This is a genomic window from Sandaracinobacter sp. (genome assembly GCF_041909755.1).
Taxonomy (GTDB): Bacteria; Pseudomonadota; Alphaproteobacteria; order Sphingomonadales; family Sphingomonadaceae; genus Sandaracinobacteroides.
On sequence record NZ_JAYRCW010000011.1, the window covers coordinates 1 to 41,168 of the forward strand.

The following is a 41,168-nucleotide window of genomic DNA, read 5'->3' on the forward strand; positions in this document are numbered from 1 at the left end:
TGCCGGGTGCGCGCCATGCTGGCGGACCCGGCGGAATGGCACCGCATGCCCGCCGACGTGCAGGACTGGCTGGCGCTGCAGCAGGAGCGCTCCATCCTGCCCCCGGCAGATCGGCTGCTGGCCGAAACCTTCCCGCGCGACGGGCATGACTATCTGATCCTCTACGGCTTCGAAGGCCGCAACGCGCACCAGTCGCTGGGGATGCTGCTGACCCAGCGGATGGAACGGCGCGGGCTGAAGCCGCTGGGCTTCGTGGCGACCGACTATGTGCTGGGCCTGTGGGGCCTGGAACGGATCGAGGATCCGGCCGACCTGCTGTCGGGCGACATCATCGCAGAGGAACTGCGCGACTGGATCGCGGCCACCCCCTTCCTGCGCCGGGCGTTCCGCGATGTCGCCATCGTCTCGGGCCTGGTGGAACGGCAGCAGCCGGGCCGCCGCAAGAGCGGGCGGGCGATGACGGTCTCGACGGACCTCATCTACGACGTGCTGCAACGGCACGAGCCCGGCCATCTGCTGCTGGATGCCGCCTGGACGGAGGCGAGCGCGCGCCTCACCGATCTCGACCGCCTGAAGCGGCTGATCGACCGCGCCGAGTCGCAGCTGCTGGTGCGCCACCTCGATCGGGTCAGCCCGCTCGCCGTGCCGGTGCTGATCGAGATCGGGCGCGAAGGCGTCTCCCACGGCACCGACGAGGCGTTGCTTGCGGAACTGGCAGCGCCGCTCGCCCCTCTTTGACTTTGTTCCGCAACATTTCTGCAAGACAGATGCAACCGTCCCGAAACCGGACTGCAACGACCCCCGTCTAGAGGGGCGCCGTCCGCGAGCCGCCAGCCGGGCGGCGTCGCAGTCGGAATTCGCAATCCGCAAAGGGGATTTTCATGTCACAACTTCGCGCCCTGCTTCTGCTCGGGTCGGCCGTGGCGCTTGCCGCCTGCTCTGGTGCCACGGATGTGGCCTCCCCCGGCGACGGCGTGATCGTCTTCCCGCCGGCGCCCACCCCCACGCCGACGCCGACGCCCACCCCGACGCCCACGCCCACCCCGACGCCCACTCCGGCTGACTGCCCCACCGGCACCGCCAATGTCGGCACCGCCACCTTCGGCGGCCAGTCCGTGCGGGTCTGCCAGCTCTCGGGCGTGATCACGGGCAACCTGCTGCTGCGCAACACCCCGAACCTCGTCTATTCGCTGTCGGGCGGTGTGCGCATCGGCCGTGACGTCGGCGGCGACGGCAACAAGGCCGGCGGCGCGCAGGGCATCCTCACCATCGAGCCGGGCGTCGTGGTCTTCGGCGCCTCCGGCGCAGACTTCCTGCTGATCGAGCGCGGGTCGCAGATCTTCGCCGAGGGCACCGCCACCCGCCCGATCATCTTCACCAGCCGCACCAACATGGAAGGCACGGCGGGCGACAACTCGATCGGCCAGTGGGGCGGCCTCGTCATCCTCGGCCGCGCGCCGATCCACACCTGCATCGGGTCCGGCATCACCGGCGGGTCCGTCAGCTGCGAAAGCCGGGTGGAAGGCGCCGACGGCCTCTATGGCGGCGCCACGCCGACCGACAATTCGGGCCGCCTGCGCTATGTGCAGGTCCGCTTCCCCGGCTTCGAGGTTTCGGCCGGCAACGAGCTCAACGGCATCACCTTCGCCGGCGTCGGCTCGGGCACCTTCGCCGAGAACATCCAGGTCCACAACAGCTCGGACGACGGCATCGAATGGTTCGGCGGCCGGGTGAACCACCGCTACATCGCCATCACCGGCGCCGACGACGACAGCCTCGATACCGATCTCGGCTATCGCGGCGCCGCGCAGTTCGGCCTGGTGCTCCAGCGCTCGACCGGTGGGGACCGCATGATCGAGGCGGAAACCTCCGGCAACGACACGCGCACCCCGCGGTCGCGCCCGATGCTGTCGAACTTCACCTTCATCGGCCGCCGCGCCCCGAACGGGCTGCTGTTCCGCGGCGGCACGGATTTCGATGTGGTGAACTCGATCATCCAGAAGGACGCTGGCGCCTGCGTGCAGTTCGCCGACGCCTTCACCATCAGCACCGACAACGCGCCGTCCGACCCCACCGCGAAGAAGGCCGGCCCGCCGAACTTCCGCTCGGTGTTCATGTCCTGCACCGGCGGCGCCGCCAACGGTTCGGGCGGGATCACCACCCAGCAGGTCACGGACATCCTGAACGAAACCGGCCGGGGCAACGTCCTCACCGGCACGTCCACGCTGACGGGCACCTTCTTCCCCGGCGCGAACGAACTGGCGGTGGTGCCCTTCGCGGCTTCGGGCCTCAACAGCCTGTTCGCGAACACCAGCTACGTCGGCGCCTTCAGCAGCGCGACCGACACCTGGTTCAACGGCTGGGCCTGCGGCCTGGGCGGCAGCACCGCCGCCTGCACCGTCGCCCCGCTGCCGATCCAGTAAGCACGACTTGCCGGGCCGGGGGCGGCATCCGCCGCGCCCGGCCCGGACCCAATCGGGAAAGTATCTGATGACCATGTCCAACCTGGCCCGGCTTCTTCTTGCCACCACGGCGATCGGAACCGCCCTCGCGGCCGCGCCGCTTCTCGCGCAGGCGCAACCCGTGCCGGCCGAACCCCCGGTGCCGGCGGAAGGCCAGGCGGCCGAGGATGTGGACGTGTCCGCGCCGGGCGCCGGCGGGCTCGACGGCGAGGATATCGTCGTCATCGGCCGCCATATCCCGAACACCATCCGCGCGACCCCGTCGGTCGTCTCGGTGCTGTCGGCAGCCGATCTCGCCCGCACGGGCGAAGGCGACATCGCCGGCGCGCTGAAGCGCGTGACCGGCCTGTCGGTCGTCGGCGGCAAATATGTCTATGTGCGCGGCCTTGGCGAACGCTATTCGCTGGCGTTGCTGAACGGCCTGCCCATCCCCTCCCCGGAACCGCTGAAGCGCGTCGTTCCGCTGGATATCTTCCCGACGGACCTGCTCGCCTCCACGCTGGTTCAGAAGAGCTATTCGGCGAACTACCCCGGCGAATTCGGCGGCGGCGTCATCAACCTCACCACCCGCGCCGTTCCCGACGAGCCCTTCTTCAACGTGTCGGGCTCGATCTCCGGCGACACCGTCACCACCGGCCAACTGGGCTACACCTATCGCGGCTCCCGCTCCGACTGGACCAGCTTCGACGGCGGCACCCGCTCCATCCCGGTCGAGCTGAATGCGGCGCTGAACTCCGGCCGGCCGCTCAGCCTCGCCAACTTCACGCTGGACGAGCTGAAGAGGATCACCACCAGCCTGAACAACGCTGAAACCAACCTCATCCAGTCGAACGACACCATCCCGGTCAACATGTCGCTGGGCTTCACCGGCGGCACCGCCTGGGACATCGGCGAGGACCGGCTTGGCGTCATCGGCTCGATCAACTGGTCGAACAACTGGCAGACGAAGGGCGGCGTGCAGCAGACGACGCTGGGCATCTCGATCGACGCCGACGGCAATGAATTCCTGGATCCGCAGGAAGACTATCGCTTCCTCTCCACCGAAAACCGCCTGCAGCTGAACGGCATGCTCGGGGTCGGCTATGAATTCGGCGAACACCGGATCCGCTTCACCAACCTCTATATCCGCGACGTGCTGAAGGAAGCCCGCATCCAGGCCGGCTACGATCTCGTCAACGTCAACCAGGACCAGCCCGTCAACCGCGGCTACACCAGCTGGTTCGAACGGCAGCTCTTCTCCAGCTCGCTCGTCAGCGAGTTCAAGTTCGACGATCTCAGCCTGAACCTGCGCGGCACCTATGCGAAGTCGCAGCGGGAATCGCCCTACGAGCGGGTGAACAGCTATGTCTATGACCCGACGGTCAACGACTATATCAACACGCTCCGCACCCAGACCTCGTCGCGCGTCTCCTTCTCGGATCTGAAGGACACGGTGTGGGCGGGCGCCGCGGACGTCGGCTATGCCCTGCCGACCGAGCGCGCCGTCACCCTGTCGGCGGGCTATGCCTATACCGACAACAGCCGCAACTCGACCCGCCGCGACTTCCGCTACACCTCGCCCGATGCCCTGCCGGACGGTGTCAGCCAGCAGCGGCCCGATTACCTGCTGTCGCCCTTCAACATCCAGGCCTACGACATCTATCTGGAGGAAGTGGGCGCGGCGGCCGGCGTCGCGGCCTATGAAGCGGCCCTCACCGTGCATGCCGCCTATGGGCAGGTGGAAGCCGAACTGTTCGACGGCTTCCGGCTGACGGCCGGCGTCCGCTATGAATCGGCCGAGCAGTCCGTCACCCCGGTCGACCTGTTCGGCACCGGCGGCGACACCCTCTTCTCCACCACGCTCGACAACGACTACTGGCTGCCGGCGCTCACGCTGACGTGGAACTTCGCGGAAGACATGCAGGCCCGCGTCGCCGCCTCCAAGACGATCGCCCGCCCGCAGTTCCGCGAACTCGCGCCGCAGACCTATCTCGACACCGACACCGACCGGTCGAGCTTCGGCAACCCCTTCCTCGTGGATTCCGAACTGCTGAACTTCGAAGGCCGCTGGGAATGGTATCTCGGCCGCGACGAGCGGCTGATCCTGGGCGGCTTCTACAAGCAGATCGACAAGCCCATCGAAACCGTCTCGTTCCAGCAGGGCGGCACGCTGTTCACCACCTTCGCCAACGCGCCGAAGGCGGAACTCTACGGGCTCGAAGCCGAAGTGCAGAAGCTGTTCGGGCTGGGCACCTCCGGCTTCTTCTCGGATCGCCAGCTGTTCGTCAGCGCCAACTACACCTTCACCGATTCCAAGCTGAAGGTGAGCGCCGGCGACACCACGCGCCCGGTGCAGGGCGGCGGCGCCGAAGCCCCCGCAACCGACCTGTTCGTCGACGGCGCGCCGCTGACGGGGCAGTCGGATCATATCGTCAACCTGCAACTAGGCCTGCAGCAGGATGAAAAGCTGTCCGAACAGACGCTGCTTCTCACCTATGCATCGGATCGCGTCACGCAGCGCGGCCCGAACGGCACTCCCGATCTCGTCGAGCGCCCCGGCGTGCGGCTGGATTTCGTGATGCGGCAGGAAGTGGCGATGGGCTCGCTGCCGATGGAGCTGAAGTTCGAAGTGCGCAACATCCTGGGCACCGAATATCGCGAGAGCCAGTCCCTGGGGGACAGCGTGATCTACAACAACCGCTACGACGTCGGCACCAGCTTCTCGTTCGGGCTGACGGCGAAGTTCTAGCCGGTCCTTGCAGCCGGGGGCTGGCGCGCTGCGCCGGCCCCCGGCTCGCCAATCCTTCAGAGTTCCTTCCTGGACCCTGGCCGGCCGAGGGCTCAGCTCGCGGCCGGCCCCATTTTTCCGGGATTGCGCCGCAGCAGGCGCCGGCGAGGCCGCTGCGTCGCTTCCAGGCAATCCGACACCGCCGCCTCGAACTGGCTGGCGGCGGCATCCCAGCTGAAGCCCTGCGCATGGGCGATGGCGGCCGCGCGCGGCACCCGCAGCGCCCGTGCGATCGCAGCCGGCAGATCCGCGTCCAGCGCACCCGCGTCGCTGCCGCCCACCACGTCCAGCGGCCCGGCCACCGGGTATGCGGCCACCGGCAGCCCGGCGGCCATCGCCTCCACCAGCACCAGCCCGAAGGTGTCGGTGCGGCTGGGAAAGACGAACAGGTCGGCGCCCGCATAGGCTTGCGCCAGCGCCTCGCCGGACAGCGCGCCCAGGAACAGCGCCTCCGGGAAGCGGGCCTTCAGGTCGGCAAGCGCCGGGCCGTCGCCCACCACCACCTTGCTGCCCGGCGCGGGGGCCGCCAGAAATGCCTCGATATTCTTTTCCACCGCCACCCGGCCCACGTTCAGCAGGATCGGGCGGGGCAGGCCCTGATAGGCCTGCGGCGCGGGAAGCCCCGGCCGGAAGCGCGACAGATCCACCCCGCGCGACCACAGGCGTGTCTGCCCGATGCCCTGTTCGTTCAGCTCGGCCGCCAGCCGGGGCGTCGCCACCAGCACCGCGCGGGCGGGGCCGTGGAACCAGCGCAGATAGCGCCAGCTCAAGCCCACCGGCAGGCGGAAGCGGGCGTGCAGATAATCGGGAAAGCGGGTGTGGAAGCTGGTGGTGAAGGGCCGCCCGCGCGTCAGGCAATGCCGCCGCGCCGCCAGACCCAGCGGCCCTTCGGTGGCGATATGCACCGCGCCCGCCCCCGAATCCTCGATCATCCGCCCCACCGCGCCCGGCCGGATCAGCGCCAGCCGGATTTCCGGATAGGTGGGGCAGGGCAAAGACGGGAACCTGTCGGGCGTGATCGCCATCACATCCCAGCCGCGCTCGCCCAACTTCTCGGCGGTCGTCTGCAACGTGCGAACCACGCCGTTCACCTGCGGCGCCCAGGCGTCCGAGACCAGCGCCAGCTTCTTCATCCCGCCGGAACCAGTTCGCCCTTCGACCTGCGCAGCTTCAGCGGCTGGCCCGCATTCGCCTCGCTGCGAACGCGCTCTGCCCAGTCCAGGATCTCCATATGGCCGTCGGCATGTTCGACAAGCGCGGTGCAGCTCTCCACCCAGTCGCCGTCGTTGTAATAGGTGATGTCGCCGAACTGCCGGATCTCGGCGGAATGGATATGCCCGCACACCACGCCATCGGCCCCGCGTTCGCGCGCCGCATGGGCAACCGCTTCCTCGAAGCGGCAGATGAACTCCACCGCATTCTTCACCCGCTTCTTCAGATGCGCCGAAAGCGACCAATAGGGCAGGCCGAACTGCCGCCGGCACCAGTTGAAGCCGATATTCAGCTTCAGCAGCGCGACATAGGCACTGTCGCCCGCAAATGCGAGCCAGCGGTGATACAGCACCACGCCGTCGAACTCGTCGCCGTGCAGCACCAGCAGGCGGCGGCCATCCGCCGTCACATGCACGGCCTCGGGCCGGATCTCGATGTCGCCGAAGCCCAGGCCGATGAAGTCGCGCAGCACCTCGTCATGGTTGCCGGGCACATAGATCACGCGCGTGCCCTTCTTCGCCATCTTCAGCACCCGGCGCACCACGTCGTTGTGCCGCGTCGGCCAGAACCAGCCGCGCTTCAGCCGCCAGCCGTCGATGATGTCCCCCACCAGGTACAGCGTCTCGCACTCGATCGCGCGCAGGAAGTCGAACAGCAATTCCGCATTGCAGCCCGAGGTGCCCAGATGCGTGTCGGAAATGAAAACCGTGCGGAACTTCAGGCGGCGGCGCGGTTCCTCCTCGTCCGGCGCGTCCAGCCAGGGCGGCGTCGGCAGGGGGTGGGCCAGCCGCGGGAACGGCCCGCTTCCTTGTTCGCTTCGCGCAACAGCTGCCATGCAATCCACCCTTCCTGTGGGTCCGCGATTGCCTGAGCGCTATATCGAGGGGCTGTGACCAGCCGGTGACACCCTTGTGGCGGGGGTGTTACAGACCCTCGGTCTTCAGCGGGCGGCTCAGCAGCCGCTGCACCACGTCGGGCACGCTCGCCCGTCCGGCCAGCAGGTCGGCGACAGCGGTGGCGATGGGCATGTCCACCCCGGCAGCCCGCGCCGCCTCCACCAGCACCGGCGCGGTCGCCGCGCCCTCCGCCACGGAAAGCTTGCCCGACAGCGCCTGCTCCGCCGTCTGCCCCTGCCCCAGCGCCATCCCCAGCGACATGTTGCGGGATTGCGTGGAGCCGCAGGTGAGCACCAGATCGCCAAGGCCGGACAGCCCCGCCAGCGTCTCCGCCCGCCCGCCCCGCGCCACGCCAAAGCGCGTCATTTCGGCAAAGCCGCGCGCGATGATCGCCGCGCGGGCATTTTCGCCAAGCCCCGCGCCGATCACCACGCCACAGGCGATCGCCAGCACATTCTTCACCGCCCCGCCGATTTCCGCGCCGACGATATCGTCGGAGGCGTAAGGGCGGAACGTCGGCCGCGCGATCCGTTCGGCAAGCGCGGCGGCCTGCGCTTCGGTCGCCGCCGCCAGCGTCACCGCCGTCGGCAGCCCGCGCGCCGTCTCAGCCGCGAAGCTGGGGCCAGAGAGCACCGCCAAGGGCGCACCCGGCGCAGCCTCGGCCGCCACCTCCGCCATCAACCGGTGCGTCCCCGCCTCGATCCCCTTGGCGCAGAGCACCAGCGTCGGCTTGCCCTCCAGCGGCGCCGAGGCCAGCACCCGGCCCAGAAACTGCGCGGGCGGCACCACCAGCCACAGGTCGATCCCCGCCAGATCGGTCAGCTCCGTCGTCGCGCGCACCCGCTCGCTCAGCCGGATGCCGGGCAGGAACAGCGGATTGGCGTGTTCATTGTTGATCGAAGCCGCCACATCAGGCTCGCGCGCCCAGATCAGCACATCCTCCCCCTGCGCCATGGCGTTCGCCAGCGCCGTGCCCCATGCGCCTGCCCCGATAACCGCGATCATGCCTTGACCCCTGCTCCGCGCACCGGTTCGGCCGCCGGGTCCAGCGGCCAGCGCGGGCGGGCCTGCGGGTCGGCCTCGGGCGCAAAGCCGGCGGCAATCCGTTCCTGCGCCGCCCAGGCGATCATCGCGGCATTGTCGGTGCACAGCTTCAGCGGCGGGGCGATGAAGGGCAGGCCGTGGGCAGACGCAACGGCTTCCAGCGCGGCGCGCCCGGCGCCGTCCGCGCCGCCGCCGCCCGCCACCACCAGCGCTGTCGCCTCCGGCATCGCCCGCACCGCGCGGGCGGTGCGGTCGGAAAGGCAATCGGTGACGGCCGCCTGAAAGCTCGCGGCGATATCGGGCACGGCATGACGCCCGCTTTCCACCGCCCGCAGCACCGCCGTCTTCAGCCCGGCGAAGCTGAAATGCGGCTCGCCTGATCCCACCAGCGGGCGGGGCAGGGGAACCGATTTCGGGTCGCCCTGCCGTGCCGCATTTTCCACCGCCGGGCCGCCCGGAAAGCCCAGCCCCAGCATCTTCGCCACCTTGTCGAACGCCTCTCCGGCAGCATCGTCGATGGTCGTCGCCAGCCGCCGGTAAGCCCCCACGCCCTCCACCGCGATCAGCTGGCAATGCCCGCCGGATACCAGCAACAGCAGGTAAGGGAATTGCAACTCGGGCGCGACCAGCCGGGGGGACAGCGCATGCCCCTCCAGATGATTCACCCCCCACAGGGGCTTCCCCGCCGCAAAGGCCAGCGCCTTGCCCGTGACGAGCCCCACCATCACGCCGCCCACCAGCCCCGGCCCGGCGGTCGCCGCCACGGCGTCCACATCGGCCAGCGCCACGCCTGCGTCCGCCAGCACGGCTTCCACCATCGGCCCCACCCGTTCGGCGTGCGCCCGCGCCGCCAGTTCCGGCACCACGCCGCCGAACGGCCGATGCTCGGCCTCCTGGCTGGCGATGCGTTCGGCAAGCACCCGGCCGTCCGCCGTCACCAGCGCCACGGCGGTTTCGTCGCAGCTGGATTCGATGCCCAGCACCAGCGTCATTCGGGCGCGGCCTCACCCTCCGGCGCTTCAGAAACCTCTTCCTCGCCGTCCTCGTCGCTCTCGCGGATGCGCGCGGCCGAAACGACATGCTCGTCGTCGGCCACCTTGAACAGCGTCACGCCCTGCGTGGCGCGCCCGGCGATGCGGATCGTGTTCACCACGGTGCGGATCAGCTTGCCCTGGTCCGTCACCAGCATCAGCTGCTCGGTCGGCTCCACCGGGAAGCTCGCCACCACCAGCCCGTTCCGCTCGGAGGTGTCGATGTTCACGATGCCCTTCCCGCCCCGGTTGGTGCGGCGATATTCATACGCCGAACTGCGCTTGCCATAGCCGTTTGCGGTGATGGTCAGGATGAACTGCTCATTCTCCGCCATCTGCGCAAAATGCTCTTCGGAAAGCCCGTCCAGCGGCGCCGGATCGGATTTCCACGCCGCCGACTTCAGATATTGCTCGCGCACTTCCGAGCTGTTGCCGCCGCGCCGCAGCACCGACAGCGAGATCACCTCGTCGCCGCTCTCCAGGTCCATGCCGCGCACACCGGTCGAGGTGCGGCTCTGGAACTCGCGCACGGCGGTCACTTCAAAGCGGATCGCCTTGCCCGACCGCGCCGCCAGCAGGATATCCTGCGATTCATGGCACAGCGCCACGCCGATCAGCCGGTCGTCGCTGCCGTCCTCGAACCGGATCGCCAGCTTTCCGTTGGAGGGCACATTGGCGAAGGCATCCATGCTGTTCCGCCGCACATAGCCCTTCGCGGTCGCGAACATCACATGCAGCTGGCTCCACTCCGCCTCGTCCTCCGGCAGCGGCAGCACGGTGGCGATGCTCTCGCCCGGCTCCAGCGGCAGCAGGTTCGCCATCGCCCGCCCCTTGGATTGCGGCGTGCCTTCGGGCAGCTTCCACACCTTCATGCGGTAAACCTTGCCGAAGGTAGAGAAGAACAGCACCGGCGCGTGGGTCATCGCCACGAACATCTCGGTGATGACATCCTCTTCCTTGGTCGCCATGCCGGTGCGGCCCTTGCCGCCGCGCTTCTGCGCCCGATAGCTGTCCAGCGAAACGCGCTTGATCCAGCCCGAGTGGGTGACCGTCACCACCATGTCCTCGCGGGCGATCAGGTCCTCGTCGTCCACGTCATCGGCCTGCACCACATCGGACCGGCGCGGCGTGGCGAACTGGTCGCGCACGGCCGTCAGCTCGTCGCGCATCACCTGCTCCAGCCGCGCCCGGCTGGACAGGATGTCCAGCAGATCCGCGATGGTGGCGGCCAGTTCCTTCAGCTCGTCGCCGATCTCGTCGCGGCCCAGCGCCGTCAGCCGGTGCAGGCGCAGGTCCAGGATGGCGCGCACCTGCGCATCCGACAGGCGATAGGTGGCGGCCGTCAGGTCCTCGCCGTCCATCTCCAGCTCGGCATCGTCCACCAGCTTCAGATAGGGCGCGATTTCGGCCACGGGCCATTCCCGCGACATCAGCGCCTCGCGCGCGTCTGCCGGCGATGCGCTGCCGCGGATGATGGCGACAACCTCGTCCAGGTTCGACACCGCGATCACAAGGCCCAGCAACAGGTGCGCCCGGTCCCGCGCCTTCTGCAACAGGAAGCGAGAACGCCGCCCGATCACCTCTTCGCGGAAGCCGATGAAGGCCTCGATCACGTCGCGCAGGTTCAGCTGTTCGGGCCGCCCGCCGCGCAGGGCCAGCATGTTCGCCGGGAAGCTGGATTGCGCGGGCGTGTATCGCCACAGCTGGTTCAGCACCACATCGGCCACCGCGTCGCGCTTCAGCTCCAGCACGATGCGCACGCCCTCGCGGTTGCTCTCGTCGCGCAGGTCGGACACGCCCTCGATGCGCTTGTCCTTCACCGCTTCCGCGATCTTCTCGACCAGCCCCGCCTTCCCCACCTGATAGGGGATTTCGGTCAGCACGATCTGCTGGCCGGTTCCGCGCCGGTCCTCGATCACATGGCGGCTGCGCATCAGGATGGAGCCGCGCCCCGTCGTCATCGCGGATGCGATACCGCCGGTGCGCAGGATCAGCCCGCCGGTCGGGAAATCGGGCGCGGGCACATGCTCCATCAGCGCCTCGGCGGTGATCGCCCGGTCGTCCAGATAGGCCAGACAGCCGTTCACCACCTCGCCCAGGTTGTGCGGGGCGATGTTGGTCGCCATGCCCACCGCGATCCCGCCCGCGCCGTTCACCAGCAGGTTGGGGAAGCGCGCCGGCAGCACGCTCGGCTCCTGCTCCTGCCCGTCATAGTTGGGCACGAAGTCGACGGTGTCCTTGTCCAGATCGTCCAGCAGCGTTTCCGCCGCCTTCGACAGCCGCGCCTCGGTATAGCGCATGGCCGCCGGCGGATCCGGATCCATCGATCCGAAGTTGCCCTGGCCGTCGATCAGCGTCAGCCGCATCGACCAGTCCTGCGCCATCCGCGCCAGCGCGTCATAGATCGCGCTGTCGCCGTGCGGGTGATATTTACCCATCACGTCGCCGACGATCCGCGCGGACTTGCGGAACGGCTTTCCTGATCCGAACCCGTTCTCGTGGCTGCCGAACAGGATGCGCCGGTGCACCGGCTTCAGCCCGTCGCGCACATCGGGCAGCGCCCGCGCCACGATCACCGACATCGCATAGTCGAGGTAGGAGGCGCGCATCTCCTCCACGAGGTTCACGGGGGCGATATCGTCCCCGGGCAGGGGCGCTGTCGGTTCAATCGTGTCGGACATGTGAAATCGCCTACAGCGCCAGCCCGCACTTGGAAAGCGCCCGCTGACGGGCCATGGAACAGGCGAACGAGCAACGGGAGAATCACGACATGCGCAAAGCCATCCTCGCGGCCCTTCTCGCCACTCTCGCGGCCCCGCTTGCGGCGCAGAACAGCCATTGCGCGGCCCTGCCGGCGACGGCCCGGGTGGAAGTGCGCGGGCCCGACAATGTGATCCCCGCCCAGCTCACCCCGCGCGGCTTCACCTGCCCGCGCGGCTTCACCACCGAAACCGTCGGCCCCGTCACCCGCTGCCGCCAGCCGGGCCCCGCCCGCGTGGAAGACCGGGAGCCGAGGCGCGACTGCTATGCCAGCCTGCCGATCGGCCCCGTGCGCGCGATCAGCGGCCAGCAGCGACCCACCATGCAGTGCACCACCAACCCCTCGATCGACAATGTGATCGCCATCCGGGGCGCCAACACGGGCTGGCAGGATGTCACCCTCACGGCCCCCTCGTCGGCCGCCGTCACCATCACCCACCTGCGCTCCACCGCCGCCAATGTTCCGGCCGCGCAGAACCCCAACACGCAGGATTGCTTCCCGCACAACTGCCGGCTGATCCGTCTGACAACGCGCGCCGCAACCCCGGCCCGCGTCGAGCTCACGCTGGCGACGCCAAACAACGCCTCCACCTCCAGCTTCACCGTCAACACCGAGGCCAGCTGCCCCGGCCGCTGAAGCCCTCAGCGCGGCAGATACAGCGCCGGATCCAGGGTGCGGCGGCCCTGGCGGATCTGGAAGTGGAGCTGCGGCTCGGTCGCAGCACCACTGCTGCCGGCGCGGGCAATGGGCTGGCCGCGCTGCACCTTCTGCCCGCGATCGACCAGCGCATCCTCTAGATGGCCATAGGCGGTGACGGTGCCGCCGGAGTGGCGGATCAGGATCATCAGCCCGAAGCCGGAAATGGCGTCGCCCACATACAGCACCTCGCCGTCGGCGGCCGCGCGCACCGGCGCGCCGCGAACGGCCTTGATGTTCAGCCCGTCGTTGAAGCGGCCGCCCGGCTTCGGCCCATAGCGGGACAGGATCACCCGCCCGTCGACCGGCCAGGCCATCGACGGCACGGTCGCGGCCGCCTGCGTGGGCGGCACCGGCTGGCGGGCGGGGGCGTCGCCCGCCGGGGTCGATCCGGTGATGGCGTCGTCCACGTCCAGCGCAAAGCCGCCGTTTCCGGATTGGGCGCCACCACCCTGCGCGGATCGGCCGGGGCGCGACGCCGGGCGGCCGGCCTGCTGCTGTTGGGCGGCGGGGATGAACAGCGCCTGCCCCGCCTGCAGCACGGAATCCCGGTCAAGGCCGTTCGCGGCGGTGATCCGGCTCCACGGCACGCCATAGGCGCGGGCGATGGAGAGGCCGGTTTCCCCTTTTTTCACGATATGCCGCCGGCCGCCGGGCACGGCGACGCCGTCGGCCTTCGCCGGCACGGCCTGCCAGCGCGGCGCCTGCGGGGCGGGGGGCTTCTGCGCGGTGATGCGGCTGGCGCCGGCCGGCGGCTTCGGCTGCGGCGACGCGCAGGCCGAAATCAGCACGACCGGAAGAAGGGGCAGAAAGCGACGCACGCCGATGCCTTAGAGGATCGGGGCGCAGGGGGGAATCCCGTCCGTTTCGTGCTGCTTTGCGGCAAAAGAGTCGGAGAACTTTACAGCTTTGCAATCCGGCCTCGGGACGCGATCCAATCAATCAATTGAATTCAAATGATTTTATAAATGTTTCAGACTTGGCATGCGGTGTGCATGGTTGGCCGCGCCGGCGGGGGCAAGCAGCCGGCACGAGACAGGTTCGTCACCTAACAGGGGTTGATGATCGGGATCGTCACGAAAGGGGCGGCAGCGCGGGGGCGTTGCCGCCCCTTTTCAATTCCGGCCCCCCGCGGTTCCGGCCGGTCCGTCCCGGCTCAGCCTTCCAGCTTCGCCTGAAGCGCCGCCATCGTTTGCCGGTGGGTCAGGTCCAGGTGCAGCGGCGTCACCGAAACATAGCCGTCGCGGATCGCTTCCAGGTCGCTGCGGTGGGCGGGCGTTTCCACCTCCCGGCCATAGCCGAACCAGTAATAGGGGAAGCCGCGCGGATCGATGCGGGCGTCGATGCGGATGTGGCCGTAATCGCGGAAGCCCTGTTCCGTCACCCGCACGCCGCGCGCCAGCGGCATCGGCGGGAAGTTGATGTTCACCAGCACGCCGTCGCCCCAGTCGGCCTCGGCCACCTTGCGGATGATGTCCGGCGCGCTCGCCTCGGCGGCGGAAAAGCTTTCCTTGCCGAAGCTGTAGTCCGCCATCGCCTGCGACAGCGCGATGGAGCGGATGCCTGCCAGCGTGCCTTCCATCGCGGCGGAAACGGTGCCGGAATAGGTCAGGTCCTCGGCCAGGTTCGGCCCCCGGTTCACGCCTGAGAGGATCAGGTCGGGCTTCTGCCCCTCCATCAGGTGTCCCAGCGCCATCATCACGCTGTCGGTGGGCGTGCCTGCCACGGCAAAGCGCCGGTCGCCCAGCTGCCGCACCCGGATCGGCCGCGTCAGGGTCAGCGAATGGCCCGCGCCCGATTGTTCCTCCGCCGGGGCGACGAACCACAGATCGTCGGAAATCTGGCGCGCGATCCGTTCCAGCGCGGCGAAGCCGGGCGCGTGGATGCCGTCGTCGTTGGTCAGCAGGATGCGCAAGGTCAGCTCTCCGGTGTCAGCGTTTCAAGGCCGCCCATGTAGGGCCGCAACAATGTCGGCACGGTGACGCTGCCGTCGGCGTTCTGCCAATTCTCCAGCACGGCCACCAGCGTGCGCCCCACGGCAAGGCCGGATCCGTTCAGCGTGTGGACAAAACTGGTGCCCTTGTCGCCCCGGAACTTCCAGCGCGCGTCCATCCGCCGGGCCTGGAAATCCCCGCAGTTGGAAACCGAGCTGATTTCCCGCCAGGCGCCCGCGCCCGGCAGCCACACTTCCAGGTCGAAGGTCTTGCGCGCGGAAAAGCCCATGTCGCCCGCGCACAGCAGCATGCGCCGATAGGGCAGCTCCAGCGCCTCCAGGATGGCTTCCGCCGCCAGCGTCATCCGCTCATGCTCCGCGTCGGAGACCTCCGGCAGGCAGATCGTCACCAGCTCCACCTTCTCGAACTGGTGCTGGCGGATCAGCCCGCGCGTGTCCTTGCCGGCCGCGCCCGCCTCGCTGCGGAAGCAGGGCGTCAGCGCCGTCAGCCGCAGCGGCAGGTCTTCGGCATCCAGGATCTGCTCGCGCACCAGGTTGGTCAGCGAAACCTCGGCCGTCGGGATCAGCCAGCGGCCGTCCGTCGTCTGGAACAGGTCCTCGCGGAACTTGGGCAGCTGCCCCGTGCCGAACGCCGCCTCGTCGCGCACCAGCAGCGGCACCACCGTTTCGCGCCAGCCGGCTGCGATCTGCCGGTCCAGCATGAACTGCCCCAGCGCCCGGTGCAGCCGCGCCAGCTGCCCGCCCAGCACCATGAAGCGTGCGCCCGCCAGCCGGGCAGCGGCATCCGGGTTCCAGCCCAGCCTTTCGGCCAGCGCGTCATGCTCCGCGCCGCCATTGCGGGGGCTGCCCCAGCGCTTCACTTCCACATTGCCATGCTCGTCCACACCGTCGGGCACGTCGTCGGCCGGTGCGTTCGGAATGGCGGCGACAAGCGCCTCCACGGCAGCCGCCCGCTCGCGCTCCTCGGCCTCGCCGCCCGCGATCTCCGCCTTCAGCAGGCTCACTTCGGCCATCAGCGCATTGGCCCGCTCCTCGTCCTTCTGCGCCTTGGCCGCGCCGATCGCCTTGGAGGCCTCGTTCCGCCGGGCCAGCGCCGTCTGCAGCGCCGTCTGCACGGCGCGCAGCGCGGCATCCGCCGCCAGGATCGGGGCAGACGCGCCGGAAACGCCGCGTCTCGCCATGGCGGTGTCGAATGCGGCAGGGTCCGCGCGAAGGGCCTTCAGGTCATGCATGGGGCGAAGCCTATGGCCCTCCCGCTTCCACGGGGCAAGCCGTCACCTCAGCAGCCGTTCGGCCCACAGGTCGGGCTGCGGCAGGTCCGTCGAAACCTTGCCCGGAAACGCAGGCGGCCGCTTCTGCAGGAAGGCCGAAACCCCCTCATGCACGTCCGCGCCCTTGCCCAGTGCGATGTTCAGCCGCGCATCCACCGCCAGCGCCCCTTTCGGGCTGTCCTCCGCCGAATGCCGCCACAGCAGCCGCCGCGTCAGCGCCACGGCGACCGGCGCGGTGTTCTCCGCGATCTCCATGGCCAGCGCGCGCGCCCGCGCCTCCAGCGCCTCCGCCGGGCACAGCTCGCTCACCAGCCCGGCCGCCAGCGCCTCGGCGGCGGGCACCATCGCGCCCGTCAGGCACCAGCGCAGCGCCGTCGGCAGCCCCACGATGCGCGGCAGGAACCAGGCAGAGCCGGCCTCCGGCACCAGCCCGCGCCGCGTGAACACGCAGCCGAACTTCGCGCTATCCACCGCGATGCGGATGTCGCACGGCAGCGTCAGCGTCAGCCCCACGCCTGCCGCCGCGCCGTTGAACGCCACGATCGAAGGTTTGCGACACTCCATCATCGCCGCCACGAAATCGCCGTCCTCGCCATGCCTGCCGCCGCCGAAATTCTTCGCCCCCGCCCCGCTTTCGGTGTCGAAGGCGCCAGCGCCTGCCGACACGTCGGCGCCTGCGCAGAACACCCGGCCCTTCGCCGTCAGCACCACCACCCGGATCGAATCGTCCCGGTCGGCCCGGTGGAAGGCGGCGGCGATCTCCGCCCCCATCGTCGCGGTATAGGCGTTCATCGCCTCGGGCCGGTGCAGCACCACCCACAGGATCGGCCCGTCCTGCCGAAGCTCCAGCGTCGTCGGTTCCATGCGTCTCTCTCCCCGCGCGCACTGTGCGGAAGCCGCCCGCCCGGCTCCACGGCCTCTTTTCATAGCGGGTTGCGCGCCGCCACCCCTGTGCCAGACAAAGGGGGAGAGGGAGATCGAGATGACGGGATTTTCACTGGAAGGCGCCATCGCGCTTGTCACCGGCGCGGGCAGCGGCATGGGCGCGGCAACGGCCCGCCAGTTCGCCGCCATGGGCGCGCGCGTCGCCGTGACGGATGTGAACCTCGCCGGCGCCCAGGCCGTCGCGCGCGATTGCGGCCCCGCCGCCCGCGCCTGGGCGCTGGACGTCGGCGATCCCGCCAGCGTCGCCGACGTGCTGTCCGAAATCGAGGATTGGGCCGGCCGGCTGGATGCGGTGGTGAACAACGCGGGCATCGCCGGCTTCGCCCCCATCGATCACCCGGATTACGAGGAGCTGTGGGAACGCATCGTCCGGGTGAACGCCACGGGGGAAATGCGCGTGATCCGGGCCGCCCTGCCGCTGCTGCGCCGGTCTGCCCACCCACGCATCGTGAACATCGCCAGCACCGAGGCGCTGGGCGCCACCGCGATGGACAGCGCCTATTGCGCCGCCAAGGCCGCCGTCACCGGCCTCACCCGCGCGCTCGCCGTCGAACTGGGCAAGGAATCACCGTGAACTGCGTCTGCCCCGGCCCGATCGACACCGGGATGACGGCGAATGTCCCGGAAGAGGACAAGCAGCTCTATGCCAAACGCCGCACCGCGATGCGCCGCTATGGCCGGCCAGAGGAAGTGGCCCACATCACCGTCAGCCTCTGCACGCCCGGCGCCAGCTATATCACCGGCGCAACGATCCCGGTGGACGGCGGGCTGATGGCGCGGAACGCCTGAGAGCGGGCCGCCGGGCGCCTCAGCCCGGCAGCGGCCCGTTCACCCGCAACACCTCGCCCGCCAGGTGCAGCGATCCGCAGATCAGCACGCGGGCGGGGCCGTCCACCAGCGCCAGCGCGGCCGGCACGTCGCCGGCGGCGTCGGCCTTCATGCCATGCGTCGTGGCAAAGGCGGCCAGCTCTTCGGGCGGCACATGGGCATGGCCGGGAATGGGCACCATCGTCATCCGCGTCCCGCGCGGGAAGCTGCGGATGAAGCCCGAATGATCCTTGGATGGCAGCATCCCCAGCACCAGCTGCGCGGGCAGCGGCGGCGTCGCGGTGGCAAGCTGCGCCGCCAGCGCCTTGCCGGCGGCGGGGTTGTGCCCGCCATCCAGCCACAGTTCCGCGCCCATGGGCAGGGCAGCGGCCAGCGGCCCGGCGGCCAGCCGCTGCAGCCGCGCGGGCCACTGCGCCCAGCCCATCGCGCTGCGCAGCGCGCTGTCGGGCACCGCCAGCTGCGATTGGGCGCGCAGCATCGCCACGGCCAGCGCCGCATTGTCCTGCTGGTGCTGGCCCGGCAGCTTCGGCAGCGGCAGCTTCAGGGGCTCGGCTTCGGCATCGGCCAGCAGCCGGAAGGCCAGCGCCCCTTCATAGGGGGCGGCATCCCAGGCTTCGCCCCGCACCATCAGCTTCGCGCCGCGCGGGATCGCCGTCTGCGCCACCGCGCCCGCGATCTGCGCCGGATATTTCTGCGTCACCAGCGGCACGCCGCGCTTGGCGATTCCGGCCTTTTCGGCGGCGATGTGGCGCAGCGTAGGGCCCAGGATCGCCACATGGTCCAGGCTCAGGCTGGCAATTCCCGTCACCAGCGGGTTCGGCACCACATTGGTCGAATCCAGCCGCCCGCCAAGGCCCACCTCCAGGATGGTGGCGTCCGCGGGCGTGGCCGCAAACAGCAGGAAGGCCGCCGCCGTGATCGCCTCGAAAAAGCTCAGCGGCTGGCTGGCGTTGTATTTCAGCACCTCTGCCAGCGCCTCGGCAAAGTCGTCGTCGGAAACCAGCGTGCCCGCCACCCGGATGCGCTCGTTCACGCGGACGAGGTGAGGGGAGGTGAACACATGCACCCGCTGCCCAGATGCTTCCAGCCCGGCGCGCAGGAAGGCGCAGGTCGATCCCTTGCCGTTCGTGCCCGCCACATGGAACACGGGCGGCAGCTTCAGATGCGGGCTCGCCATCCGCTTCAGCAGCCGCTCGATGCGGTCCAGCGTCAGGTCCACGCCCTTGATGCGCTGCTGCCCGGCCGCCTTCAGCAGCCGGTCCAGCACCGGGTGGTCAGAGCGGGCGAAATCCGCCGGCTGCAGGCTCATGCGGGGGTCAACAGGCCGATCAGCCGGCCCAGCGTGTCGGCCAGGTCCTGACGGGTCACCACCATGTCCACCATGCCATGTTCCACCAGGAACTCGGCCCGCTGGAAGCCTTCGGGCAGCTTCTGCCGGATCGTCGATTCGATCACCCGCGCCCCGGCAAAGCCGATCAGCGCCCTCGGTTCGGACAGATGCACATCGCCCAGCATCGCATAGCTCGCCGTCACGCCCCCGGTCGTCGGGTCGGTCAGCACCACGATATAGGGCAGCTTCGCGTCCTTCAGCTCCTGGATGGCGACCGTCGTGGCCGGCATCTGCATCAGCGACAGGATGCCTTCCTGCATCCGCGCGCCGCCGGCCGCGGTGAACAGCACGAAGGGGCATTTCGCCGCGATGGCGGCCCGCGCGGCGGTCACGAAGGCATTGCCCACCGCGATCCCCATCGAACCGCCCATGAAGGCGAAGTCCTGCACGCCCACCACGGCCTGCCGGCCCCGGATCCGCCCCTGCGCCAGCTGCATCGCATCCTGTTCGCCGGTGGCGCTTCGGGCCGCCTTCAGCCTGTCGGGATAGCGCTTCTGGTCCTTGAAGTGCAGCGGATCATCGGGCGGACTGGTCAGTGCGATCTGTTCCCAGCCCGGGTCGAACAGCATCTCGAAGCGCTGGTCGGCGCGGATCCGCTCATGATGGCCGCATTCCGGGCAAACGCTCAGGTTTGCCTCGAACTCCCGCGTGTACAGCATCGCACCGCAGGATTTGCACTTCGTCCACAGATTGTCCGGGGTTTCGCGCCGCGCGATGAAACTCGTCAGGCGCTGCCGGGAACGGGTCAGCCAGCTCATGCCGCACTCTCCAGCCGGGCCGAACGCACGGCAGTCGCCAGTGCGGTCACGAAGCGTTCCACTTCGCCCGGAATATCGTTGGATTGCCTGGCGCTTGCTGCCCCCACAAGGTCCACGATGGCAGAGCCCACCACGACCGCGTCCGCGTGCCGCGCGATTTCCGCCGCCTGTTGCGGCGTCTTCACCCCGAAGCCGACGGCAACGGGAAGCCGGGTCGCGGCCTTCAGCCGGCCCACGGCCGCCGCAATGTCGCCCGCCTCGGCGCTGTTCTGCCCCGTCACGCCCGCCACCGCGACATAATAGAGGAAGCCCGACGCGCCGTTCAGCACCGCGGGCAGGCGCGCGTCGTCCGTTGTCGGCGTCGCCAGCCGGATGCGGTGCAGGCCGGAAAGGTCCAGTTCCCCCACCTCTTCGGGCGGCAGATCCACCAGGATCACGCCGTCCAGCCCGGCCGCGACCGCATCGCGGGCGAATCCCGCGCCATAGGCCAGAACGGGGTTCACATAGCCCATCAGCACCAGCGGCGTGGCCGGATCGGTCCGGCGGAAGTCCGCCACGATCGCCAGCAGCTTCCGCAGGGAAATTCCCGCGCCCAGCGCGCGGATGTTGCCCGCCTGGATGGCGGGGCCGTCCGCCATCGGGTCGGTGAAGGGCATGCCGATCTCGATGATGTCGGCCCCGCCGCGCACCAGCGCGTGCAGGATCGGCGCCGTCAGCTCCGGTGCCGGGTCGCCCCCGCACACGAAGGTCACCAGCGCGGCCCGGCCCTCCAGCTGCGCGAAACGGTCCCGGATGCGGTCGCTCACAGCGTCACCCCCAGCGCGTCGGCAACCGTGAAGATGTCCTTGTCGCCGCGCCCGCACAGGTTCATCAGCAGGATCTGGTCCTTCGCCATCTGCGGCGCGCGCTTTGCCACATAGGCCAGCGCATGGGCCGGCTCCAGCGCGGGAATGATGCCCTCCTCGCGGCAGAGCATCTGGAAGGCGTCCAGCGCCTCGCCGTCGGTGATGCTCTCATAGCGGACGCGCCCGATCGAATGCAGCCAGGCATGTTCCGGGCCGATGCCGGGATAATCCAGCCCGGCGGAAATCGAATGGGCGTCGGTGATCTGCCCGTCCTCGTTCTGCAGCAGATAGGTCTTGTTGCCGTGCAGCACGCCCGGCCGCCCCCCGCTCAGGCTGGCGGCATGTTCGCCGCTGTCCAGCCCGTGGCCGGCGGCCTCGATGCCCACCAGGTCCACCGGATCGTCCAGGAAGGGGTGGAACAGGCCGATGGCGTTGGATCCCCCGCCCACCGCGGCGACCGCCACGTCGGGCAGGCGCCCTTCGGCGTCCTGCAACTGCGCCTTCGCCTCGGTTCCGATCACGCTTTGGAAATCGCGCACCAGCTCCGGATAGGGGTGCGGCCCGGCTGCCGTGCCGATGATGTAGAAGGTGTCGTGAACGTTCGTCACCCAGTCGCGCAGGGCTTCGTTCATCGCGTCCTTCAGCGTCTGGCTGCCCGATTTCACGGGCACGATCTCTGCCCCCAGCAGCTTCATGCGGAACACGTTGGGCGATTGCCGCTCCACGTCGCGCGCGCCCATGAAGATGGTGCACGGCAGCCCGAAGCGTGCGGCCACCGTCGCGGTTGCCACGCCATGCTGGCCCGCGCCCGTTTCCGCGATGATCCGCGTCTTGCCCATCCGCTTCGCCAGCAGGATCTGGCCGATGCAGTTGTTGATCTTGTGCGCGCCGGTGTGGTTCAGTTCGTCGCGCTTCAGATAGATTTTCGCGCCGCCCAGCTTCGCCGTCAGCTTTTCGGCAAAATACAGCGGGCTCGGCCGGCCGACATAATGTTTCAGCAGCCATTCCAGTTCGGCCCGGAATGCAGGATCGGCCTGGGCCGCCCGATAGGCCGTCTCCAGCTCCAGGATCAGCGGCATCAGCGTCTCGGCGACATAGCGGCCGCCGAACGGGCCGAAGTGGCCGCGCGAATCCGGCCCCGCCCTCAGGCTTGCCGGCTGCTCGATTGTCAGATTGTCAGGCACGGCGGGCCGCTTCCACGAAAGCGGCGATCTTTGCAATATCCTTCACGCCCGCCGCCTGCTCCACACCGGATGAGACGTCCACCAGCGGCGCCCCGGTGCGGCGGATCGCCTCTGCCACCGTCTCCGCCGTCAACCCGCCGGCCAGCCCCCAGTCGCCTGAAGGCCGGTTGCCCTCCAGGATGCGCCAGTCAAAGCGCAGGCCGTTGCCGCCCGGCAGTGTCGCACCCTCCGGCGGCTTCGCATCCAGCAGCAGCAGGTCCGCGCCCGCGAATGTCCGCGCGGCGGCCGACACGTCGGCGGCGGTCTTCACGCCCACCGCCTTCCACACCGGCAGGCCAAAGCGCGACCGCACCGCCGCCACCCGCTCGGGCGTTTCGCCGCCCTGCAACTGCAAGGCCCCCAGCGCGCCTGCCGCCACCGCTGCCTCGATCAGCGCATCGTCGGCGTCCACGAACAGCCCCACCTTCAGAAGGTGCGGTGCGCGCGCGGCCAGCGGCCGGGCCTGTTCCGGCGTCAGCGCGCGCGGGCTGGGCGGAAAAAAGACAAAGCCGCAGGCGTCCGCCCCGGCCGACAGGGTGGCGACAAGCGCATCGGGACCGGTGATCCCGCAGATCTTGATCCGCGTGCGCACCTTACAGGGAGGCGGCGATGGCCTCGGCCGCCGCCGCCGGATCCGCGGCGCCCGTGATCGGCCGCCCGATCACCAGCACGCCCGCGCCCGCGTCCAGCGCCTCGCGCGGGGTCATCACCCGCTTCTGGTCCCCGATGTCCGCACCCGCCGGCCGGATGCCCGGCACCACGAACAGGCCGCCCGGCCATTCCGCCTTCAGCCGCGCCACCTCGTGCGCGGAACAGACAACACCGTCCAGCCCCGCCTCGCGCGTCAGCACCGCCAGCCGGTGCACCTGCGCGCCCGGATCGCCGAACACCCCCATCGCGCTCAGATCGGCTTCGTCCAGGCTGGTCAGCACCGTCACCGCGATCAGCTTCGTGCCCGGCCGGCAGGCGTCACGCGCGGCCTTCATCATCTCCAGCCCGCCGCCCGCATGCACGTTCACGATGGCCACATCCAGCACCGACAGGGATTTCAGCGCCCCCGCCACGGTGTTCGGAATGTCGTGCAACTTCACGTCCAGGAACAGCGGCAGCCCCAGCTTCCCCATGCGCCGGATGCCCTCGGGCCCGTTCGCCATGAAGAATTCCAGCCCCAGCTTCAGCCCGCCCACATGCGGGCCGACGGCGCGGCCCAGCGCCTCGGCGCGCGCGATGTCGGGCGTGTCCAGCCCCACGAAGATCGGGTTCTTGGGCACGTCAGGTGCCCGGCGGCGGCGCGGGCGTCGGCACTGCCTGCGCGGCGGGCGGGCGCAGCAGCTCCACCTTCGCCTGCGCCAGCTCGCTTTCGGTCTGGCCCAGGCTCGCCTCCAGCTTCGTCACCTTGCGCTTCAGCAGCATCCTGTCCGTTGCCAGCCGGGCCCACACGGGGATGAACCCCAGCGCAAAGCTCGCCATCACCAGCAGCGGCAGCCACACGTCGAATTGCCGGAAGCCCAGGTCCACGGGCACGAAACTGTTGTTCGCGACCGAAAACAGCACCAGCCCCACCAGAAGCAGCACCACAAGCGCGGTTCGGATATGGCTCATATTTCCCCCTCCTGCGCGTCTATTCCCTGCGCCGTCAGCGCCCGTTTCAGCGCCTCCACGGCCCTCCCCAGCTGCGCGTCGTCCACGGATCGCAGCACGAAGTTCGCGCCGCCCTTGCCGTCGCGCCAGAAGGGATAGGATCCCACCTGCACGCCGTCATGGTCGGTCTGCACCTGCGCCAGCAGGTCGGCCACGGCGCTTTCCTGCGCCCAGGCCCCCACGGCGCGCGAAAGCACGGGCCGCCCGCCCGCCAGCTGGCCGTCCAGCCCCCGCAGCATCCCCTGCGTGATCTTGGGCACGCCCGCCAGGATGAACAGCCGCCCCAGCCGGATGCCGGGCGCGCCGGTTTCCGGGTTCGGCACCAGCTCCGCGCCCTCCGGCACGCGCGCCATGCGCAGCCGCGCCTCGGTGATGCGGTCGCCATAATAGCGCGTCAGGATGGCGACGGCGTCCGGGTGATGCACCACCGGCACGCCCATCGCGGCGGCGATCGCATCGACGGTGATGTCGTCATGCGTGGGGCCGATGCCGCCCGTCGTGAACACATAGTCATGCGCATCCAGGCAGGCCGTCACCGCCGCGCCGATGGCGGCCGCATCGTCGGCCACAACCCGCGCTTCCTTCAGCCTGATGCCCTGGATGTTCAGCCAGCGCGCCAGATAGGCCAGGTTTGCGTCCTGCGTCCGCCCCGACAATATCTCGTCCCCGATGACGACAAGCGCCGCCGTCCAGATCCTGTCGCCATCGCCGCCCGGGCCCTGAAAATCCGCCATGCCATTGCCCTAACGCAGGCCACGGCCTAAATCCATCGCCCAGAAAGCGCGGATTTCCAGCCATGACCGATCTCGACACCGAAGAACGCACCATCGTCATCCATGACGCCTCGGGTTTCGAAGGCATGCGCCGGGCCGGCCGCCTGGCGGCAGAGGTGCTGGACATGCTGGTGCCGCATGTGCAGCCGGGCGTCTCCACGCTCGCGCTGGACAGGCTGGCGTATGAGTATGTCGTGGCGCGCGGCGGGGTTTCCGCCACCATCTTCTACCGCGGCTATTCCCATGCGCTGTGCACCAGCATCAACCATGTGATCTGCCACGGCATCCCCTCGCCAAAGCCGCTGCAACCCGGCGACATCATGAACATCGACGTCACCGTGGTGGTGGATGGCTGGCACGGCGATACCAGCCGCATGTATCTGGTGGGCGATCCGCCGCTGAAGGCCCGCCGCCTCGTCGATCTCACCTATGAAGCGCTGATGCTGGGGATCGAGCAGGCGAAGCCCGGCAACACGGTGGGCGACATCGGCGCCGCCATCCAGAAACATGCCGAACGCAACCGGCTGTCGGTGGTGCGCGATTTCTGCGGCCATGGCCTTGGCCGCCGCTTCCACATGGCGCCCAACATCGTCCATGCCGGCCGCCCCGGCGAAGGCCCCGAACTGCGCCCCGGCATGTTCTTCACCATCGAGCCCATGCTCAACATCGGCCGCCCGGACGCCAAGATCCTGGACGACGGCTGGACGGCGGTGACGCGGGATCGCTCGCTGTCTGCCCAGTTCGAACATTCCATCGGCATCACCGAAACCGGCTGCGAGATCTTCACCCTGTCGCCGGCCGGGCTCTCCAACCCGCCCTACGCGGCCTGAGGGTGCCGCCCCGGCAGCTGAAGGAAACGCCGGGGCTCTACGGCGAGGGCGACGATCCCGCCCGCAAGGCCGGCCACCGCGACAGGATGCGCCAGCGCCTGCTGGAAGGCGGGGCAGACGGCTTCCACGATTATGAACTGCTGGAATATGTGCTCGCGCTCGCCATCCCCCGGCAGGATGTGAAGCCGCTCGCCAAAGAGCTTCTGGCCCAGTTCGGGGATCTGCCCGCGGTGATCGCCGCCTCGCCGGGCGAACTCACGCGGGTGAAGGGCGTGGGCGAATCGGTCGCCGCCGCGCTGAAGTTCGTGGAGGCGCTGTCCGTCCGCCAGCTGCAGCGCCGGGCGCTGGAAAAGCCGCTGCTCTCCAACTTCGACGCCGTCACCGATTACCTCCACGCCCGCCTCGCCCACGAACTCACGGAAGAGTTCCGCGTGCTGTTCCTCGACAACAGGAACCGGCTCGTCCGCGACGAGAAGTTCGGCGAGGGCACGGTGAACCAGGCGCCCGCCTACCCGCGCGAGATCGTGAAGCGCGCCATCGAACTGCAGGCGTCCGCCGTCATCCTGGTCCACAACCACCCCAGCGGCGATCCCACCCCCAGCCGCGACGACATCCAGCTGACGCGCGCGATCGCCGATGCCGCAAAGCCGCTGGGCATCCAGCTGCACGATCATCTGGTGATCGCCCGCACCGGCCATGTCAGCCTGCGCGCCGAAGGCCTGATCTGACCGGAAACACCGGCCCTTCCCTTGCGCCGCCGCAAGCGGCAGAAGGCCATGATGCGCATCGCCCTCACCGCCGCGGCCGCCGCCGCCTTCGCCCTCGCTGCCCCCGCTGTTGCCCAGGTCTCGACGAAATGGCCGGTGTCGGAAGGGGACGCGACCTTCGCGGATTTCCGCTTCCACACCGGTCAGGTGCTGCCGCAGCTGAAGATGCACTACCGCACGCTTGGCAGCCCCCGGCGGGATGAAAAGGGGCGGGTCACCAACGCAGTGATGATCCTGCACGGCACCGGCGGCACCGGCGCCCAGTTCCTGCGCCCCCAGTTCGCGGACGCCCTGTTCGGCCCCGGCCAGCCGCTCGACATCACGAAATATTTCATCATCCTGCCCGATTCGATCGGCCATGGCGGCAGCTCCAAGCCGTCGGATGGCCTGCGCATGGCCTTCCCCAACTATGACTATGCCGACATGGTGGAAGCGCAGCGCCGCCTGCTCGTCGATCATCTGAAGGTGAACCAGCTGCGCCTGCTGGCGGGCACCTCGATGGGCTGCATGCACAGCTTCGTGTGGGGCACCACCCACCCCGGCTTCGCAAAGGCGATGTTCCCCACCGCCTGCCTGCCGGTCGAAATCGCGGGCCGCAACCGCATGTGGCGCAAGATGTCCATCGATGCGATCAAGGCGGACCCGGCCTGGAACGGCGGCAATTATGCCGAACAGCCAAAGGCGGGCCTGCGCACGGCCGCCGCACTCGGCCTGATCGCCGGATCCGCCCCGTTGCGGATGCAGGCAGAGGCCCCCACGCGGGCGGCCGCCGAAAAGGCGCTGGAAGGCCGGGTCGAGGCCGGCATGGCGGATGATGCCAACGACGTGATCTACCGCATCGACAGCAGCCGCAGCTACAACCCCGCGCCGCTGCTGTCGAAGATTGTCGTGCCCGTCACCTGGATCAATTCGGCCGACGATTTCATCAACCCGCCCAACCTCCGGATCGCGGAGGCAGAGGTGGCGAAGATGCCCAACGCGAAATTCATCCTGATCCCCGAAACCGCGGAAACACGCGGCCATTCCACCCACACATGGGCGAATTTCTGGCAGCAGGACCTGATCGACCTCCTCGCCCGGTCGGAGTGATTTCCTACCCACATGGCTAGGGTGGCGACCCATTGGAAAACCGCGACGATGGTTACCGGAGGGCCGCGCCGGGGAGGGCGCCGCCGGGAGGACAGATGATGACCGCACAGACCGGCGCTGCCGCACCGGCCATCTCGCCCGGCTATCGCCGCTACGCGCTGTGGGTCCTGCTGGTCATTTACATCCTCAATTTCCTCGATCGCCAGATCGTCACCATCCTGGCAGAGCCGATCAAGAACGAGCTGGGCCTGAAGGACTGGCAGCTGGGCATGATGACGGGGCTCGCCTTCGCCATCTTCTACACCATCCTCGGCATCCCCATCGCCCGCTATGCGGAACGCGGCAACCGCCCCTTCATCATCGCAACAGCGGTTGCGGCATGGAGCTTCTTCACCGTGCTGTGCGGCTTTGCGCAGAATTTCTGGCAGCTGGTGCTGGCCCGCGTGGGCGTCGGCATCGGCGAAGCCGGCTGCACGCCGCCCGCCCATTCGCTGATTTCCGATTATGTTTCGCGCGAAAAGCGGGCCTCCGCGCTCGCCTTCTATTCGCTGGGCACGCCGATCGGCGGGCTTCTGGGCATGGCGCTGGGCGGCCTCATTGCGGATGCCTGGGGCTGGCGCGCGGCCTTCTTCGTGGCCGGGGCGCCGGGCGTGGTCATGGCGATCGTCGCCGCCACCACCCTGATGGAACCGCGAAAGCGGCTGGGCGCGGATTTCGCCGCGAAAAAGGCCGGCGGCCCCAGCTTTGCAGAGGCACTGGCCGAAATCCGCGGCAAGCGCACCTTCTGGCTGATCGCCTGGGGCGTCTCCATCAAGGCCTTCATCGGTTATGGCTCGGGCGCCTTCATTGCCCCCTTCTTCTTCCGCAACCATGGCGCCGAACTCACCCAGATCGCCGCCGGCTACGGTCTCGGCCTCGCGGGCTTCCTTGGCCTCACGCTGGGCCTTGTGGTGGGGCTGACGGGGGCATTCGGCATCTGGCTGGGCGGGCAGCTGGCGGATCGTTTCGGCGCGCGCGATCTTCGCCACTACATGGGCATTCCCGCCGTTTCCACGCTGCTCGGGATCCCCATCTACATCACCGCGCTGTTCGTGGAATCCGCCATGCTCGCCATCCTGCTGATGGCGGTGCCGCCGATCCTCAACGGCCTCTGGTACGGCCCGGCCTATGCCGCCATCCAGGGGCTCGTCCGCCCGGAAACCCGGGCCACCGCCACTGCGATCATGCTGTTCATCGTGAACCTGATCGGGCTCGGCATGGGGCCGCTGCTGGTGGGCGCGCTCAGCGACCTGCTCGCCGGGCCGTTCGGCCTCGGCCCGGCAGAGGGCGTGCGCTGGTCGCTGGCGCTGTCCACGCTGTTCGGGGTGTTCGCGTCCGTCCTGTTCTGGATGGCGCGCGGCAGCATCCGCGAGGAAATGGTCAGCTGATGGTCGCGGCCATCGCGCTGCCCCGGATCCTGCGCGTGGGGGGCGGCGCCTCGCGCCAGTTGCCTGATCTTCTGTCCGGCCTCGGCCTTCACCGCCCCTTCATCGTGACGGACGCCTTCCTGGCGGCAAGCGGCCTGCTCGATCCGCTGCTGCGCGATCTGGCGTCGGCCGGGGCGGAGGCGCGCGTCTTCACCGGCACGGTGCCCGATCCGACCGTTGCCTCGATCGAAGCCGGGCTGGCTGCGCTGAAACAGGGCGATCATGATTGCGTCGTCGGGTTCGGCGGCGGTTCTCCGCTGGACAGCGCCAAGGCCATCGCCATGCTGGCGGTCCATGGCGGCCGCATGGCCGATTACCGGGTGCCGCATGTGCAGGATGCGCCGGGGCTTCCCGTCATCGCCATCCCCACCACGGCGGGCACCGGCTCAGAGGCGACGCGCGTCTGCGTCATCACGGACGAGGACACGGACGAAAAGATGCTCTGCGCGGGCCTCGCCTATCTGCCCGTCGCCGCGCTCGTCGATTATGAACTCACGCTCGGAAAGCCCCGCCGCCTGACGGCGGATACCGGCATCGACAGCCTCACCCACGCGATCGAGGCCTATGTCTCGCGCCGCGCAAACCCGTTCAGCGACGGCATCGCCCTGTCCGCCATGCGCCTCCTCGCGCCGAACCTCCGCCGCGTCTGGGCAGACCCGTCCGACCGCCCCGCCCGCGAAGCGATGATGGCGGGCGCGCTGCAGGGCGGCATCGCCTTCTCCAACAGTTCGGTCGCCCTCGTCCACGGGATGAGCCGCCCCATCGGCGCGCATTTCCACGTCCCCCATGGCCTCTCCAACGCGATGCTGCTGCCGGCCGTCACCGCCTGGTCGGCCCCATCCGCCACCCGCCGTTATGCCGAATGCGCCCGCGCCATGGGCGTCGCCCGGGCAGAAGAGGGCGACCAGTCCGCCGTCGTCCGGCTGGTGGAGGAACTCGCCGCCCTCAACCGCGATCTCGAAGTCCCCACGCCCGCCAGCCACGGCATCGATGGCGACCGCTGGCACAGCCTGATCCCCCTGATGTGCGAACAGGCGCTTGCATCCGGCTCCCCTGCGAACAACCCGCGCGTGCCCACCGTGAACGAGATGGCCCACCTCTACCGGCAGGTCTGGGCGGGCTAGGCCCCGGTCACAGCACCAGCTGCGTCTGCGTCACCAGCGCCACCTGCCGCCCGTCCAGCGTGTCGATGCGCGTCTGCCACACGGACAGGGTGCGCCCGATCTTCACCGGGGTCGCTTCCCCCCGCACCGTGGCGCCCAACGGCGCCGCCCCCAGGAAACTGGTCTTGCTCTCGATGGTGGTGGTGCCCTTGGCGCCGGGCGGCAGCGCGATGAACGCCCCCAGCGCGCCCAATGCATCGGCCAGGGCCATGATCGCGCCGCCGTGCAGGATTCCGCCCACGGTGCACAGATCCTCGCGCACGGTCAGCGTCCCCACCACCCGCTCGGCGGACGTTTCGCTCACCTCCACCCCCATCAGCTTCGAAAAGGGCATCGCGTCCGCCGGGTTCGCCAAGGTCATTTCCCTCCAGATCAGATTTGTCGCGCCACCGCGCCCTTCAGCAGCTTCACCAGCTCCTTCAGCGCCGCGCCGTAGGGCGTCGTTTCCAGGATGGCGTCGATCAGGCTGTCCAGGATGGTCTCGATGATGTCCAGCAGCCGCTCCAGCTTCCAGCCCCGGTCGGCCTCCATCACGGTCGCGGCGGAAAAGGCCTCGAACGCGGCCGACAGCAAGGCCAGCTTCCACATCAGCTGCCGGCCGCGAAGCCCGTGCGCCACCAGCGCCTCGTCGCTGACACCCCCGATCGCATCCACGGCCCGCGCCACATGGCCTTCGGCGTTCAGCTCGTCGAGAGCAGGGCGAAACCCCTGAAGCGCGCCGTCCACGAACAGATCGGCAAGATCCCCGAACCGGCCGTCGGGGTTGCCGATCTCGGCCAGCAGGTCCGCGGTCCAGCGCAGGAAGGCCGCCAGATGGACGCGCGCCTCGGCGGCCGTCGGCGGCCGATCCGGCAGGGGCGGGCCAAGCAGCACGTCGTCCATCGCGTCCTCCCGCAGTCCATCCGGTCAGTGGCGGCGCGGCGCCTTCACGAACAGCAGCAGCACGAAGCCCGCGCCCAGCAGCCCCAGCACGGTTGCGAAGCCGCCCTGCTGGCTGCCCGTCGCCAGCGTGCCCCAGGCCACCAGCATCGGCCCCAGCCACATCGTCGCCGTGCCGGACAGGGCATAAAGCCCGAAGAAGGTGCCCACCCGTTCCGGCCGCACCAGCACCGTCAGCAGCGTCCGGGACGAGGCATAGGCCGCCGTGATCGAAATCGCGGAAATGCCCGCGATGGCGATGAAGGCCAGTTCGGCCGGCGTGCGGAACATCGGCCCGTCGTGCAGCGGTGTGGTCGGGGCGGGCATCCAGGCGATCATCCCCGGCCGGGTGCCCAGCATCACCACCAGCACCAGCGCTGTCACCGCGATTTCCAGCAGCACCGCGTTGCGCGGCCCCAGCGCTATGTCCAGCTTGCCGGCCAGCAGCCCGCCGATAACGGCCAGGATGGACAGGGTGATGCCATAGGCCAGCATTTCCAGCGTGCCCCAGCCCATGGTGCCGGCCGCCAGCACGCCGCCGAACAGCAGGATCGCCGTCTTGCCGTCCACATACAGCATCCGCGCCGCCAGGAATTTCGCGGCCTCGCGCTCGGTCTTCAGCTCGCGCAGCATCGCCATCAGGTCGCCGAAGCCCTTGCGCAGCGCCGCGCCCAGCTTCTCGCCCGTGGGGGCGGCATCGGGCACGCCCCACAGGATCAGCAGCAGGCCGATGCCAAGGCTCGCGGCCGCCATCGGCCCGGTCAGCCGCGCGGGTTCGTGCGCGGCCTGGTCGATCCCGAACAGCGGCTGGGAAGGCACCCAGCTCCAGTCCACCTGCCCCGGCAGGGAAAAGGCCAGCAGCACGAAGATCAGGAAGGCGACGGAGGTGGCATTGCCCAGCGCCAGCCCCAGCCCCGACGTCTTCGCCACCTGCCCGCGCGCGGCGGGCACCAGCAGGGCGTTGTGTAGCACCTCGCTCCAGGCGAACAGCACGGACTTGGTCGCCGCGATGGCGATGAACAGCGCGGGGCCAATCGGCCCCTCGCGGGTCACGAACCACATCGCGGCATACAGGGGCATCATCCCCAGCACCACGAAGGTCAGCATCGGCTTGCGCGGCCCCAGCCGGTCCACCACCATGCCCATCAGCGGCGCCGTCAGCGCCACGGCCCATCCGGCGATCTGCCCCGCGCGGGCCACCAGCGCCTGCCCCTCCACCGGGGTCGCGGCCACGGCCTGCACATAATAGGGCATGAACACATAAATGGTGATCAGCACCACGGCGGGGTTCCGGAACCCCTCGAACGCGGCCCAGCACCAGGCGGATCGGGAAAGGCCGCCGGCGGGCGGCAGGCTCTGCGCGGATGGCGCGGGGTGGGCTATGCTGCTCAGACCGTCTCCGTCAGGGGGAGCATTGTGGTCGACTTCATCCGCTCCATCGCGAAGCTGGATGATACGTCGCCCATCGGCGCCACCCGGATCAACCGTTTGTAGATCCGGTCAAAGTGCGCGATGTCCCTGCAGACGACCTTCAGAAGATAGTCCGTCTCTCCCGCCATTCGGTAAAGTTCGACCACTTCCGGAATGCGGGCAACCCCTTCATTGAAGCGGGTCAGCCAGGCCTCGTCATGCGCGCCCGCCTTCACCGCCACGAAGGCCGTCACCCCCAGTCCCACGGCGGCGGGATCCAGCAACGCCACCCGCGCCCGGATCACCCCTTCGGCCTCCAGCCGCCGGATCCGCTTCCAGCAGGGCGTGGCCGACAGGCCCACCGCCTCGCCGATCTCCGCCAGCGAAAGCGCGCAGTCCGCCTGCAGCAGCGCCAGAATGCGCCTGTCGGCCGCATCGAGAAGAAATTTCTCCGTCATGGCCGAAATGAATAATTCATTTCCACATTTCAGCCAATGGACAGCGAAAAAAGGAATCGAATTTCCGCCAACCTGCCCTAGCTTCCCGGCCAGCAACCAACCGCCAGGGGATCGCCATGTTCCGCCGCCTGTTCGTCGATCACCCCGCGTCCGTGAACGAAAGCTATTTCCAGCACATGGGCATGGCCGGCAGCTTCGGCTGGGCCATGCTGAAGGCCAGCGGCGCCTGCTTCCTGCATGCACTGGTGCCGGGCCTGTGCGAACGCACCGGCAGCCGCATCATCACCCGCCTGCATCAGCGCATGGTCACCAACCGGGTCGTCCAGCCGGCCCGGCCGGACGACGCCCCTGGGTGGATCGCCGCCAATATCTGAAGCGGGTCAGTCCTTCTTGGTGTAGCGGGTCAGTTCGTCGCCCACCACGCGCACCACGTGCAGCACGTTGGTCGATCCGGGCACGCCAAAGGGCACGCCCGCCATCACCACCAGCTGGTCGCCGGGGGCGGCGATATGGTGCCTCAGCGCCATGCGCTTCGACTTCGCCACCATTTCCTCGAAGCTGCCGATGTCGCGCGTGTGCACGGCATGCACGCCCCAGGTCAGCCCCAGCCGCCGTGCCGTCGCCAGCTTCGGCGTCATCACCAGGATGTTGGCCGGGATCCGCTCGCGCGCGATGCGCCGCGCGGTCGAGCCGGATGTGGTGAAGCCCACCACCGCCGTCGCGCCAACTGTCTTCTGGATGGAATGCGCGGCGCGGGCCAGCGCGTCGGCCGTCGTCGGCTCCGGCGCGGTTTCCACGAAGCCCATCTGCTGCTGATAGGCGGCGTCCTGCTCCACCTCGCGCGCGATCGATTCCATCATCGAAACCGCTTCCACGGGCCATTTGCCCGCCGCGCTTTCCGCCGACAGCATCACGGCATCCACCCCGTCGAAGATGGCGTTCGCCACGTCCGACACCTCGGCCCGCGTCGGGCTGGGGGACAGGATCATGGATTCCAGCATCTGCGTGGCGACGACAACGGGCTTCCCCGCGCACCGCGCAGCGGCCACCAGCTGTTTCTGCACGCCGGGCACCCGTTCGGGCGGCAGTTCCACGCCCAGGTCGCCGCGCGCCACCATGATCGCGTCGGCCAGCTCGATGATGGCGTCGATATCCTCCAATGCGGCAGGCTTCTCGATCTTCGCCATCAGGCTGGCCTTGCCGCCGATCAGCTTCTTCGCTTCCGCCACGTCGTCGGCGCGCTGCACGAAGCTCAGCGCGATCCAGTCCACGCCCGTTTCCAGCGCCAGCGCCAGATCCCGCCGGTCCTTCGCGGTCAGCGCCGGCAGCGGCACCACCACGTCGGGCACGTTCAGCCCCTTGTTGTTCGACAGCGCGCCCGGCACCACCACCTGCGTTTCCACCGCGCCGTCCAGCGCCTTCGTCACGCGCAGCACGATCTTGCCGTCGTCCAGCAGCAGCCGGTGGCCGGGCTTCAGCACGGCCAGGATCTCGGGATGGGGCAGCTGCACCCGTTTTCCGGTGCCCGGCGTGGGGTCGCTGTCCAGCCGGAACGCCTGCCCAGCCGCCAGCTCCACCCGCCCGTCCTCGAACCGGCCCACGCGCAGCTTCGGCCCCTGCAGGTCGGCCAGGATCGTCATCGGCCGGCCGATCTCCGCCTCCAGCGAGCGCACCGTCTCGATCAGCGCCACCTTCGAGGCATCGTCGCCATGGCTCATGTTCACCCGGAAGGCGTCCGCCCCCGCTTCATAGAGCGCGCGGATCTCGGCTGCCGTGGAAGAGGCAGGCCCCAGCGTGGCAAGCACCCGCACATGGCGGGACCGGGGCGGGCGATGAGACGAAGCTTGGGCGGGCACAACATTTCCTGTTCGCTTTGGGGCTTGGCAACCCTTCTCGCCGCTCCTTACTTCACAGCCTTGCGGACTGCCAGATGAAGGGATGCCCGAAATGACCGATTCCCCGCACCCAGCGCTCGAACAGCTGGAAGCCGCCGCCTTCCGCCACCTGCTGGATCATCTGCGCCTCCGGCAGGATGTCTCCAACATCGATCTGATGGCGACGGCGGGCTTCTGCCGCAACTGCCTGGCCGACTGGCTGGCCGAGGCGTCCGTCGAAACGCCCCACCCCCTCACGCGCGAGGAAGCGCGCAACATCGTCTATGCAGAGCCCTATGCCGCGTTCAAGGCGCGCCAGCTGGAAGCGACGCCCGACCAGCTCGCCCGGATGGCCGCCAGCCTGGACGAGAATGAACGGGTCCGCCGGCTCGCGAAAAGCCGCGAGCTGGACGAGCAGCTGGACGAAAGCTTCCCCGCCTCCGATCCGCCCCAGATCACCCGACCCCGCTGATCCCCATCCCGAAGGATATCGCCCTTGACCAACGTCGAACCCCTGTTCCAGCCCTTCCACTCCGCGAAGCTGGACCTTGCCAACCGCATCGTCATGGCGCCGATGACGCGCAGCTTCTCCCCCGGCGGGGTGCCGGGCGCCAATGTGGCGGATTATTATGCCCGCCGCGCGGACGCGCAGGTCGGCCTGATCGTGACCGAGGGCACGGTGGTGAACCGCCCCGGCGCCGCCAATGATCCGGCCGTCCCCCGTTTCCACGGCGCGCGTGGTGGAAGCCGTGCATGCCAAGGGCGGCAAGATCGCGCCGCAACTCTGGCATGTCGGTTCGGCGATCAACCCCGCCAACCGGGATGACGCGAACGCCGAAAGCCCCTCGGGCCTCTACAAGCCCGGCCGCGACTGGGGCCATGAAATGTCGGTCGCCGATATCGAGGGCGCGATCGCGGCCTTTGCCGATGCCGCCGCCAGCGCAAAGCGCATCGGCATGGACGCGATCGAACTGCATGGCGCGCACGGCTACCTGATCGACCAGTTCCAGTGGAGCGGCACCAACCAGCGCAGCGATGTGTGGGGGCAGGATCGCAGCCGCTTCGCGCGCGAGGTGGTCGCCGCCGTCCGCGCCGCAATCGGCCCGGATTTCCCGCTCATCCTGCGCCTCTCCCAATGGAAGCAGCAGGATTATGAAACGAAGCTCGCCGCCAGCCCCGACGCGCTGGCAGACTGGCTGAACCCGCTGGCCGAGGCCGGGGTGGATATCTTCCACTGCTCGCAGCGCCGTTTCTGGGAACCTGAGTTCGAAGGCTCGCCGCTGAACTTCGCCGGCTGGGCGAAGAAGCTGACGGGCAAGCCCACCATCACCGTCGGCTCCGTCGGCCTGTCGGGCGAATTCATCGCCGGCTTTGCGGGCGAAGCCTCGCAGCCGACTCCGATCGACGGGCTGGTGGACCGGCTCGCCACCGGCGAATTCGATCTCGTCGGCGTCGGCCGCGCCCTCATCGTCGATCCCGACTGGGCGGTGAAGGTGCGCGAAGGCCGCTCCGATTTCACGCCCTACGACAGGAAGGTGCTGGCGACCCTCTACTGACCGGCTGGCGGCGGGGCGGGCTAAAGCCCGCCGCCCGCCGCCCGTAATCCTGCCCTGAGCAACGGAAGGGCAGGCGCATTGGATCAGTCCCATCAGTTCCGCCCGGATCCGGCTGCCAGCGCTGCCCGGTCGCAGCTGCTGTCCCGCCGGGTCCGCCTGCGCGCCCGGCTGGATGCGGCGGCGGTTGCCGTCGCCACGGCGGGGGCCGCAGCTCTTGGCGATACCGCGGAAATGGCGATGATGGCGGCGCTCGCCGCGCTCAGCCTGGGGATCCTCGCCTATGTGATCCGTCGCGACCGGGATTTCAGCCGCTTCGCCGCCCATGAACGGTGGCGGGAACGGGCGCTGGACGGAAAGGGAATCAGCCTGTCCGACTGGAAGGCGGGCGCCACGCCGCAGCCCTGGCCGCGCCGCGATTCCGGCCAGGATTGATCAGCCGATAGGCAGGCGAGAATCCGACTCGCGCCCGGCCTGTGGATAAGCTAAGGTAAATGAGGTGCGGACCGGCCAGCCGGCATGCACTGTTCCCGGATTCGCCGGGGGCGTGGACTGCGGCTCGGGTTCCGGAATTCGCCGGATCCGCGTCGCGAATGGAAGTGGTGGCGAACAAGGCCGGGTGCCAGCGGATGATCCGGGGTGCAAGGTTTGGGCGGTACGAAGTTTGAAAGACGGTTTCCCAAGATGAGTTACGACGACAAGCGGCGCGGCGGCCGCGGGCGGGGCGACGACAAGCGGTCTCGCGGTTTTGAAGAAGGCGGGTTCGAATTCGATTCCGGCTTCGGCGGCGGTCGCGGCGGCGGCGGTGGCGCTGGCGGTTATGGCCGCGGCGGCTTCGGCGGCGGTCAGGGCGGCTTTGGCGGCGGCGGCTTCGGCGGCGGCGGCGGTGGCGGCGGCTTCGGCGGCCCGCGCAGCGGCGGTGGCGGCTTCGGTGGCGGCGGCTTCGGCGGCGGCCCGCGCGGCGCCCCCGGCATGGTCATCGGCCAGGGCCGTGGCAAGGTGAAGTTCTTCAACGCGCAGAAGGGCTTCGGCTTTGTCGTGCGCGATGACGGCGGCGAAGATGTGTTCCTGCACATTTCCGCGCTGGAACGCACCGGTCTCACCAACGTTGCCGAGAATCAGGAAATCGAATTCTCGCTGACCGAGCGCAACGGCCGCATCTCCGCGACCGACGTGACCATCGTTGGCGATGTGATCGAGCCGCAGGAACGTGCGCCCCGTCCGCCCCGCGAAGGCGGCAGCTTCGAACGCGGCCCGCGCCCGGCCGGTGGTGGCTTCGGCAACCGCCCGCCGCCGGTCACGGACGGCACCCGCTATGAAGGCACGGTGAAGTTCTTCAACGGCCAGAAGGGCTTCGGCTTCATCGCCCGGGATGACGGCGGCGCTGACGCGTTCGTCCACATCTCCGCGGTCGAGCGCGCCGGCCTGTCCAACCTGCCCGAAAACCAGCGCATCAGCTTCGAGCTGGAGCTGGACCGTCGCGGCAAGCAGGCAGCGGTGAACATCGAACTCCTCTGAGTTCGGCACCGTTCGCGAACAGGAAGGGGCGGGGGGAAACCTCCGCCCTTTTCCGTACCGGCCCTCCTCCTCCGCGCCGCGCCGGGCGCTAACCGGCAAAGGCCTCGCTGAAATGCTTCCGGCACACCGCCACATAGCGGTCGTTGCCGCCGATCTCCGTCTGCGCGCCCTGCCGCATGGCCCGGCCCGCCGCATCCACGCGCAGGTTCATCGTCGCCTTGCGCCCGCAGTGGCACACGGCCTTCAGCTCCACCAGCTTGTCGGCAACCGCCAGCAGCCGTTCCGAACCGGGAAACAGCTGCCCCAGGAAATCGGTGCGCAGCCCATAGGCCAGCACCGGCACACCCAGCCGGTCCACGATGGCCGCCAGCTGATCCACCTGCGCGGGCGTCAGGAACTGGGCCTCGTCCACCAGCACGCAATCCGGCGGCGCGGCGGCGACCGCCGCAAACAGGTCGGTTCCGGGCCCGAACATTTGGGCGTCCGCCTCCAGCCCGATGCGGGATCCGATTCGCCCGCCGCCCGCCCGGTCGTCCACGGCCGCCGTCCACAGCATCGTCGTCATGCCGCGCTCGCGATAGTTGAAGCTCGCCTGCAGCAGGGTGGTCGATTTCCCGGCGTTCATCGCGCCATAATAGAAATACAGCTGCGCCATCAGCCCGTCCGCCCGTCCGTCACTGCCTGCCGCCTCTCAAGATGCGCCTTCGCACTGGTCGCAGTCCGTCCGCTCCACCTGGATGGTGGGGTGGCCGATCCCGAACTCCCGCTTCAGCCCGTCGGTCACCGATTCGATCAGCCCGTCGCCGCTTCCGGCCGGCACAACCAGATGCGCCGTCAGCGCCGTTTCCGTGGCGCTGATCGGCCAGATGTGCAGGTCATGCACGTCCGTCACGCCCGGCTGCCGCGCCAGCCAGCCCCGCACCCCGGCAACATCGATGCCGCGCGGCACGGCGTCCAGCGCCATGTCCAGCGATTGCCACAGGATCCGCCAGGTCGTCGCCAGGATCACCACCACGATGCCCAGGCTGGCGATCGGGTCCACCCACTTCGCCCCCGTCCACAGGATCACGGCGCCCGCCAGCAGCACGCCGCCCGAAACCGCCGCGTCCGCGAACAGGTGCACGACAGCCGCGCGCCGGTTCACATCCTCCGGGTGGCCGCCCATCAGCAGCCAGCCCGACATCAGGTTGATGACAACCGCGATCCCCGCGATCAGCATCACCATCCCGCCCGGCGGCGGCGCCGCCGGTGGATGGATCAGCCGGTCCACCGCCTCGAATGCCAGCGCGCCGCAGGCGAACACCAGCAGCAGGCTGTTCGCCAGCGCCGCCAGCACGCCCGCCTTGCCATAGCCATAGGTGCGCCGGTCGGAACCCTGCCGCGTCATCAGCCAGGCGGCCCATCCGGCCAGGATCAGCCCCAGCACATCCGATGCATTGTGCCCGGCGTCCGCCAGCAGCGCGGTCGATTTCAGCGCGAAGCCCGCCACCAGCTGCACGGCCACGATCGCCAGGTTCAGCGCGATCGCCAGCCCATAGCGCCAGCCCGCGACGGGCGCGTGCGCATGATGGTCATGTGGCCCGTGCGGATGATGATGCCCGTGCGCCGGCCCCTGCGCCGATCCTTGCCGCCGTCCGTGATTGTGGGAATGGGTCGCCATCGCGCCACTCTTGCAGTCAGCCGCGCAGCGGTGCAACAGCCCTTCAGTCCGCCAATCCGGAGAAACCGATGCTGCGCGCCTTCCTGCTGTCCACCGCCCTCGTTCTTGCCGCCGCCCCCGCCATCGGGCAGACCGCCGCGCCTGCCGCACAATCCGTTGCGGTGGCGGGCGAACAGGATGCGGCGCTCGCCGCCTTCTTCGAAGCCTTTGATCGGAAGCAGCTCGCCCACAGCCCGGAAATGAAGACGTTCCGCGGCATCCGCGACGCCGATTACGGCAAGTGGACGGACGACAGCGACGCCGCCGAACTGGTCCGCTATCAGCTGGGTCAGGACGCGCTCGCCGAAATGAAGCGCAGCTTCGATCCCGCGAAGCTCTCCGGCCAGTCGAAGCTCAGCTACCGCCTGTTCGAATATCAGATGAACCGTCAGGCAAAGGCCTGGCCGATGCGGCATTTCCGCTACACCTTCGATCAGATGAACGGGGTGCAGAGCGGGATTCCCTCCTTCCTCATCAACATCCACCGCATCGGTAACAAGGCCGAGGCAGAGGCCTATATCAGCCGCCTGAACGGCATCGGCACCGTCCTCGATCAGGCGATCGTCAGCGCCCAGGAAAGCGAGAAGAAGGGCGTGGTCCCCCCGCGCTGGACCTTCCCCTATGTCCTGTCCGATATCGCCAACATCACCAAGGGTTTCCCGTTCGACGGCGGCGCGGATTCCGCCCTCTATGCCGATTTCAAGGCCAAGGTCGGCGCGCTCGACATCCCGCAGGCGGAAAAGGATGCGCTGGTCGCCGCCGCCCGCACGGCGCTGGCCCAGGTGGTGAAGCCCGCCTACGCCCGCACGTCCGCCTTCCTCACCGCGCAGCAGGCCCGCGCCCCCGAAGGCGACGGCATCTGGCGCTTCCCCGACGGCGACAAATATTATGCCGAACGCCTCGGCTTCTACACCACCACCAGCCTGACCCCGGCGCAGGTCCATGATCTGGGCCTCGCGCAGGTCGCGCGCATCCATTCCGAAATGGATGCCATCCGCAAGCAGGTGGGCTTTCAGGGCGATCTGAAGGCCTTCTTCCAGCACATGCGCACCCGGCCGGAAAACTACTATCCCAACACCGCCGAAGGCCGCGCCATGTACCTGTCGGAAACCGACAAGGCGATGACGGCGATGACGGCGAAGCTGCCGGACTATTTCAGCCCCGCCGCCACGCCCCGCGCGCCGCTCAGCGTGAAGGCGGTGGAACCCTTCCGCGAAAAGTCCGCGGGCAAGGCCTTCTACAACCGCCCGGCGCCCGATGGCTCGCGCCCCGGCATCTATTATGTGAACCTCTACGACATGGCCGACATGCCCAACACCGAGGTGGAGGCGCTGGCCTTCCACGAGGGCGTGCCCGGCCACCATCTGGATGGCTCCGTCACCAGCCAGCTGAAGGATCTGCCGCCCTTCCGCCGCTTCGGCGGCTTCACCGCCTGGTCGGAAGGCTGGGGCCTCTATGCCGAAAAGCTCGGCAAGGACATGGGCTTCTATACCGATCCCTACCGCGATTTCGGCCGGCTCCAGCTGGAACTGCACCGCGCCATCCGCCTGGTGGTGGACAGCGGCCTGCACGACAAGAAATGGACGCGCGAACAGGCGATCCAGTATGTGCTGGACAATTCGGCCGATGCGCCGGGCGGCGTGGTGAAGGCGATCGAGCGCTATGCCGTCTATCCCGGCCAGGCGACCGCCTACATGATCGGCCGGCTGAAGATCAGCGAACTGCGCGCCAAGGCGCAGAAGGAGCTGGGCGCGAAGTTCAGCTACGCCGATTTCCACGACGCCGTCCTTCTGTCGGGCGCGGTGCCGATGGAAGTGCTGGAAGAAAATGTGAACGCCTATATCGCGGCCCGCAAGGCCGGCTGACGGCGTTCGGCAACGCCCGGTTGCCCGCCCGGGGCCAAGCCCGGTTTTAGGCGGGGGGGGC

39 protein-coding genes and 2 pseudogenes are annotated in these 41,168 nt (G+C 69.0%); 17 read left to right on the forward strand and 24 right to left on the reverse strand.

Going from position 1 to position 41,168, the window contains the following annotated elements; all coding sequences use genetic code 11:
- The 3 genes and pseudogenes from ACE3O8_RS02960 to ACE3O8_RS02970 all read left to right on the forward strand — a co-directional run.
- Positions 1 to 738, forward strand: a pseudogene (locus ACE3O8_RS02960) (DNA ligase-associated DEXH box helicase); the annotation flags it as partial.
- A gap of 143 nt (positions 739 to 881) precedes the next feature.
- Complete coding sequence (locus ACE3O8_RS02965) at positions 882 to 2,423, forward strand: hypothetical protein (RefSeq protein ID WP_374386612.1); 1,542 nt, start codon at positions 882 to 884, stop codon at positions 2,421 to 2,423.
- Positions 2,424 to 2,490: 67 nt separating this feature from the next.
- Positions 2,491 to 5,190 (forward strand): TonB-dependent receptor domain-containing protein, encoded by a 2,700-nt coding sequence (locus ACE3O8_RS02970; protein ID WP_374386614.1) that lies wholly within the window; start codon positions 2,491 to 2,493, stop codon positions 5,188 to 5,190.
- A gap of 92 nt (positions 5,191 to 5,282) precedes the next feature.
- Here ACE3O8_RS02970 and ACE3O8_RS02975 read toward each other — a convergent pair whose 3' ends face one another.
- The 5 genes from ACE3O8_RS02975 to gyrA form a co-directional block, all read right to left on the reverse strand.
- On the reverse strand, positions 5,283 to 6,362 hold the full coding sequence (locus ACE3O8_RS02975; protein WP_374386616.1) for a glycosyltransferase family 4 protein: 1,080 nt from the start codon (positions 6,360 to 6,362) through the stop codon (positions 5,283 to 5,285).
- Positions 6,359 to 7,276 carry a UDP-2,3-diacylglucosamine diphosphatase gene (locus tag ACE3O8_RS02980; RefSeq protein WP_374386618.1) on the reverse strand — a complete coding sequence of 306 codons (918 nt, stop codon included), beginning with the start codon at positions 7,274 to 7,276 and terminating at the stop codon, positions 6,359 to 6,361. Before ACE3O8_RS02980 ends, ACE3O8_RS02975 begins: the two co-directional genes overlap by 4 nt.
- 88 nt (positions 7,277 to 7,364) lie before the next feature.
- Positions 7,365 to 8,342 (reverse strand): NAD(P)H-dependent glycerol-3-phosphate dehydrogenase, encoded by a 978-nt coding sequence (locus tag ACE3O8_RS02985; RefSeq protein WP_374386620.1) that lies wholly within the window; start codon positions 8,340 to 8,342, stop codon positions 7,365 to 7,367.
- Entirely contained in the window at positions 8,339 to 9,373 is a 1,035-nt protein-coding gene (gene tsaD / locus ACE3O8_RS02990) for a tRNA (adenosine(37)-N6)-threonylcarbamoyltransferase complex transferase subunit TsaD (protein WP_374386622.1), read from the reverse strand. The genes ACE3O8_RS02985 and tsaD overlap by 4 nt, the downstream gene beginning before the upstream one ends.
- Positions 9,370 to 12,093 carry a DNA gyrase subunit A gene (gene gyrA, locus ACE3O8_RS02995; RefSeq protein ID WP_374386624.1) on the reverse strand — a complete coding sequence of 908 codons (2,724 nt, stop codon included), beginning with the start codon at positions 12,091 to 12,093 and terminating at the stop codon, positions 9,370 to 9,372. The genes tsaD and gyrA overlap by 4 nt, the downstream gene beginning before the upstream one ends.
- 89 nt (positions 12,094 to 12,182) lie before the next feature.
- Here gyrA and ACE3O8_RS03000 point away from each other — a divergent pair, with 89 nt between their 5' ends.
- Entirely contained in the window at positions 12,183 to 12,809 is a 627-nt protein-coding gene (locus ACE3O8_RS03000; RefSeq protein WP_374386626.1) for a hypothetical protein, read from the forward strand.
- A 5-nt stretch (positions 12,810 to 12,814) separates the two neighbouring features.
- Here ACE3O8_RS03000 and ACE3O8_RS03005 read toward each other — a convergent pair whose 3' ends face one another.
- The 4 genes from ACE3O8_RS03005 to ACE3O8_RS03020 form a co-directional block, all read right to left on the reverse strand.
- Complete coding sequence (locus tag ACE3O8_RS03005) at positions 12,815 to 13,690, reverse strand: peptidoglycan DD-metalloendopeptidase family protein (protein WP_374386628.1); 876 nt, start codon at positions 13,688 to 13,690, stop codon at positions 12,815 to 12,817.
- A gap of 335 nt (positions 13,691 to 14,025) precedes the next feature.
- A complete protein-coding gene (surE, locus tag ACE3O8_RS03010; protein WP_374386630.1) occupies positions 14,026 to 14,784 on the reverse strand; it encodes a 5'/3'-nucleotidase SurE in 759 nt (252 codons plus the stop codon).
- 2 nt (positions 14,785 to 14,786) lie between these two features.
- Positions 14,787 to 16,055 (reverse strand): serine--tRNA ligase, encoded by a 1,269-nt coding sequence (gene serS, locus ACE3O8_RS03015; protein ID WP_374386632.1) that lies wholly within the window; start codon positions 16,053 to 16,055, stop codon positions 14,787 to 14,789.
- A gap of 42 nt (positions 16,056 to 16,097) precedes the next feature.
- Positions 16,098 to 16,958 (reverse strand): enoyl-CoA hydratase-related protein, encoded by an 861-nt coding sequence (locus ACE3O8_RS03020; RefSeq protein ID WP_374386634.1) that lies wholly within the window; start codon positions 16,956 to 16,958, stop codon positions 16,098 to 16,100.
- 175 nt (positions 16,959 to 17,133) lie between these two features.
- On the opposite strand from ACE3O8_RS03020, the pseudogene ACE3O8_RS03025 reads away from it, so the two are divergent.
- Positions 17,134 to 17,828, forward strand: a pseudogene (locus ACE3O8_RS03025) (SDR family NAD(P)-dependent oxidoreductase).
- Between the two features lie 19 nt (positions 17,829 to 17,847).
- Here the strand turns inward: ACE3O8_RS03025 and ACE3O8_RS03030 are convergent.
- From ACE3O8_RS03030 to ACE3O8_RS03065, 8 genes are read right to left on the reverse strand one after another with little or no spacing between them, the layout of a single operon-like run.
- On the reverse strand, positions 17,848 to 19,176 hold the full coding sequence (locus ACE3O8_RS03030; RefSeq protein WP_374386636.1) for a folylpolyglutamate synthase/dihydrofolate synthase family protein: 1,329 nt from the start codon (positions 19,174 to 19,176) through the stop codon (positions 17,848 to 17,850).
- Positions 19,173 to 20,015: an acetyl-CoA carboxylase, carboxyltransferase subunit beta gene (gene accD / locus ACE3O8_RS03035; RefSeq protein ID WP_374386638.1), complete on the reverse strand. Its 843-nt coding sequence runs from the start codon at positions 20,013 to 20,015 to the stop codon at positions 19,173 to 19,175. The genes ACE3O8_RS03030 and accD overlap by 4 nt, the downstream gene beginning before the upstream one ends.
- On the reverse strand, positions 20,012 to 20,821 hold the full coding sequence (trpA, locus tag ACE3O8_RS03040) for a tryptophan synthase subunit alpha (protein WP_374386640.1): 810 nt from the start codon (positions 20,819 to 20,821) through the stop codon (positions 20,012 to 20,014). Before trpA ends, accD begins: the two co-directional genes overlap by 4 nt.
- A complete protein-coding gene (trpB, locus tag ACE3O8_RS03045) occupies positions 20,818 to 22,044 on the reverse strand; it encodes a tryptophan synthase subunit beta (protein ID WP_374386643.1) in 1,227 nt (408 codons plus the stop codon). The genes trpA and trpB overlap by 4 nt, the downstream gene beginning before the upstream one ends.
- Positions 22,037 to 22,675 (reverse strand): phosphoribosylanthranilate isomerase, encoded by a 639-nt coding sequence (locus ACE3O8_RS03050; RefSeq protein ID WP_374386645.1) that lies wholly within the window; start codon positions 22,673 to 22,675, stop codon positions 22,037 to 22,039. The genes trpB and ACE3O8_RS03050 overlap by 8 nt, the downstream gene beginning before the upstream one ends.
- Before the next feature lies 1 nt (position 22,676).
- On the reverse strand, positions 22,677 to 23,354 hold the full coding sequence (gene pyrF, locus ACE3O8_RS03055) for an orotidine-5'-phosphate decarboxylase (RefSeq protein ID WP_374386647.1): 678 nt from the start codon (positions 23,352 to 23,354) through the stop codon (positions 22,677 to 22,679).
- 1 nt (position 23,355) lies between these two features.
- Positions 23,356 to 23,685: a LapA family protein gene (locus ACE3O8_RS03060; protein WP_374386649.1), complete on the reverse strand. Its 330-nt coding sequence runs from the start codon at positions 23,683 to 23,685 to the stop codon at positions 23,356 to 23,358.
- Complete coding sequence (locus ACE3O8_RS03065) at positions 23,682 to 24,458, reverse strand: competence/damage-inducible protein A (protein WP_374386650.1); 777 nt, start codon at positions 24,456 to 24,458, stop codon at positions 23,682 to 23,684. The genes ACE3O8_RS03060 and ACE3O8_RS03065 overlap by 4 nt, the downstream gene beginning before the upstream one ends.
- Positions 24,459 to 24,520: 62 nt before the next feature.
- On the opposite strand from ACE3O8_RS03065, the gene map reads away from it, so the two are divergent.
- The 5 genes from map (at position 24,521) to ACE3O8_RS03090 (ending at position 29,773) form a co-directional block, all read left to right on the forward strand.
- Positions 24,521 to 25,327, forward strand: a complete 807-nt coding sequence (map, locus tag ACE3O8_RS03070; protein WP_374386652.1) for a type I methionyl aminopeptidase — start codon at positions 24,521 to 24,523, stop codon at positions 25,325 to 25,327.
- Positions 25,328 to 25,413: 86 nt separating this feature from the next.
- A complete protein-coding gene (gene radC / locus ACE3O8_RS03075; protein ID WP_374386686.1) occupies positions 25,414 to 26,055 on the forward strand; it encodes a DNA repair protein RadC in 642 nt (213 codons plus the stop codon).
- Between the two features lie 48 nt (positions 26,056 to 26,103).
- Positions 26,104 to 27,183, forward strand: a complete 1,080-nt coding sequence (locus ACE3O8_RS03080; RefSeq protein WP_374386654.1) for an alpha/beta fold hydrolase — start codon at positions 26,104 to 26,106, stop codon at positions 27,181 to 27,183.
- A 98-nt stretch (positions 27,184 to 27,281) separates the two neighbouring features.
- Complete coding sequence (locus ACE3O8_RS03085; RefSeq protein WP_374386656.1) at positions 27,282 to 28,610, forward strand: spinster family MFS transporter; 1,329 nt, start codon at positions 27,282 to 27,284, stop codon at positions 28,608 to 28,610.
- Positions 28,610 to 29,773: an iron-containing alcohol dehydrogenase gene (locus tag ACE3O8_RS03090; protein ID WP_374386658.1), complete on the forward strand. Its 1,164-nt coding sequence runs from the start codon at positions 28,610 to 28,612 to the stop codon at positions 29,771 to 29,773. The genes ACE3O8_RS03085 and ACE3O8_RS03090 overlap by 1 nt, the downstream gene beginning before the upstream one ends.
- A 7-nt stretch (positions 29,774 to 29,780) precedes the next feature.
- Here ACE3O8_RS03090 and ACE3O8_RS03095 read toward each other — a convergent pair whose 3' ends face one another.
- The 4 genes from ACE3O8_RS03095 to ACE3O8_RS03110 form a co-directional block, all read right to left on the reverse strand.
- A complete protein-coding gene (locus ACE3O8_RS03095; RefSeq protein WP_374386660.1) occupies positions 29,781 to 30,167 on the reverse strand; it encodes a PaaI family thioesterase in 387 nt (128 codons plus the stop codon).
- 17 nt (positions 30,168 to 30,184) lie between these two features.
- Positions 30,185 to 30,694, reverse strand: a complete 510-nt coding sequence (locus ACE3O8_RS03100) for a hypothetical protein (protein WP_374386662.1) — start codon at positions 30,692 to 30,694, stop codon at positions 30,185 to 30,187.
- A 24-nt stretch (positions 30,695 to 30,718) separates the two neighbouring features.
- The gene (locus tag ACE3O8_RS03105) at positions 30,719 to 32,008 is read right to left on the reverse strand and encodes an MFS transporter (protein ID WP_374386664.1); all 1,290 of its coding nucleotides are present in this window, start codon (positions 32,006 to 32,008) and stop codon (positions 30,719 to 30,721) included.
- Between the two features lie 110 nt (positions 32,009 to 32,118).
- Positions 32,119 to 32,598 (reverse strand): Lrp/AsnC family transcriptional regulator, encoded by a 480-nt coding sequence (locus ACE3O8_RS03110; RefSeq protein ID WP_374386666.1) that lies wholly within the window; start codon positions 32,596 to 32,598, stop codon positions 32,119 to 32,121.
- 116 nt (positions 32,599 to 32,714) lie between these two features.
- Between ACE3O8_RS03110 and ACE3O8_RS03115 the strand changes: the two genes are divergently transcribed.
- Complete coding sequence (locus ACE3O8_RS03115) at positions 32,715 to 32,972, forward strand: DUF6356 family protein (RefSeq protein WP_374386668.1); 258 nt, start codon at positions 32,715 to 32,717, stop codon at positions 32,970 to 32,972.
- A gap of 6 nt (positions 32,973 to 32,978) precedes the next feature.
- On the opposite strand, the gene pyk is transcribed toward ACE3O8_RS03115, so the two are convergent.
- Positions 32,979 to 34,454 carry a pyruvate kinase gene (gene pyk / locus ACE3O8_RS03120; protein ID WP_374386670.1) on the reverse strand — a complete coding sequence of 492 codons (1,476 nt, stop codon included), beginning with the start codon at positions 34,452 to 34,454 and terminating at the stop codon, positions 32,979 to 32,981.
- A gap of 91 nt (positions 34,455 to 34,545) precedes the next feature.
- Here pyk and ACE3O8_RS03125 point away from each other — a divergent pair, with 91 nt between their 5' ends.
- The 5 genes from ACE3O8_RS03125 (at position 34,546) to ACE3O8_RS03145 (ending at position 37,543) form a co-directional block, all read left to right on the forward strand.
- Complete coding sequence (locus ACE3O8_RS03125; protein ID WP_374386672.1) at positions 34,546 to 34,944, forward strand: DUF1244 domain-containing protein; 399 nt, start codon at positions 34,546 to 34,548, stop codon at positions 34,942 to 34,944.
- A 24-nt stretch (positions 34,945 to 34,968) separates the two neighbouring features.
- Positions 34,969 to 35,298, forward strand: a complete 330-nt coding sequence (locus tag ACE3O8_RS03130; protein ID WP_374386674.1) for a hypothetical protein — start codon at positions 34,969 to 34,971, stop codon at positions 35,296 to 35,298.
- Positions 35,180 to 36,028: a 12-oxophytodienoate reductase gene (locus tag ACE3O8_RS03135; RefSeq protein WP_374386688.1), complete on the forward strand. Its 849-nt coding sequence runs from the start codon at positions 35,180 to 35,182 to the stop codon at positions 36,026 to 36,028. The genes ACE3O8_RS03130 and ACE3O8_RS03135 overlap by 119 nt, the downstream gene beginning before the upstream one ends.
- A gap of 78 nt (positions 36,029 to 36,106) precedes the next feature.
- Positions 36,107 to 36,460 (forward strand): hypothetical protein, encoded by a 354-nt coding sequence (locus tag ACE3O8_RS03140; RefSeq protein ID WP_374386676.1) that lies wholly within the window; start codon positions 36,107 to 36,109, stop codon positions 36,458 to 36,460.
- Positions 36,461 to 36,709: 249 nt separating this feature from the next.
- Entirely contained in the window at positions 36,710 to 37,543 is an 834-nt protein-coding gene (locus ACE3O8_RS03145) for a cold-shock protein (protein ID WP_374386678.1), read from the forward strand.
- A gap of 88 nt (positions 37,544 to 37,631) precedes the next feature.
- Here ACE3O8_RS03145 and ACE3O8_RS03150 read toward each other — a convergent pair whose 3' ends face one another.
- Positions 37,632 to 38,198 (reverse strand): thymidine kinase, encoded by a 567-nt coding sequence (locus ACE3O8_RS03150; RefSeq protein ID WP_374386680.1) that lies wholly within the window; start codon positions 38,196 to 38,198, stop codon positions 37,632 to 37,634.
- A gap of 36 nt (positions 38,199 to 38,234) precedes the next feature.
- On the reverse strand, positions 38,235 to 39,203 hold the full coding sequence (locus tag ACE3O8_RS03155; protein WP_374386682.1) for a cation diffusion facilitator family transporter: 969 nt from the start codon (positions 39,201 to 39,203) through the stop codon (positions 38,235 to 38,237).
- Positions 39,204 to 39,271: 68 nt separating this feature from the next.
- Here ACE3O8_RS03155 and ACE3O8_RS03160 point away from each other — a divergent pair, with 68 nt between their 5' ends.
- Complete coding sequence (locus ACE3O8_RS03160) at positions 39,272 to 41,107, forward strand: DUF885 family protein (protein WP_374386684.1); 1,836 nt, start codon at positions 39,272 to 39,274, stop codon at positions 41,105 to 41,107.
- Positions 41,108 to 41,168: the final 61 nt, after the last annotated feature.

What these genes read in the sequence shown, in the direction of transcription:
- ACE3O8_RS02965 (WP_374386612.1), top strand. Translation starts at nt 882, where the DNA reads ATGTCACAACTTCGCGCCCTGCTTCTGCTCGGGTCGGCCGTGGCGCTT.
- ACE3O8_RS02970 (WP_374386614.1), top strand. Translation starts at nt 2,491, where the DNA reads ATGACCATGTCCAACCTGGCCCGGCTTCTTCTTGCCACCACGGCGATC.
- ACE3O8_RS02975 (WP_374386616.1), bottom strand. Translation starts at nt 6,362, where the DNA reads ATGAAGAAGCTGGCGCTGGTCTCGGACGCCTGGGCGCCGCAGGTGAAC.
- ACE3O8_RS02980 (WP_374386618.1), bottom strand. Translation starts at nt 7,276, where the DNA reads ATGGCAGCTGTTGCGCGAAGCGAACAAGGAAGCGGGCCGTTCCCGCGG.
- ACE3O8_RS02985 (WP_374386620.1), bottom strand. Translation starts at nt 8,342, where the DNA reads ATGATCGCGGTTATCGGGGCAGGCGCATGGGGCACGGCGCTGGCGAAC.
- tsaD (WP_374386622.1), bottom strand. Translation starts at nt 9,373, where the DNA reads ATGACGCTGGTGCTGGGCATCGAATCCAGCTGCGACGAAACCGCCGTG.
- gyrA (WP_374386624.1), bottom strand. Translation starts at nt 12,093, where the DNA reads ATGTCCGACACGATTGAACCGACAGCGCCCCTGCCCGGGGACGATATC.
- ACE3O8_RS03000 (WP_374386626.1), top strand. Translation starts at nt 12,183, where the DNA reads ATGCGCAAAGCCATCCTCGCGGCCCTTCTCGCCACTCTCGCGGCCCCG.
- serS (WP_374386632.1), bottom strand. Translation starts at nt 16,055, where the DNA reads ATGCATGACCTGAAGGCCCTTCGCGCGGACCCTGCCGCATTCGACACC.
- ACE3O8_RS03020 (WP_374386634.1), bottom strand. Translation starts at nt 16,958, where the DNA reads ATGGAACCGACGACGCTGGAGCTTCGGCAGGACGGGCCGATCCTGTGG.
- ACE3O8_RS03030 (WP_374386636.1), bottom strand. Translation starts at nt 19,176, where the DNA reads ATGAGCCTGCAGCCGGCGGATTTCGCCCGCTCTGACCACCCGGTGCTG.
- accD (WP_374386638.1), bottom strand. Translation starts at nt 20,015, where the DNA reads ATGAGCTGGCTGACCCGTTCCCGGCAGCGCCTGACGAGTTTCATCGCG.
- ACE3O8_RS03060 (WP_374386649.1), bottom strand. Translation starts at nt 23,685, where the DNA reads ATGAGCCATATCCGAACCGCGCTTGTGGTGCTGCTTCTGGTGGGGCTG.
- ACE3O8_RS03065 (WP_374386650.1), bottom strand. Translation starts at nt 24,458, where the DNA reads ATGGCGGATTTTCAGGGCCCGGGCGGCGATGGCGACAGGATCTGGACG.
- map (WP_374386652.1), top strand. Translation starts at nt 24,521, where the DNA reads ATGACCGATCTCGACACCGAAGAACGCACCATCGTCATCCATGACGCC.
- radC (WP_374386686.1), top strand. Translation starts at nt 25,414, where the DNA reads ATGCGCCAGCGCCTGCTGGAAGGCGGGGCAGACGGCTTCCACGATTAT.
- ACE3O8_RS03080 (WP_374386654.1), top strand. Translation starts at nt 26,104, where the DNA reads ATGATGCGCATCGCCCTCACCGCCGCGGCCGCCGCCGCCTTCGCCCTC.
- ACE3O8_RS03085 (WP_374386656.1), top strand. Translation starts at nt 27,282, where the DNA reads ATGACCGCACAGACCGGCGCTGCCGCACCGGCCATCTCGCCCGGCTAT.
- ACE3O8_RS03090 (WP_374386658.1), top strand. Translation starts at nt 28,610, where the DNA reads ATGGTCGCGGCCATCGCGCTGCCCCGGATCCTGCGCGTGGGGGGCGGC.
- ACE3O8_RS03100 (WP_374386662.1), bottom strand. Translation starts at nt 30,694, where the DNA reads ATGGACGACGTGCTGCTTGGCCCGCCCCTGCCGGATCGGCCGCCGACG.
- ACE3O8_RS03110 (WP_374386666.1), bottom strand. Translation starts at nt 32,598, where the DNA reads ATGACGGAGAAATTTCTTCTCGATGCGGCCGACAGGCGCATTCTGGCG.
- ACE3O8_RS03115 (WP_374386668.1), top strand. Translation starts at nt 32,715, where the DNA reads ATGTTCCGCCGCCTGTTCGTCGATCACCCCGCGTCCGTGAACGAAAGC.
- ACE3O8_RS03125 (WP_374386672.1), top strand. Translation starts at nt 34,546, where the DNA reads ATGACCGATTCCCCGCACCCAGCGCTCGAACAGCTGGAAGCCGCCGCC.
- ACE3O8_RS03145 (WP_374386678.1), top strand. Translation starts at nt 36,710, where the DNA reads ATGAGTTACGACGACAAGCGGCGCGGCGGCCGCGGGCGGGGCGACGAC.
- ACE3O8_RS03150 (WP_374386680.1), bottom strand. Translation starts at nt 38,198, where the DNA reads ATGGCGCAGCTGTATTTCTATTATGGCGCGATGAACGCCGGGAAATCG.
- ACE3O8_RS03155 (WP_374386682.1), bottom strand. Translation starts at nt 39,203, where the DNA reads ATGGCGACCCATTCCCACAATCACGGACGGCGGCAAGGATCGGCGCAG.
- ACE3O8_RS03160 (WP_374386684.1), top strand. Translation starts at nt 39,272, where the DNA reads ATGCTGCGCGCCTTCCTGCTGTCCACCGCCCTCGTTCTTGCCGCCGCC.